Here is a 57,671-nt window from a genome sequence, read left to right as displayed (position 1 = left end):
GCCCTCGCCGGCACCGCACGCGATCTGGCGGCAGGCGTACGCCATCTCGCCACTCCACCGCGCCGGCAGGCCGCCTGGGCGCTGTTCGCCATGTCCCTGATGCGCTTCTGCTACGGCGCCTTGCTCGTCATGCTGCTGATGCTCTGCCGGTACGCCTTCTCGTCGAACGCCGATGACGGACTGGCCCTGCTGGGGCTCGCCTTGGGGTTCTCCGCCGCCGGTTTCTTCGCGGCGGCCGTGGCGACCCCCTGGGCGGCGGGGCGACTGGGAACCGGCCGCTGGATCGTCGTCTGCGCGGGCAGCGCCGCGGTCCTGGTGCCTACCCTCGGGCTGATCTTCGCCATAATTCCCATGCTGGTGGCGGCATTCGTCCTGGGCCTGACGACTCAGGGGGCGAAGATCGCGACAGACACGATCGTGCAGACCTCGGTCGAGGACGGCTTCCGCGGCCGGATCTTTTCCGTCTACGACGTGCTGTTCAACGTCGCCTTCGTCAGTGCGGCCGGCGTTGCCGCCCTGATACTGCCGCCCGACGGCCGCTCGGCACCGCTCGTAGTCACAGTCGCCGTTATTTACGCGGCAGTTGCTGGGACTATGGCTCGCTTTGGACGCCAGTAAGTGCCGTTCACCCAGGGACGCTTCTACGTCCAGACCGGCGACGGCGACAACTTCTTGCTGCGCCTCCCGGATGTCTGATGTGACCTCTCCGCATACTGAGGGGCTGTGTTTCACGTGAAACACAGCCCCTCAGGACGTACCGGCCTCCGTGAAGCGGGGTCATGTTTCACGTGAAACATGACCCCGCTTGCATGAGCTCAGCTCTGCGCTGCCCACCACTCCTTTAGCGCGGCCATCGCCTCGTCGTGCTCCATCGGTCCGTTCTCCAGCCGCAACTCCAGCATGTGCTTGTAGGCGCGGCCGATGACCGGCCCGGGCCCGACGCCCAGGATCTCCATGATCTGGTTGCCGTCGAGGTCGGGTCGGATGGCGTCCAGTTCCTCCTGCTCCTGGAGCTGAGCGATCCGCTCCTCCAGGCCGTCGTAGGCCCGGGACAGCGCGGCCGCCTTGCGCTTGTTCCGCGTGGTGCAGTCCGAGCGGGTCAGCTTGTGGAGGCGGTCCAGAAGGGGACCCGCGTCACGGACGTAGCGGCGGACGGCCGAGTCCGTCCACTCGCCGGTGCCGTACCCGTGGAAGCGCAGGTGGAGCTCGACCAGACGTGAGACGTCCTTCACCAGCTCGTTGGAGTACTTGAGCGCGGTCATACGCTTCTTCGTCATCTTCGCGCCCACCACCTCGTGGTGGTGGAAGGAGACCCGGCCGTCCTTCTCGAAGCGGCGCGTGCGCGGCTTGCCGATGTCGTGCAGCAGCGCGGCCAGCCGCAGGGTCAGGTCCGGACCGTTCTCCTCCAGTGCCATCGCCTGCTCCAGGACGATCAGCGTGTGCTCGTAGACGTCCTTGTGCCGGTGATGCTCGTCGCTCTCCAGCCGCAGGGCCGGCAGCTCGGGCAGAACGGGCCCGGCGAGCCCGGTGTCAACCAGCAGCGTCAGACCCTTGCGCGGGTGGGCCGAGAGGATCAGCTTGTTCAGTTCGTCCCGCACGCGCTCCGCGGAGACGATCTCGATGCGCCCGGCCATGTCCCTCATGGCCGCCACCACCTCGGGCGCCACCTCGAAGTCGAGCTGCGCCGCGAAACGCGCCGCCCGCATCATGCGCAGCGGATCGTCCGAGAAGGACTCCTCCGGCGTGCCAGGGGTCCGCAGCACCCGCGCCGCGAGATCATCCAACCCACCGTGCGGGTCGATGAACTCCTTCTCCGGCAGCGCGACGGCCATCGCGTTCACGGTGAAGTCGCGCCGGACAAGATCCTCCTCGATGGAGTCGCCGTACGACACCTCCGGCTTCCGCGACGTCCGGTCGTAGGCCTCCGACCGGTAGGTCGTGATCTCAATCTGGAAGATCCGCTCAGCGGATCCGTCGCGGGCACTCTTCTGCGCCCCGACCGTGCCGAAGGCGATCCCGACCTCCCACACGGCGTCCGCCCATGGGCGCACGATCTTCAGCACGTCCTCGGGGCGGGCGTCGGTCGTGAAGTCCAAGTCGTTGCCGAGCCGGCCGAGCAGCGCGTCCCGGACCGATCCGCCGACCAGGGCGAGCGAGAACCCGGCCTCCTGGAAACGGCGGGCGAGGTCGTCGGCGACAGGGGCGACCCGCAGGAGTTCACTCACCGCACGGTGCTGCACCTGACTCAGGACACTGGGCTTTTCTTCGTTGGCGTTCGGCACAACAAAAGAGGGTACGTGGCCCCGGCGACCGCGAGCGCCTCCATTAAATGCGCACACCATGTGCGCGGACACCACCGTCCATACGCGCACAAGGGCAGCCCTTGCGACGTGCTGAAGCGCTCCTCCTTATACCTGCATATACGGGACATGCGCGGCGGGAGGAACCGATCTTGTGGAGCACTCCGCGGCACTTCCCCTCAGCGCGCATCGTTACCATGCGTGGACGCACATTCCGACGACCACTGACGACGACGAGGGACGGGCGAGCGCGTGGCCGAGGCGGCAGACTTCCAGGGGACCAGTCCCTCACCTGCCCGCCGGTGGCTACGGCGAACGGGAGCACTGTTCGCCGGGGTGCCACTGCTGGCCGGCCTGCTTCAGCTCCCCACGGCCGCGCAGACGCACGCCGCCGGGCAGGATTCCCTGAAGGCCGCTTCCGGCTCGGGCTCGGTGGCCGTGGCCGTGGACTCGCTCACCCCCTCCGTTCCCGGTGAAGGTGACACGCTGACCGTGTCGGGCTCGGTGACCAACGAGGGCAAGCAGACAGTCACCGACGCGCAGGTGGACCTCCGCCTCGGGCCCGCCCTCAACACACGCTCGGACATCGACACGGTCGCCCGGCGCAGCGCCTACCAGGACGGCCTCGATGGAGCTCCGGTGGGCGGGAAGTACGTCAAGGAGTTCTCCAAGCTCACCCCAGGCGTCGCCCACCGCTTCAGCATCTCCGTGCCGGTCGACAAGCTGGATCTCGGCGGCGACGGGGTCTACCAGTTCGCCGTCTCCCTGTCCGGTGAGACTTCCGCGCAGCCGTGGAACCGCGTGCTCGGCATCCAGCGGACCTTCCTGCCGTGGCAGCCCGACGGGGCGGACACGAAGACCCGGACGACGGTTCTGTGGCCGCTCGTCTCGACCGCGCACATGACGGCGCAGACGGGCTCGAACGAGTCGCAGACGCCGGTCTTCCGCGACGACGAGCTCGCCGAGGAGATCTCCCCCGGCGGCCGGCTGGAGCAGTTGGTGTCGCTGGGCAAGGAGCTCGACGTCACCTGGGTGATCGATCCCGACCTGCTGGCCTCCGTGGACGCGATGACGGACAGCTACCGCGTCCAGGGCGAGGGCGACGCGACAACGGCGGGTCACCATCAGGCAGTCGCCAAGGATTGGCTCGCCGAGCTGCAGGAGGCGGTGCAGGACAAGGAAGTCGTCGCCCTGCCCTTCGGCGACCCCGACGTGGCGGCCCTGGCACACAACGGCACACAGGTGACCGGCTCGCTGAGCCACCTCAAAGAGGCCACCGACGTCGCCGCCGACACCGTCGACTCGATTCTCCACGTTCAGCCGACCACCGACTTCGCCTGGCCCGTGAACGGTGCCGTCGACCCGTCCATCGTCAAGGTGGCCACCTCCGGCGGCGCGGACAAGGTGATCGCCCGCAACGACAGCCTGGTGGAGACGAGCGGCCTGCCCTACACGCCCTCCGCGGCTCGCCCCATCGGCGGCGGCACGACGGCGGTCGTCTCGGACGCACGGCTGTCGACCGTGTTCCAGGGCAACCTGACACGGGCGTCGAGCTCGACACTCGCCGTACAGAGGTTCCTGGCCCAGAGCCTGGCCCTCAACCTCCAGTCGGACAAGCAACGCAGCATCGTCGTCGCACCGCAGCGGATGCCGACGGCCAGCCAGGCTCAGGCAATGGCCGAGGCGGTGACGGCGCTCCAGGACGGCACATGGTCCCAGTCCCAGGACCTCACGGCCGCCGCGGCGGCCAAGCCCGACTCGGGCGCCACCACGAAGGTGCCGGCCGCGTCGCGGTACCCCTCCTCGCTGCGCAAGCAGGAGCTGCCGCGATCGGCCTTCGAGCAGATCGAGACCACCCAGGACAAGCTCGACAAGTTCAAGGTGATCCTCTCCGACGAGTCCCGTGTGGTGACCCCCTTCGGACGTGCCATGAACCGGGAGATGTCCACGTCGTGGCGTGGCCGCTCCGCACAGGCCGCCGACTACCGCAACGGCGTCGAGGCGTACCTCGACTCCCTGGCCGGCCAGGTCACGCTGATCGAAAAGTCGGAGACCAAGCTCTCCGGGCGCAGCGCCTTGATCCCCGTGACTGTCCAGAACAACCTCGTGCAGGACGTCGAGCACCTGGTGCTGCGACTCACCTCCGAGAGCCCTAGGCGACTCGAGATCGACGGCAAGGACTTCCACGAACAGCGCGTCACCGTCTCCGGCGGGCATAGCCAGACGGTGAAGTTCACCACGTCCGCTCAGGCCAACGGCCAGGCCGAGGTGGTTGCCCAGCTGTACACGGAGGACGGCCAGAAGTACGGCGCCCCCGTCAGGTTCGACGTGAAGGTCACCGAGTTCACGGCCACGGTGATGCTGGTCATCGGCGGCGGTTTCCTCCTGCTGGTCCTCGCCGGATTCCGTATGTACACGCAGCGCAAGCGCGCGGCGGCCCGCGAGGCCGAGGAGGACGGTTCCCCGGAGTCGGCCGAGGCCGACGGCGGACCGGAGAACTCGGACGAGCCCGACGCGCGTCTCACTCCCGAAGGCTTGCTCAAGGAGGAGTCCGGCACCGGAACCCGGGCAGACGCCCCGGAGCAGCCGAGTGACCCGACACCGGACACCGCAGCGGAAAGCGCCGACCCGTCCGGCACGGGTGAGAGAGTGGACCGTTGAGCGATGTCGTGGCCGTGGGCCCGGGACGATGAGGTGGGGTAACCATGAACGCGCCGTACGACGGTGACCGCGGCCAAGCCGCGGGCAGCTCGGGGCACCCCGAGGGCCCGCCGCCCGAGCAGGGCCAGGTACCGCCGCAGCACCCCGCGGACATGTACCTCCAGGACGCCTACGACCAGGACCCCTACCGGGCCCAGGACCTCTCCGCCCAGGACCCGGTCGCCGAGGCGCTGTACGACCGCGCCGCCCACCCGCCGCCCCCTCCGGGCACACCGCAGCAGCCGCTGTACGGCCAGCCGCCCCCGTCGCCCTACGCCCCCGACCCGCATGTGTGGGCCCAGACCCCGGCCCCGGAGCCGGAGGGCCCGACCCAGCACCTGCCGTACGGCGACGACCCTCGCACCACCCAGTACGTGGGCGTCGACGACCTCGTCACGCACTCCACCGGAAATCGCCAAGAGCACGACGCCTTCGCTCACCTCTTCCGCGACCAGCAGCAGGCCGGCGGCCATCCGCACTACCAGCCGCCGACCGTCCCAGGGCCGTCGCCGGCACCCGCCGAGTTCCAGCAGCCGACACCGACGGCGCCCCCCGCGGCCGAGGCCCCTGGCCCGACAGCCGCTCCCGCGCCTGCTCCCGCGACTGCCACGAAGAAGGGCGGCAAAGCCGGCGGTCTGCTGAAGTCGAGCGCGGTGATGGCGGCGGGCACAATGGTGTCCCGGCTCACCGGGTTCGTCCGCTCGATGATGATCGTCTCGGCACTGGGCCTGGGCCTGCTCGGTGACTCCTTCCAGGTCGCCTACACGCTGCCGACGATGATCTACATCCTGACCGTCGGTGGCGGCCTCAACTCCGTCTTCGTGCCCCAGCTCGTGCGCGCCATGAAGGACGACGAAGACGGCGGCGAGGCGTACGCGAACCGTTTGCTGACCCTGGTGATGGTGGCACTCGCAGCGCTCACCGCACTCGCGATGCTCGGCGCGCCGCTGCTGGTCAGCGCGCTGTCCACCCCTGTCGCCCGCGACCCCGCCGCCAACGAGGTGGCGATCACCTTCACCCGCTACTTCCTGCCCTCGATCTTCTTCATGGGCGTCCATGTGGTGATGGGCCAGATCCTCAACGCCCGCGGCCGATTCGGCGCGATGATGTGGACACCGGTCCTGAACAACATCGTCATCATCGTGACGCTCGGGATGTTCCTGTGGGTGTACGGCACCGCAGAACACTCCGGCATGAAGGTCACGAACATCCCGCCGGAGGGCCAGCGGCTCCTCGGCGTCGGGATCCTGCTCGGCCTGGTCGTCCAGGCCCTCGCCATGATCCCTTACCTGCGTGAGACCGGCTTCCGGCTGCGGCTGCGCTTCGACTGGAAGGGCCACGGGCTCGGCAAGGCCGCCATGCTCGCCAAGTGGACCATCCTGTTCGTCCTCGCCAACCAGGCGGGTGCGCTGGTGGTCACCCAGCTGTCCACCTCCGCGGGCATCCGCTCCGCCGTCGACGGCACCGGCTACGCCGCCTACGCCAACGCCCAGCTCATCTGGGGCCTCCCGCAAGCCATCATCACCGTTTCCCTGATGGCCGCCCTGCTGCCCCGTATCTCGCGTTCAGCAGCTGAGGACGACTCCGGCGCCGTACGGGACGACATCTCCCAGGGCCTGCGCACGACAGCGGTCGCGATCGTGCCGCTCGCCTTCGGTTTCCTGTCGCTCGGCATCCCGATGTGCACGCTGATGTTCGGCTCCTCGGGCACGAGCGAGGCCACCAACATGGGCTTCATGCTGATGGCCTTCGGCCTCGGCCTGATCCCGTACTCCGTGCAGTACGTCGTCCTTCGTGCCTTCTACGCCTACGAGGACACCCGCACCCCCTTCTACAACACCGTCATCGTGGCGGCCGGCAACGCCGTCGCCTCCGCGATCTGCTACTTCCTTCTTCCGGCCCGCTGGGCCGTGGTCGGCATGGCCGCCTCGTACGGCCTGGCCTACGCGATCGGCGTCGGCGTCGCCTGGCGACGGCTGCGCAAGAAGCTGGGCGGCGACCTGGACGGCGCCCGGGTGAGGCGGACGTACACCAGGCTCTGCCTCGCCTCGGTACCGGCAGCGCTGCTGAGCGGTGCGGCCTGCTACGGGATCGCCCAGACCCTCGGTCAGGGCGTCGTCGGCTCCTTCGCCGCTCTGCTGGGCGGCGGGGCCGTACTGCTCGGAATCTTCTTCGTCGCCGCCCGGCGCATGCGCATCGAGGAGCTGAACTCGCTGGTCGGCATGGTTCGCGGGCGCCTGGGTCGCTGAAGTGGGGGTACGCGCACAACCATCGCCCGCCACCGTGTGTCGTGCATAGCGGCGGACTGTGGGCACAATTGGTTTCGGCGTCGGACGGCGCGCACTGAGTCGGACGGCGCGCAATGGATGGGGAGGCAGGAACGACGGTGGCGGAACGGAGCACGGCTGCCGTCGACGTGGCAGACAACAGCGGCGACGAGCCGCTGACCGCGCAGGCGGACCAGTCCACGGCCGACGGGGTGGCCAAGAATCGGGAGCGGGACACGGACACCGACGAGGCACAGGGGAGTGGCGGGACCGATGGTCCCGGAAAGGCCTCACCACCCGAGCTGCACAGCGGCCACAAGCTCGCCAGACGCTACCGGCTCGAGGAATGCGTCACCCGTCTGGACGGTTTCAGCAGCTGGCGTGCGGTCGACGAGAAACTCCGTCGCGCCGTCGGCGTCCACATCCTGCCCGCCGACCACGCGCGGGCGCGTTCCGTGCTGGCCGCGGCCCGCTCCTCCGCGCTGCTCGGCGACCCTCGCTTCGTCCAGGTCCTCGACGCTGTCGAGGAGAACGACCTGGTCTACGTCGTCCATGAGTGGCTCCCCGACGCCACGGAACTCACCACGCTGCTCGCCTCGGGCCCGCTGGAGGTGTACGACGCCTACCAGATGGTCACCCAGGTCTCCGCCGCCATGGCGGCCGCCCACCGCGAGGGCCTGGCCCACCTCCGCCTCAACCCGAACGCCGTACTGCGCACCTCGTCCGGCCAGTGGCGCATCCGCGGCCTCGCGGTGAACGCCGCGCTGCGCGGCATCACCTCCGAGACCCCGCAGCGCACCGACACGGAGGCCATCGGCGCCCTGCTGTACGCCTCGCTCACCCAGCGCTGGCCGTACGAGAGCGACGCCTACGGCTTGTCCGGCTTGCCCAAGGACGTCGGTCTGATCGCCCCCGACCAGGTGCGGGCCGGCGTTCACCGCGGCCTGTCCGAACTGGCCATGCGCGCACTGGTCAACGACGGCGCGACCGCTTCCCGCCACGAGTCCGCGTGCACGACACCGGAGGAGTTGGTGAAGGCGATCGGCGAGATGCCCCGCATCCGCCCGCCAGAGCCCGCGTTCACCGCGCCGCCGGAGTACCAGCGCACCACCTACCAGCAGGGCACCTACGGCCGCCAGGCGGCGCACCCGGGCGCCACCCAGCCGGTACCCACCCCGCCGCCCCCGCTGCAGAGCCGCACCGGCAAGGCGCTCAAGTGGGCTGTCTCGGCCCTCCTCATCGCCGCCCTGGGCCTCGGCAGCTGGCAGTTGGCGGACGCGCTCATGGACCAGGGCAACAACTCCGGCGACCCCAACCAGACGCAGACGACAGAGGGCAACGAGAAGAACGGCGACAAGACCAAGCCGGTCAAGCCGATCAAGATTCAGAACGCCCAGGAGTTCGTCGCGAAGGGCGGCGCCCAGGCACCGGAGGACGTGGGCAAGACCTACGACGGCGACAGCTCGACGTACTGGCGCAGCAAGAGCTTCGTCGACGGACCGGACATGAACCCCGCCTTCAAGCCTGGTGTCGGCATCGTCTACGACCTCGGATCCGCTCAGAAGGTGTCGGCGGCTTCGATAGGGCTGCTGTACCCCGGCGACCACACGACCGTCTCGCTCTACGCGTCGGACTCCCTGACACCCTCGTCGCTGGACTCGATGGAAAAGATCGGCACCGTCACGACGAGCGGCACCAGTGCGACGGTGAAGGTCACCAAGCCGGTGCAGACCCAGTACGTTCTCGTCTGGCTCACCGCCATGCCCCACGCGAACGGTGACCAGTACAGCGGCTCCGGGTACAAGCAGGCCATCACCGACCTGAAGTTCACCGGCTAGCGCTCACCAGCTCCAAGGGGAGGGGGTCCGATGGCAGACGGCACCGCACACCGCGACACGAGCGACCAGGATCTCCTGGCCCTCCACGTGAAGGGCGACCCCGACGCCTTCGGTGAGCTTGTGCGGCGGCACCGCGACCGACTGTGGGCGGTGGCTCTGCGGACGCTGGGGGACCGCGAGGAGGCCGCTGACGCCGTCCAGGACGCCCTGGTCTCCGCCTATCGGGCCGCCCACACCTTCCGGGGCCAGTCGGCCGTCACGACATGGCTGCATCGGATCACGGTGAACGCCTGCCTGGACCGCGCCCGCAAGGCGGCCTCCCGGAAGACCTCCCCGGTCGACGACACCGAGCGCCTTGAGCAACTGCTGGAGCCACACGAGTCGGCGTCGGCGCCCGCGGAGCGCAACGATCTGCACCGGCAGCTCCTGGAGGCTCTCGGCACGCTCCCGGCCGACCAACGCGCGGCGCTCGTCCTCGTGGACATGCAGGGGTACCCGGTCGCGGAGGCCGCCCGGGTCCTCGATGTGCCGACCGGCACGGTCAAGAGCCGATGTGCGCGCGGCAGAGCCAGACTCCTGCCTCTCCTCACCCATCTACGACCGGAAAGCGCCAGAGAAGGCAAGGAAGCCGGACGCAGGCGGAACCGGACGCAGGGGACATCCGTCCCACCGGCAGCGGATCCCCATGCCACGGGGCAAGCCACGGATCCGCGCGATACCGGTCCTAGTGATTCAGCTGCTGTGAAGGGCGGAGGTGGGCGAGCGTGACATCCACGACGGACACGGCCGGGCACCCGGACGTCACCGAGCTCTCCGACCTCACTGAGGGCCTTCTCCCCCCGTCCAGGACCGCCGATGTACGACGGCATCTGGACGAGTGCGAGCTGTGCGCAGACGTCCACGCGTCGCTGGAGGAGATCCGGGGGCTGCTCGGCACGCTACCGGGGCCCTCGCGTATGCCCACCGATATCGCGGAACGTATCGACGCCGCCCTCGCCGCAGAGGCTCTGCTCAACGCCACGGCGTCCGATGACGTTGCCCCGCCCGCGCCCGCCGGTGCGGACGGTTCGGCATCCGATGGGGGCGACAGCGCCCATGTTTCACGTGAAACATCGGCACCGGCAGATCGTCCGGCAGGGCGCCCCCGTTCCTCGACCACCGGCCCCGGCCGCAAGGACCGCAAGAAGGCCGGGCGACGCAAGGTCGCCGTCCTCAGCGCCGCCTTCACGGCCGCCGCTCTGGGACTCGGCTCCGTACTGCTGACCTCACTCATGGGTGGCGCAGGGTCGGGCCCGTCAGCCAACGGCGGGCAGACAGGGGCTGACACCTTCTCCGCGGCGAAGCTGGAGAAGCAGGTCGCCGATCTCCTCGCCAAGCACGACAGCTCCCCAGGCAGCTCCCAGAAACCGGAGCGCAGCCTCGGTATGGAGGGTGGGGCCGACACCACCGGCCCCCAGGTCCTGCGCGACATTCCGGTCCCCGAATGCGTCCAGAAGGGGATCGGCCGCAACGACCCGGCGATCGCGACCGAGGAAGGCGTCTACAAGGGAAAGGACGCTCTGCTCGTCGTCATGCCCGAAGCCAAGGATGACAGCCGGGTCAACGTCTACGTCGTGGATGCGACCTGTGTGAAGCACCCGTCGTCCACCACGGCCAAGATTCTCCTGACGGACTCCTACACACGCCGCTGAGAAGCCGGCGGTTCGTCTCCGTCCCGCGTGGCAGCCCCTACGGTGTGGCGTTGCCGTGTGCCCGGACACAGTGGGAATGCGCGCCCCTTAGGATCCGTTGGGTGGGGTGAGAGTTCCGAAAGAGCTCCCCCGGTCCGACGACGCAGTCCAGAGACGAGGAATCAAGCCGTGAGCGACGTCCGTAACGTGATCATCATCGGCTCCGGGCCCGCCGGCTATACGGCGGCGCTCTACACCGCGCGCGCGTCGCTGAAGCCGCTGGTGTTCGAGGGGGCTGTCACCGCCGGCGGTGCGCTCATGAACACCACGGAGGTGGAGAACTTCCCGGGCTTCCAGGACGGCATCATGGGCCCCGAACTCATGGACAACATGCGCGCCCAGGCTGAGCGATTCGGAGCCGAGCTCGTCCCGGACGACATCGTCAACGTTGACCTGAGCGGTGACATCAAGACCGTCACCGACACCGCGGGCACGGTCCACCGGGCCAAGGCCGTCATCGTCGCCACGGGCTCGCAGCACCGCAAGCTCGGTCTGCCGAACGAGGACGCCCTGTCCGGTCGCGGTGTCTCCTGGTGCGCCACCTGCGACGGCTTCTTCTTCAAGGACCAGGACATCGCCGTGATCGGCGGCGGCGACACCGCGATGGAGGAGGCCACCTTCCTCTCGCGCTTCGCCAAGTCCGTGACGGTTGTCCACCGCCGCGACACCCTGCGCGCCTCCAAGGCGATGCAGGACCGCGCCTTCGCCGACCCGAAGATCAAGTTCGTCTGGGACAGCGAGGTGGCCGAGATCCAGGGCGACCAGAAGCTGTCCGGTCTGAAGCTGCGCAACGTCAAGACCGGCGAGCTCTCCGACCTGGCGGTCACCGGCCTGTTCATCGCGATCGGCCATGACCCGCGCACCGAGCTGTTCAAGGGCCAGCTGGAGCTGGACGAGGAGGGCTACCTCAAGGTCAACGCCCCCTCCACCCGCACCAATCTGACCGGTGTCTTCGGTGCGGGCGACGTGGTCGACCACACCTACCGCCAGGCGATCACCGCGGCCGGCACCGGTTGCTCCGCCGCTCTCGACGCCGAGCGCTTCCTCGCCGCCCTCGCGGACGAGGAGAAGGCCGAGCCCGAGAAGACCTCTGTCTGACCCCCACCCGCCCCACGCACCACACAATTAAGGAGCCCGCCGTGGCCGGCACCCTGAAGAACGTGACCGACGACTCCTTCGAGCAGGACGTCCTCAAGAGCGACAAGCCCGTCCTGGTGGACTTCTGGGCCGCCTGGTGCGGACCGTGCCGCCAGATCGCGCCGTCCCTCGAAGCGATCGCCGCCGAGTACGGCGACAAGATCGAGGTCGTCAAGCTCAACATCGACGAAAACCCGGGTACGGCCGCCAAGTACGGCGTCATGTCCATCCCGACGCTGAACGTCTACCACAACGGCGAGGTCGCCAAGACCATCGTGGGCGCCAAGCCCAAGGCCGCGATCGTCCGCGACCTTGAGGACTTCATCGCCGAGTGATGTTTCACGTGAAACACGAATGGGCCAACCCGAGGGGGTTGGCCCATTCTCATGAGAGGGGCGGCTTGCCCTAGCGGGGCGGCCCACTAGGGAGAGGCAGCTCCCTTCAGAGGGGCCTCAACGCCGGTTCCTTCTGTACAGCCCCCAGCAGCCGGTCGATCGCCATCTCCACGTCTTCCTTCCAGGACAAGGTCGTCCGCAGCTCCAGCCGCAGGCGTGGGAAGGTGGGGTGAGGGCGAACCGTCTTGAAGCCCACGGCCAGGAGATGGTCTGCCGGCAGCACACACGCCGGCTCTTTCCAGCGCGCGTCCCCGAAAGCCTCGATCGCCTTGAAACCACGCCGCAGCAGGTCCTTGGCGACCGTCTGGACCATCACACGACCCAGTCCCTGTCCCTGGTAGCCCGGTATGATGAACGCGGTCATCAACTGGACCGCGTCCGCGGAGACGGGGCTCGTAGGGAACGCCGTCGAGCGGGGGACGTATGCCGGTGGGGCGTACAGCACGAAGCCCACCGGTACGTCGTCGACGTAGACGACCCGCCCGCAGGAGCCCCAGTCCAGCAGCACGGCGGAGATCCAGGCTTCCTTCTCCAGAGCGGGTGTGCCAGCCTTTACCGCGGCTTCACCGCTGACCGGGTCCAACTCCCAGAAGACACACGAGCGGCAGCGCTTGGGAAGGTCCTGAAGGTTGTCCAGCGTGAGCGGTACGAGCCGACGCCCCATGAAGGCTGTTCCTCGCTTCCTTCGCTCGCGGCATCGCGAGCGGCTGTCAGAGCGCTCCGTTCCCTGAGCAGGCTGCCGACGAATCCGCCGACCGCGCCCAGCCCAAGTCCCACGCTCACCAGTCTGGTGCGGCTCACCGTTCGCATGGACCCCGCCTCCCCTAAGAGGTCTGCCAAGTGGATGCGCCATACCCGAACGCATCGTATCCACCTTGTGATTCCATCGATACCGCCAGAAAGCAAAAGAGCGGGCCGTGTTCCGGACACACCGGACACGGCCCGCGTGGCAGGCCGGGGAGCGGAACCCGGCCGACCAGCCTCAGACCTCGGTCTCCTCCGCGTCCTCGCCTTGGAGACTCTTCTGGAGAGCCAGTTTCTCGCCGGGAGCGAGTGTGCTGAGGATCCGCTCGAGGTCTTCCGGGGAGGCGAATTCGACCGTGATCTTCCCCTTCTTCTGACCCAGTTCAACCTTCACCCGCGTCTCGAAGCGATCCGAGAGCCGCGTCGCGAGGTCGGACAGTGCCGGAGAGGGCACCGAGCCGGCCCGCGGCCCCCTGGAACGCTGCGTCTTCTGCGGGCGGGAGCCCATCAGAGTCACGATCTCTTCGACGGACCGCACCGAGAGCCCCTCGGCAACCACCCGATAGGCCAGCCGCTCCTGCTCCTCCGGGTCCTCAACCGAGAGAAGCGCCCGCGCATGCCCGGCGGAGAGCACCCCGGCGGCCACCCGGTTCTGGACCTTGGGCGAGAGCTTCAGCAGACGCAGAGTGTTGGAGACCTGCGGCCGGGAGCGGCCGATGCGGTCCGCCAGCTGGTCGTGCGTGCAGTTGAAGTCCTTCAGCAGCTGATCGTAGGCGAACGCCTCCTCGATCGGGTTCAGCTGAGCGCGGTGCAGGTTCTCCAGCAGGGCATCCAGGAGAAGCTTCTCGTCATCCGTGGCCCGCACAATCGCCGGGATGGCGTCGAGGTCGGCCTCACGGCAGGCCCGCCAGCGCCGCTCGCCCATGATGAGCTCGTACTGTGCGGGGCCAGTCTGCCGGACGACGATCGGCTGGAGGAGGCCGACTTCCTTGATGGAAGTGACGAGTTCCTGCAGAGCATCTTCATCGAAGTTCTCGCGCGGCTGGCGCGGGTTCGGCGTGATCGCATCGAGGGGGATCTCCGCGAAGTGGGCCCCCATGGGAGGTGGGGGCATATCCACGGCGCCGTGCGGCGACCGGTCCTCGGTTTCATGTGAAACAGGCGGCAGCATGGCCACCTTGGCCGCGGCCACTCCGCGGTCGGTCAGCACCGGGACAGCGGCCGGCGAAGGGGAAGCAGCGCCTCCCATGGCAGCCGGGGCCACCGACTTCTCCGTCGGTGCAGCGGGGATCAGTGCGCCGAGACCACGACCCAAACCCCTCCGTCGCTCGCTCACTGGACACCCTCCACCATGCTCGGGTTGCTCTGGGCGCCGATGTGGGCATGCGTCGGGTCGTAACTGACGCCGACACCCTTCAGCGCGATTTCACGTGCCGCCTCAAGATAGGACAGGGCACCACTCGAACCTGGATCGTAGGTCAGCACCGTCTGTCCATAACTCGGTGCCTCGGAGATACGGACCGAGCGGGGAATGCTCGTCCGCAGCACCTCGTCGCCGAAGTGGCTGCGCACCTCGTCCGCGACCTGGGAGGCGAGTCGCGTCCGGCCGTCGTACATGGTGAGCAGGATCGTCGATACATGCAGAGCGGGGTTGAGGTGCCCCCGCACCAGGTCGACGTTGCGTAGGAGCTGCCCCAGGCCCTCCAGCGCGTAGTACTCGCACTGGATCGGGATCAGGACCTCCTGCCCGGCCACCAACGCATTGACCGTCAACAGACCGAGCGAGGGCGGGCAGTCGATGAGGATGTAGTCCAGCGGCTGCTCGTACGCCTGGATCGCCCGCTGGAGCCGGCTCTCACGTGCCACCAGGGATACCAGCTCGATCTCCGCACCGGCGAGATCGATCGTGGCAGGGGCACAGAAGAGACCCTCGACATCGGGGACCGGCTGGACGACTTCCGCGAGCGGCCTGCTCTCGACCAACACGTCGTAGATGGAAGGCACTTCGGCGTGGTGGTCGATCCCCAAGGCAGTGGACGCATTGCCCTGCGGGTCGAGGTCGATGACCAGGACACGGCCGCCATGCAGAGCCAGTGACGCGGCAAGGTTGACGGTCGTTGTCGTCTTGCCCACGCCCCCCTTCTGGTTGGCGACCACCATGACGCGGGTCTGCTCGGGCCGTGGCAGGCCCTCACCGGCGCGGCCTAGAGCCTCCACCGCCAGTTGGGCAGCACGACCGATGGGAGTGTCGTCCATCGGGGGCGGTGTTTCACGTGAAACATCCTCCCCCATCGACTCGGTACGGGGACCGGGGACCGGATCGGTCATCGGTCCCGCGATGTTGGCGTCGGACCGCAAGGATTCACTCTCCTCGACTTCAGGCTCGCAATGAACAGAGCCTCCCATGTCTTCGGGGTCGTGAACCAGTGAGGCCTGGTGTTCTGTGGAGAAATCCACCTCTGTGGACAACTCCGTGCCCCTCGAGGGGGACGGAGTGTCGTCGGAAGCACCCTCTCCGAGAGAACCCAGGGGCTTTCGGTCTCGAGGTTCGGCCGCGGCGCGGCCACGACTGATGATGCCGTGCAGGAGTGAGCGACGTTTCACGTGAAACACGATGCCAGCGTCATCCCGAAATACTTCACGACACTCCACCCTGAGTAGTTTTGTACCCTTTTACGGAGTACACCCTAGCCTCGACAGGCTGTTACCACCCTCTTCCCAGCAGGCGCATGTGGGACTTCTGTCACAGCCGCCACCCCCTCGCAGGGCGAGACGACATCGACGGCGATCTTTCGGGCAAAAACCCCCACGCCATACAGCAAATACACCTCAGGTATTTCTCGCGAGAATTGCGGCGACGAATCGGCGAGGTGCATCAGAATGCTGAGCGCCGCCACGTCGACCTGCGCCAACCAGGACGTCAAGGCCATCTGGGGCACGGGTACCGCACCAGCGGTGACGGCGGCACAGTGATCATCAAGAGGGCCTGCCGCTCCATCTTCCTGAGTTCGGCTACTGCCTCGACCGGTAAATTCCGTGTCTGTTGATCGTGGTCCAGAAACACACAAAAAGAGGTGCCCTTGCCTGGGGATAACCCCGGGAAGGGCACCTCTTTTGTGCAGATTGCGAGACCCGGCGCTTGACCTCCGTCAGCGCCTGCGCCGTGCCCGGCTCGAACGGGCCGCCTTCGCACGCTTCGCCGCGAAACGCACACCTCCCGGGCTCTCCCCGACCTCTACGCGGACGACGGTGGACATCGGATCGACCACTCCCTCACCCACATGCAGGATGGACGTCTCCACGGCACCGAGCTTGCTCAGCGCCGCGGCCGCGCTCTTGAGCTCCTCCTCGGCGGTGTCCCCCTTGAGGGCGAGCATCTCGCCGTACGGTCGCAGCAGAGGGATTCCCCAGGTGGCCAGCCGGTCCAACGGCGCCACGGCTCGTGCGGTGACGACATGCACCGGTGTCAGCTTCCCCATGACCTCCTCGGCACGGCCACGCACCACCGTGACGTGATCGAGGCCCAGCAGTTCCACGACCTCGGTCAGGAAGTTGGTGCGCCGTAGCAGTGGCTCAAGCAGCGTGATCTTCAGGTCCTCCCGGACGAGGGCCAGGGGAATGCCAGGCAGGCCGGCGCCCGAGCCGACATCGCACACGGTCACCCCCTCCGGCACGACCTCGGAGAGCACCGCGCAGTTCAGCAGGTGCCGCTCCCACAGGCGGGGCACCTCACGCGGGCCGATCAGGCCGCGCTGCACACCCGCCTCGGCGAGCAGTTCGGCGTAGCGGACCGCATCAGCGTAGCGATCGCCGAACACCTCACGTGCCTGCTCGGGCGCAGGGGGAAGCTCCGCTGCCTCCGTCACGGGGACCGTCCTTCCGTACCGCGCCGACGCACCGGGCGCCGACCACCAGAACCACCAGAACTAACAGGCTGACAAAGTTCGGCCCCGCCTGCGGACAGACGGGGCCGGAGGAAACGTACGGGCCGATCAGGCGGGAAGCACGACGACGAACCGCTGCGGCTCCTCGCCCTCGGACTCGCTGCGCAGGCCCGCCGACTTCACCGCGTCGTGCACGACCTTGCGCTCGAACGGCGTCATCGGCTTCAGCTTCACGGGCTCGCCGGTGCTCTTGACCTCGGCAGCGGCCTTGGCGCCCAGCTCGGAGAGCTCGGCACGCTTCTTGGCCCGGTAGCCCGCGATGTCCAGCATGAGGCGACTGCGGTCCCCGGTCTCCCGGTGCACGGCCAGGCGCGTGAGCTCCTGCAGCGCTTCCAGCACCTCGCCGTCATGCCCGACCAACTTCTGCAGGTCTCGGCTGCCCGCGTCGCTGATGATCGAGACAGCGGCGCGGTCGGCCTCGACGTCCATGTCGATGTCGCCGTCGAGGTCGGCGATGTCGAGCAGACCCTCGAGGTAGTCCGCCGCGATCTCGCCCTCCTGCTCCAGGCGGGTCAGGGTGTCTGCACCCTCGGCAGCGGCGGAGGTGGTGCCTTCCGTCACGGGATGGGCTCCTTCTTACTTCTTGGACGGGGACTTGGGGCGCTGCGGACCGCCCTTGCGCTGCCCGGACTGGGCCTTGCTGCGGGTGCCGCCGCCGGGCTTCTGTGGGGCCTTCTTGGCCGCTCCGGGCTTGGCGTCCTCGGGCTCGTCGGACTTCTTCAGCGACGTCGGCTCACCAGCCTGCTTCGGACCGCCGGACTGACGCTGGGACTTGCTCTGCCGCTTCGGCTGCTGACGCTTGGGCGTACCGGCGGTGGCCGGCGTACCGTCCTCGGTCACCGTGGCGACAGTGCCCTCACTCTTCACCACGCTGCCGTCGGCCTGCGCCGCCAGACCCGCCTTGGTCAGGCCGTTGATGAACTTGCGCTCGTACTCGTTGCGGTCACGGCCCTTGGCGACGATCGCCTTGACGATCGCGCGCTCGCTGCGACGCCGGGCCTTGCCGTGGTGCGTGACGTGCTTGGTGAGACGCTCCAGGTACGCGGCCTGGGCCTTGGAACCCGGGGTGGGGTTGTTGTGGATGACGTACATCTGCTGACCCATGGTCCACACGTTGGTGGTCAGCCAGTAGACGAGGACACCGACCGGGAAGTTGATACCGAAGACGGCGAACATGATCGGGAAGATGTACATCAGCATCTTCTGCTGCTGCATGAACGGCGTCTTCACCGTGGTGTCGACGTTCTTCGTCATCAGCTGGCGCTGCGTGTAGAACTGCGACGCCGACATCAGGACGATCATGACCGCGGTGATGACGCGGACATCGGTGAGAGAGGCTCCGAGTTCGGCGACCTTGCTGGAGCTGTCCGTGAACTTCGCGGCGAGAGGGGCCCCGAAGATGTGCGCCTGACGGGCGCTCCCCAGGAGCTGCTCGTCGATGACACCGATCGTCTTGCCGGTCGCGATGCTGTTGAGCACGTGATACAGGGCAAAGAAGAACGGCGACTGCGCCAAGATGGGAAGGCACGAGGAGAGCGGGTTGGTGCCCGTCTCCTTGTACAGCTTCATCATCTCTTCGGACTGACGCTGCTTGTCGTTCTTGTAGCGCTCCTGGATCTTCTTCATCTCGGGCTGCAGCGTCTGCATGGCCCGGGTCGCCTTGATCTGCTTCACGAAGAGCGGGATCAGGCAGATACGGATCAGAATCACCAGAGACACGATGGACAGGCCCCAGGCCCACCCGGAGTCGTCACCGAAGAGGGCGCCGTACACCTTGTGGAACTGGACGATGACCCAGGAAACGGGTGTCGTGATGAAGCTGAAGAGGCTGGCAATCGTGTCCACTAATCATGCTCCTTGGGCATGGGACGGGGTCTCTGCGGCCGGGCTCGAAGGAACATTCTCCTCGGTGGCCGTTTCGGCGGCGGAGGGCCCGCCCTTGCGTGCGCGCAACGCATTGCGCAGCATCTCGTGCCACCGCGGGCGCTTGCGCGGCGGGACATGGTCCACGCCACCCAGCGACCACGGATTGCACCGCAGGATGCGCCAGGCGGTGAGCGCCGTGCCCTTGATCGCACCGTGCCGGTCGATGGCCGTATAGCCGTAGTGGGAGCACGACGGGTAGTACTTGCACACCGGCCCGAGCAGCGGACTGATCGTCCACTGGTACAGCTTGATCAGAGCCAGCAATGGGTACTTCATCGCGCGCCCCCTCCCAGCAGCCGCTGCAGAGCGGCATCCAGGTCTCGGGCCAGCTGTGCATGGTCGGCGTCGCCCGCACCGGGCAGCGCTCGTACGACTACCAGGCTACCGGGGGGCAGCTGGTCGACTCGGTCGCGCATCAGATGGCGAAGCCTGCGCTTCACTTTGTTGCGGACCACCGCGCCACCCACAGCCTTGCTCACGACGAAACCCGCACGCGTCGGGGGAGCGCTCTCCCCAGGCGCGTGCGGGTCCGTGGCACCGCTACGAAGGTGGACGACGAGGTGCTGACGTCCTGCTCGACGTCCTCGTCGTACCGCGGTCGCGAAGTCCTCGCGCCGCCTCAGCCGGTTGTCGGTGGGCAGCACGACGTCATGACCTGACCGAGATCAGGCGGACAGACGGGCGCGACCCTTGCTACGGCGGGACGCGAGAATCGCGCGGCCGGCACGGGTGCGCATACGCAGCCGGAAGCCGTGGGTCTTCGCGCGACGACGGTTGTTCGGCTGGAAGGTGCGCTTGCTCACTCGGGGGCTCCAGAAATAAATCGGTGGTTGCGGGGTGCCGTCCTGGCTGTCACCGTGCGCCCACGAGTAGCTCGCGTTACGCCCGAGTGCACCGCTTCCCGATCACCCGAGGCGATCTGTGCCCATCGGAGGCAGGCGGCAGCAGCCATCGACAACTCGACCTGGTTACGGTACGCGCGGCTACGCCATCCGGTCAAACCAGGGGTCACGGAGAGACACTATCCACAGGCTGGGGACAACAACTTGAACCGCACCCGCCGCCCTGACTACCGTGGCTGAACTCTGATTCGTTCCCTTGTCCCCTTGATTCTTGCTCCACCCGATTTGAAATCCCGACCCGTCCCACCATCACACGTTCGTGGGACCCGTGAGAGAGCGTGCCCTGTGGCTGACGTACCTGCCGATCTTGCCGCAGTGTGGCCACGAGTACTGGAGCAGCTCCTCGGCGAGGGCCGGGGACAGGGTGTCGAGGCGAAGGACGAACACTGGATCCGGCGCTGCCAGCCACTCGCGCTGGTCGCCGACACCGCCCTGCTCGCCGTACCCAACGAGTTCGCGAAGGGCGTACTGGAGGGCCGCCTGGCCCCGATCGTCAGCGACACCCTGAGCCGCGAGTGCGGCCGACCGATCCGCATCGCGATCACCGTCGACGACTCCGCCGGCGAACCCCAGGCCCCGCCGGCACCCCCCGCCCCGCCCCAGCCGCGCTACGAAGAGCCCGAGCTGCCCTCGTACGAGGGCTACGGCCGCCACCGCGCCGACGATTCCCGGCCCGGCACCTCCGGCGACCCGCTGCCCACCGCCCGCCCGGCCTACCCGAGCGAGTACCAGCGCCCCGAACACACCCCCGGCAGCTGGCCGCGCCCGACACAGGACGAGTACGGCTGGCAGCAGCAACGGCTCGGCTTCCCCGAGCGGGACCCGTACGCATCGCCGTCACAGGACTCCTACGCCCAGGACTCCTACGGCCCGCCCTCCCAGGACTACCGCCCTCAGCCGATGGAGCGCCCGTCGTACGACGGCCACCGCCCGGACTACGAGCAGCATCGTCCTGAGTACGAACAGCACCGCTCCGACTACGAGCAGCACCGTGCCGACTACGAGCAGCAGCAGCGGCCCGATTACGACAAGCCGCGCTCCGACTACGACCGTGACGGCCGCCGCGACCTGCCCGAGCCGCCCTCCGGCTCCGGCCATGTGCACCGCGGCGGCCCCGTCGGCGCGAACCTGCCGACCACCGGCGCCCCCGGCCCACTGGCCGCACAGCCCGCGCCTGCCTCAGGACCCGGCGAACCGACCGCGCGCCTGAACCCGAAGTACCTCTTCGACACGTTCGTCATCGGCGCCTCCAACCGCTTCGCGCACGCGGCCGCGGTCGCCGTCGCCGAGGCGCCGGCGAAGGCGTACAACCCCCTCTTCATCTACGGGGAGTCGGGGCTCGGCAAGACGCACCTGCTGCACGCGATCGGGCACTACGCGCGCAGCCTCTACCCGGGCACGCGCGTGCGGTACGTGAGCTCGGAGGAGTTCACCAACGAGTTCATCAACTCCATCCGCGACGGCAAGGGCGACAGTTTCCGCAAGCGCTACCGCGAGATGGACATCCTGCTGGTCGACGACATCCAGTTCCTGGCGGACAAGGAGTCGACGCAGGAGGAGTTCTTCCACACCTTCAACACGCTCCACAACGCCAACAAGCAGATCGTGCTGTCCTCCGACCGGCCGCCGAAGCAGCTGGTCACGCTGGAGGACCGGCTGCGGAACCGTTTCGAATGGGGTCTGATCACCGACGTCCAGCCGCCCGAGCTGGAGACGCGCATCGCCATCCTTCGCAAGAAGGCGGTGCAGGAACAGCTCAACGCCCCGCCGGAGGTACTGGAGTTCATCGCCTCCCGCATCTCGCGCAACATCCGCGAGCTGGAGGGCGCGCTGATCCGGGTGACGGCGTTCGCCTCGCTCAACCGGCAGCCGGTGGACCTGGGCCTCACCGAGATCGTTCTGAAGGACCTGATCCCCGGCGGCGAGGACTCGGCTCCGGAGATCACGTCGACGGCCATCATGAGCGCGACCGCCGACTACTTCGGGCTCACGGTCGAGGACCTGTGCGGCACCTCGCGCGGGCGCGCCCTGGTGACCGCCCGGCAGATCGCCATGTACCTGTGCCGTGAGCTGACCGACCTCTCGCTGCCGAAGATCGGCGCGCTGTTCGGCGGGCGTGACCACACCACGGTGATGCACGCCGATCGCAAGATCCGCAATCTGATGGCCGAGCGCCGCTCGATCTACAACCAGGTCACCGAGCTCACGAACCGCATCAAGAACGGCTGACGGCCACCGTCGTGCGTCGGCGTGCGTCGGCGTACGTCACTGAGGGCGCCCCCGGGACGAGATCCCAGGGGCGCCCTTCGTCATGCCCGACCCGCACGTACGGACACCCGGTGTTCGATTACCTGCCGGGTTACGGCCGCTCTCCACAGATTCGGTGACTTTCTGCCGTCCACATCCTGGGGACTGGGAAGTTGTCCAGACTGTGTCCACAGAGCCGCCTGTTGAAAGACGATCAGACCAGGTCAACCACTTGTGGATCGGTGGACGAACGATCTCCACAGACTGTGGACAACGAGAAGATCCACAGCCTGTGCATCGAGTTGTCCACCGACAACCCACAGGCGGGAGCCAGTTGTCCCCAGTGATCCCCAGCTTCTCCACATGGCTGTCCACTGTTCGGCAACCCGACGCGCCTGCTCACCGTGCCGAGTGAAAGGCGTCACACGAAGGTGCCGGGTTGCCCTGTGGGAAAGGTGGGTAAAGCTGGGGACGGCACTGGGGAGAAGTCGGCTCAGGCTGTGCATGGGGTGTGCAGAACTTTCTGTTCTCCACAGAGACACTCAGTTGTCCACCGCCCCCGCCCACAGGCCCCGTGGATAAAATCTCCGCCCTGACCTGGGAAAACGTGGTTATCCACGGTATCCACAGGCCCTACTACTACTCCCGACTAGAGAGAGCGGGGAATTCGTTTCGAAGGGGGTCCTGTGCACAACTCGCTGTCCGGCTCCCGGCTGCCCCTCGTCACGACTTGACCCCGAGAGGCACCTACTGTCAGTGGGGTGCGTCAGACTGTTCCCGGTGTCCTTCCCCGCACTGGGGCCGACGACACCGAGACAGACGACGAAGCCAGGCAGGCCGAGAAGCGCCGGCAACAGCAGGAGGCGGCAACAGTGAAGATCCGGGTGGAACGCGACGTACTCGCGGAGGCCGTGGCCTGGGCGGCGCGCAGCCTCCCGGCCCGTCCGCCGGCGCCTGTCCTCGCCGGCCTCCTTCTCAAGGCCGAGGACGGTCAGCTGAGCCTGTCCAGCTTCGACTACGAGGTCTCCGCGCGTGTGTCCGTGGAGACCGAGGTCGAGGAGGAGGGCACGGTCCTGGTCTCCGGCCGCCTGCTCGCGGACATCTGCCGCGCTCTGCCCAACCGGCCGGTGGAGATTTCCACAGACGGTGTACGGGCGACCGTGGTCTGCGGCTCCTCGCGGTTCACACTCCACACCCTGCCCGTGGAGGAGTACCCGTCGCTGCCGCAGATGCCGAACGCCACCGGCACCGTCCCCGGGGAGGTCTTCGCGTCCGCGGCGGCCCAGGTGGCCATCGCCGCCGGCCGTGACGACACGCTGCCCGTTCTGACCGGTGTGCGTATCGAGATCGAGGGCGACACGGTGACGCTGGCGTCCACCGACCGCTACCGCTTCGCGGTCCGTGAGTTCCTGTGGAAGCCGGAGAACCCGGAGGCGTCCGCGGTCGCCCTGGTCCCCGCCAAGACGCTCCTGGACACTGCCAAGGCGCTGACCAGCGGCGACAGCGTCACCCTGGCGCTGTCCGGCTCGGGTGCGGGCGAGGGTCTGATCGGTTTCGAGGGCGCGGGCCGCCGTACGACGACCCGGCTGCTGGAGGGCGACCTGCCGAAGTACCGCACGCTGTTCCCGACGGAGTTCAACAGCGTCGCGGTCATCGAGACCGCCCCCTTCGTGGAGGCCGTCAAGCGTGTGGCCCTGGTCGCCGAGCGCAACACCCCGGTGCGGCTCAGCTTCGAGCAGGGCGTGCTGATCCTGGAGGCAGGCTCCAGCGACGACGCACAGGCTGTGGAAAGGGTCGACGCCCAGCTGGAGGGCGACGACATCTCGATCGCCTTCAACCCGACGTTCCTGCTGGACGGCCTGAGCGCCATCGACTCCCCGGTGGCCCAGCTGTCCTTCACGACGTCCACGAAGCCGGCGCTGCTGAGCGGCAAGCCGGCGGTGGACGCGGAGGCGGACGAGGCCTACAAGTACCTGATCATGCCGGTGCGCCTGAGCGGCTGAGCGGCTGAGCGGCCGGAGTTCACCGTGAGGTGTCCACAGGCTGGGGAGAAACCGCCCCGGCCTGTGGGGAAACCGCAGGTGGGGATGTACGTATGAGCGTGTATGCCCACAGTTGTGCGCGGACGTCCGGGTTTAGGCTCGTACGTGGGTACGAAGGTGCCTCACACGCCACAGCAACCTAAGGAACACAACTGATGGAGCTCGGTCTCGTCGGCCTCGGCAAGATGGGCGGCAACATGCGCGAGCGGATCCGCCGCGCGGGCCACACCGTCGTCGGATACGACCGCAACCCGGACCTCGCGGATGTCCACAGCCTGGAAGATCTTGTGGGCAAGCTTTCGGGCCCGCGTGTGGTCTGGGTGATGGTCCCGGCCGGTGCCCCGACCCAGTCGACCATCGACGAGCTCGCCGAGCTGCTGGAGCCCGGTGACGTCGTGGTGGACGGCGGCAACTCCCGCTGGACGGACGACGAGAAGCACGCCGAGGAGCTCGCGGCCAAGGGCATCGGCTTCGTCGACTGCGGTGTCTCCGGTGGCGTCTGGGGCCTGGAGAACGGCTACGCGCTGATGTACGGCGGCGACGCGGAGAACGTGGCCAAGGTGCAGCCGATCTTCGACGCCCTCAAGCCGGAGGGCGACTTCGGCTCGGTGCACGCCGGCAAGGTCGGCGCGGGGCACTTCGCGAAGATGGTCCACAACGGCATCGAGTACGCGATGATGCAGGCCTACGCCGAGGGCTGGGAGCTGCTGGAGAAGGTCGACTCCGTGACCGACGTCCGGGAGGTCTTCCGCTCCTGGCAGGAGGGCACGGTGATCCGTTCCTGGCTGCTGGACCTCGCGGTGAACGCCCTCGACGAGGACGAGCACCTGGACAAGCTCAGGGGTTATGCACAGGACTCCGGCGAGGGACGCTGGACTGTGGAAGCCGCCATCGACCACGCGGTGCCGCTGCCGGCGATCACCGCCTCGCTGTTCGCGCGGTTCTCCTCCCGCCAGGAGGACTCGCCGCAGATGAAGATGATCGCGGCGCTGCGGAACCAGTTCGGTGGCCACGCGGTCGAGAAGAAGTAACCGGCGGAGGCCGGCGTCGAGAAGCGACCGTCGGAAACGAGAAGAAGTAGTCCACACCCTGGGGATGGCACCCTGGCACCCTCGGGAGTGACCCGGTTGTCCACAACTGGGGAAAGTCGAAGCACACATTGGGGGAGGTCGGCGAACGACCATGCACGTCACGCATCTGTCGCTGGCCGACTTCCGCTCGTACGCCCGGGTCGAAGTTCCGCTCGACCCGGGCGTCACCGCCTTCGTCGGCCCCAACGGCCAGGGCAAGACGAACCTCGTCGAGGCCATCGGCTATCTCGCCACCCTCGGCAGCCATCGCGTGGCCTCCGACGCCCCCCTCGTCCGCATGGGCGCCGAGCGGGCGATCATCAGGGCGCAGGTGCGGCAGGGCGACCGGCAGCAGCTGGTCGAGCTGGAGCTGAACCCCGGCAAGGCCAACCGGGCCCGCATCAACAGGTCCTCGCAGGTCAGACCCCGGGACGTGCTCGGCATCGTGCGGACCGTACTGTTCGCCCCGGAGGATCTCGCCCTGGTCAAGGGCGACCCCGGGGAGCGGCGCCGTTTCCTCGACGAGCTGATCACCGCACGCTCCCCGCGCATGGCGGGCGTCCGCTCCGACTACGAGCGGGTCCTCAGGCAGCGCAACACTCTGCTCAAGACGGCCGCGCTGGCCCGCCGCCACGGTGGCCGCACGATGGACCTGTCCACTCTCGACGTCTGGGACCAGCACCTGGCGCGCGCGGGCGCCGAGTTGTTCGCCCAGCGGCTCGACCTGATCGCGGCGCTCCAGCCGCTGGCCGACAAGGCGTACGAACAGTTGGCCCCAGGGGGCGGCCCTGTCGCCCTGGACTACAAGCCGTCGGCCCCGGGCGAGGCGCACACCCGCGAGGATCTCTTCGAGCAGATGATGGCCGCCCTCGCCGACGCCCGTAAGCAGGAGATCGAGCGCGGCGTCACCCTCGTGGGCCCGCATCGAGACGACGTGCTCCTCAAACTCGGTCAGCTGCCCGCCAAGGGATACGCCTCGCACGGCGAGTCCTGGTCGTACGCGCTGGCGCTGCGCCTGGCGTCGTACGACCTGCTCAGGGCGGAGGGCAATGAGCCGGTGCTGGTTCTCGACGACGTCTTCGCCGAGCTGGACAGCCGGCGCCGTGAGCGGCTGGCCGAACTGGTCGCGCCCGGTGAGCAGGTGCTCGTGACCGCGGCGGTCGACGACGACGTACCGCATGTGCTGGCGGGGGCGCGGTATTCCGTGGCCGAGGGGGCGGTGGAGCGCGTATGAGCGAGAGCCCGTCCGAGGACCCGTCCGTGAACGCTCCTGAGAAGTCCCCTGAACCCTCCGGCGTCGACCTCGCGCGCGTGGCGCTTCGGGCGGCCAAGGAGCAGGCACGCGCGCGTGGCGACGCGGCGCGGCAGAAGAAGCAGGCGCGGCGCGGTGGGCTGCGCTCCGGCGCGCGTGCCGACGGCCGTGACCCGATGGCGCTCGGCTCCGCCATCAACCGCTTGATCACCGAGCGGGGTTGGGAGACGCCGGCCGCGGTGGGCGGTGTGATGGGCCGCTGGCCGCAGATCGTCGGCGAGGACGTCGCCAAGCACTGCGTGCCGGAGAAGTACGACGAGGACGAGCGGATCCTGGTCGTGCGCTGTGACTCGACGGCCTGGGCGACGAATTTGCGGCTGCTCGCGCCGACGCTGGTCGCGCGTCTCAACGAGGACCTCGGACATGGCGCGGTACGGCAGATCAGAGTGCACGGTCCCGGCGGTCCAGCCCGTCGCTACGGGCCGCTGCGCGCCCCCGGCAGCACGGGGCCGGGCGACACCTACGGCTGACCGGACAGGTCGGCGGCGACGTGGTGTCGTCCTGCTGTGAGGGCGGAGGCACACCTTCCGGACGGGCGTCACAGCAGCCTCGAACGCCCCGTCTGCCACAGGTGACCGACATCACATCAGCAGTCGTCGACGGCCCCGACGAACCGCCGGCGACCTTCTTGTCGTACAACCGCACGCGGTTGCGAATCGCGACCTGACTCCGAAGTAGCCAAGGGTTGACGGCCGGAAGCGCTGAGTGCCTCTCTGAGCCTCTTGTAGCCCCCATCCGCATATCGGGAGTCGGCCGAGCCGGGTTCAGGGCGCCACATGCGGACTCAGGTACCGGCAAACCCCCATCACTGTCGGCGCAACCGGTAGACTGGAGGCCAATCCCGCCCCAATCGTGGGGACCGTCCGGGAAAAGCTGAGCAACGCTGATCAAGGCTTACCAACGCAACATGCCGCAGCCGCTCCGGCAACCCGCCGACGAGCCTGGCTCGTGCTGTGCCAGAAAGGGCGCTTCGTGGCCGATTCCGGCAACCCCAACGAGAACATCCCGTCCACCGACGCCGAGGCGACCTCGTCGAACGGCGAGGTAACCGCCTCGTACGACGCCAGTGCCATCACCGTCCTCGAGGGTCTGGACGCGGTCCGCAAGCGACCCGGTATGTACATCGGTTCGACCGGCGAGCGAGGACTGCACCACCTCGTGTACGAGGTCGTCGACAACTCCGTCGACGAGGCGCTGGCCGGCCACGCGGACACCATCGACGTGACGATCCTCGCCGACGGCGGTGTCCGGGTCGTCGACAACGGCCGCGGTATCCCGGTGGGCATCGTTCCCTCCGAGAACAAGCCGGCCCTCGAGGTCGTGCTGACCGTGCTGCACGCGGGCGGCAAGTTCGGCGGCGGCGGCTACGCGGTCTCCGGTGGTCTGCACGGCGTGGGTGTCTCCGTCGTGAACGCGCTGTCCTCGAAGGTCGCCGTCGAGGTCAGGACCGACGGCCACCGCTGGACGCAGGACTACAAGATGGGCGTCCCCACGGCGCCGCTCGCCAAGCACGAGGCCACGGAGGAGACCGGCACGTCGGTCACCTTCTGGGCGGACGGCGACATCTTCGAGACCACCGACTACTCCTTCGAGACGCTCTCCCGGCGCTTCCAGGAGATGGCGTTCCTCAACAAGGGTTTGACGATCAAACTCACTGATGAGCGCGAGTCGGCGAAGGCCACCTCCGGGGCGGACGAGGCGGGCGCGGACGAGACCGCCGAGGTCAAGACCGTCACGTACCACTACGAAGGCGGCATCGTCGACTTCGTGAAGTACCTCAACTCCCGCAAGGGAGACGCGGTGCACCCGACGGTGATCGACCTCGAGGCCGAGGACAAGGACAAGAGCCTCTCCCTCGAAGTCGCGATGCAGTGGAACAGCGGTTACAGCGAGGGCGTGTACTCCTTCGCCAACATCATCCACACGCACGAGGGCGGTACGCACGAAGAGGGCTTCCGCGCGGCGCTGACCAACCTGGTCAACAAGTACGCGCGTGACAAGAAGCTGCTGCGCGAGAAGGACGACAACCTCACGGGTGACGACATCCGCGAGGGTCTGACCGCGATCATCTCGGTGAAGCTGAGCGAGCCGCAGTTCGAGGGCCAGACCAAGACCAAGCTGGGCAACACGGAGGCCAAGACCTTCGTCCAGAAGGCGGTCTACGAGCACCTCAACGACTGGCTGGACCGCAACCCGGTCGAGGCCGCGGACATCGTCCGCAAGGGCATCCAGGCGGCCACCGCGCGCGTGGCGGCCCGCAAGGCCCGTGATCTGACGCGCCGTAAGGGCCTGCTGGAGACCGCGTCCCTGCCGGGCAAGCTCTCCGACTGCCAGTCGAACGACCCGACCAAGTGCGAGATCTTCATCGTCGAGGGTGACTCCGCCGGCGGCTCGGCCAAGTCCGGCCGCAACCCGCAGTACCAGGCGATCCTCCCGATCCGAGGCAAGATCCTCAACGTCGAGAAGGCGCGGATCGACAAGATCCTGCAGAACCAGGAGATCCAGGCGCTGATCTCCGCCTTCGGCACCGGCGTGCACGAGGACTTCGACATCGAGAAGCTCCGCTATCACAAGATCATCCTGATGGCGGACGCCGACGTCGACGGCCAGCACATCAGCACCCTGCTGCTGACCTTCCTGTTCCGCTTCATGCGGCCGCTGGTCGAGGCCGGGCACGTGTACCTCTCCCGTCCCCCGCTGTACAAGATCAAGTGGGGCCGGGACGACATCGAGTACGCCTACTCGGACCGTGAGCGTGACGCGCTGATCGAGATGGGCCGTCAGCGCGGCAAGCGCGTCCGCGAGGACTCCATCCAGCGCTTCAAGGGTCTCGGCGAGATGAACGCCGAGGAGCTGCGCGTGACGACGATGGACCAGGAGCACCGCGTCCTCGGCCAGGTCACCCTCGACGACGCCGCCCAGGCCGACGACCTGTTCTCGGTCCTCATGGGCGAGGACGTCGAGGCCCGCCGCCAGTTCATCCAGCGCAACGCCAAGGACGTCCGCTTCCTCGACATCTGAGTCGGTCTCAGCTGACCGCACCAGGAAGGATCTTCACCAGCAATGACCGACGAGAACACTCCCGTCACGCCTGAAGAGGGCGGCGAGATCACCCTGCGTGTCGAGCCCGTCGGGCTCGAGACCGAGATGCAGCGCTCGTACCTCGACTACGCGATGTCCGTCATCGTCTCGCGTGCGCTGCCGGACGTCCGCGACGGCCTCAAGCCCGTCCACCGCCGCGTCCTGTACGCCATGTACGACGGCGGCTACCGCCCCGAGCGCGGCTTCTACAAGTGCGCCCGTGTCGTCGGCGACGTCATGGGCAACTACCACCCGCACGGCGACTCCTCCATCTACGACGCCCTGGTGCGCCTCGCCCAGCCGTGGTCGCTGCGGATGCCGCTGGTGGACTCCAACGGCAACTTCGGCTCTCCGGGCAACGACCCGGCGGCGGCCATGCGCTACACCGAGTGCAAGATGGCGCCGCTGGCGATGGAGATGGTCCGTGACATCGACGAGGAGACCGTCGACTTCACGGACAACTACGACGGCCGTTCCCAGGAACCGACCGTCCTGCCGGCCCGCTTCCCGAACCTGCTGATCAACGGCTCGGCCGGAATCGCGGTCGGTATGGCGACCAGCATCCCGCCGCACAACCTGCGCGAGGTCGCGGCCGGCGCCCAGTGGTACCTGGAGAACCCCGAGGTCTCGCACGAGGAACTGCTTGATGCGCTCATGGAGCGCATCAAGGGCCCGGACTTCCCGACCGGCGCCCTGGTGGTGGGCCGTAAGGGCATCGAAGAGGCCTACCGCACCGGCCGCGGCTCCATCACCATGCGCGCGGTCGTGGAGGTCGAGGAGATCCAGAACCGCCAGTGCCTGGTGGTCACGGAGCTGCCGTACCAGGTCAACCCGGACAACCTCGCGCAGAAGATCGCCGACCTGGTCAAGGACGGCAAGATCGGCGGCATCGCGGACGTCCGCGACGAGACGTCGTCGCGCACGGGTCAGCGTCTGGTCATCGTGCTCAAGCGCGACGCGGTCGCCAAGGTGGTCCTGAACAACCTCTACAAGCACACGGACCTGCAGACGAACTTCGGCGCCAACATGCTGGCGCTCGTCGACGGCGTCCCGCGCACCCTCTCGCTCGACGCGTTCATCCGCCACTGGGTGGCGCACCAGATCGAGGTCATCGTCCGCCGTACGCGCTTCCGGCTGCGCAAGGCCGAGGAGCGCGCGCACATCCTGCGCGGCCTGCTCAAGGCCCTGGACGCCATCGACGAGGTCATCGCGCTGATCCGGCGCAGCGAGACCGTCGACGTCGCGCGCAGCGGCCTGATGGGCCTCCTGGAGATCGACGAGATCCAGGCCAACGCCATCCTCGAGATGCAGCTGCGCCGGCTCGCCGCCCTGGAGCGCCAGAAGATCGTCCAGGAGCACGACGAACTCCAGGCGAAGATCAACGAGTACAACGAGATCCTCGCCTCCCCGGTCCGCCAGCGCGGCATCGTCAGCGAGGAACTCGCCGCGATCGTCGAGAAGTACGGCGACGACCGCCAGACCAAGCTGATCCCCTACGACGGCGACATGTCCATCGAGGACCTCATCGCCGAAGAGGACATCGTGGTCACCGTCACCCGCGGCGGCTACGTCAAGCGCACCAAGACGGACGACTACCGGGCGCAGAAGCGCGGCGGCAAGGGCGTACGCGGTGCGAAGCTCAAGGAAGACGACATCGTCGACCACTTCTTCGTCTCCACGACGCACCACTGGCTGCTGTTCTTCACGAACAAGGGCCGGGTGTACCGGGCGAAGGCGTACGAGCTCCCCGACGCCGGCCGTGACGCGCGCGGCCAGCACGTCGCGAACCTGCTGGCCTTCCAGCCGGACGAGGCGATCGCCGAGATCCTCGCGATCCGCGACTACGAGGCGGCGCCGTACCTCGTGCTCGCCACAAAGGCGGGGCTGGTGAAGAAGACGCCTCTGAAGGATTACGATTCGCCGCGCTCCGGCGGTGTCATCGCGATCAACCTCCGTGAGATGGAGGACGGTTCGGACGACGAACTGATCGGAGCCGAACTCGTGTCGGCCGACGATGACCTGCTCCTGATCAGCAAGAAGGCACAGTCGATCAGGTTCACCGCCACGGACGAGTCGCTGCGCCCCATGGGCCGCGCCACCTCAGGTGTCAAGGGCATGAGCTTCCGTGAGGGAGACGAGCTGCTCTCGATGAATGTTGTTCGAACCGGTACGTTCGTGTTCACTGCCACCGACGGCGGGTACGCGAAGCGGACCGCCGTCGACGAGTACCGCGTCCAGGGTCGCGGCGGCCTCGGTATCAAGGCCGCCAAGATCGTGGAGGACCGCGGATCGCTCGTCGGCGCGCTGGTGGTCGAGGAGACCGACGAGATCCTCGCCATCACGCTGGGCGGCGGTGTGATTCGTACGCGAGTCAACGAGATCAGGGAGACGGGCCGTGACACCATGGGCGTCCAACTGATCAACCTGGGCAAGCGCGATGCCGTGGTCGGCATCGCTCGTAACGCCGAGGCGGGGCGCGAGGCGGAGGAGGTCGACGGCGATGTGGCCGTCGACGAGACCGCCGAGGGTGCCGCGACCACCGGCACGGACGAGGGTGAGGCACCCTCGGCCGAGTAGCACGAGGAGTGAGTCATCGTGAGCGGAGCCACGGGCGCCGGATCGTCCGGTACCTCGACCGGTTCTCCTGCCGGTACGGAGAGGGACGACGGCGGCCGTGGCTCCGCCGCGCGTGCGACGGACACCCACACGACCCAGCTCAAAGCGATCAAGTCGCCCGCGAAGGACTCTCCCTCGTCCGACGCACCTGGATCCCAGGGGGGAAGCGTGACGGACACCCGAGGTCCGCAGGCCCAGCAGTACGCGGCCGGCGCGGGCCCCCAGCCGCAGCCTGCCCCCACGGGGGCGCAGCAGCCGACCTCCGCGCCGGCGGCGTCGCCGCTGCCAGGGGAACGGCAGCCGCAGCAGGACGCCGGGCCGTACCACCCTCCGCAGGCCTACCAGACGCCCGCTGCGGCGAGCGGGCAGCGCAAGCCCCGCACGGGGGCCGGGGCGCGTACGACGCCGCGCACCCGCAAGGCACGGCTGCGCGTGGCCAAGGCCGACCCGTGGTCGGTGATGAAGGTCAGCTTCCTGCTCTCCATCGCGCTGGGCATCTGCACGATCGTCGCGGCCGCGGTGCTCTGGATGGTCATGGACGCGATGGGCGTCTTCTCGACGGTCGGCGGCACGATCTCCGAGGCGACCGGCTCGAACGAGTCGAACGGCTTCGACCTGCAGGCTTTCCTGTCGCTGCCGCACGTGTTGATGTTCACATCGATCATCGCGGTCATCGACGTCGTCCTCGCGACGGCGCTGGCGACGCTCGGCGCGTTCATCTACAACCTCTCCGCGGGCTTCGTGGGCGGCGTCGAGCTGACACTCGCGGAGGACGAGTGAGGTAGGAGGTAGGCCGAGGGCGGGTGACAGTTGCCGCGCGGAGGCGCTTTCAAACCTGCCCTGACGGTCCCCCGACAACCGATTTTGGGACTGCCCATGTCGTGCGCTAATCTTCAGGAGTCAGCGCGCGGGACACACACCGCAGAGCGCGGCGGGGCTATAGCTCAGTTGGTTAGAGCGCATCCCTGATAAGGATGAGGCCACAGGTTCAAATCCTGTTAGCCCCACCAGCGAAAAGACCCCTGGTCCGGATGGATCGGGGGTCTTCGTCGTGCGTAGCCCGGCCCGGGACGTCATACGGATTCCGCCTGTGACGTCCCGCACCTCCCGGACTGTGATCGGCCGTACGCCTGCGCGCTTCACGAGCCGCTCGAAGATCAGCGATCTTCGTGCAACCTTCCTCCCAGGTCACGAGTCTCCACGCTGTACGTCTTGCCCGCACAGCGCGAAAGGTCCCCGTGCGCCAGAAGAGTCTCCTCGCCGCCGTGACCGGTGGTGCCCTGTCCGCCGTCGTCCTCGGGGGCCTGCTGGCCGCCGCGCCGCAGGCGGCGGCCGCCGACGTCACCTGCTCGACCAACGTCTACAAGCGGACGTTCTACAAGAACACCTCGTTCTCCGGCTCCCCGGTGAGGACCGACTGCGACAGCGCCGTCGACCAGAGCTGGTCGGGCAGCCCGGTCTCCGGTGTGCCGACGAACAACTTCGGTGTCCGCTGGTCGGTGACCCGGGACTTCGGCTCCGGCGGCCCCTTCACCTTCACCGTCTCCGCCACCGACGGCGTCCGCGTCTATCTGGACGGCGTCCGCAAGATCGACCTGTGGCAGGGCACCGGTGACACCGCCCGCTCCAAGAGCGTCAACCTCACCGTCCCCTCCGGCAAGCACACCCTTCGCGTCGACTACGTGAACTGGTCCGGAGCAGCGAAGGTCAAGTACACGTACACGCCCCGGACCTCGGCCACGTACGACAAGACGAAGCCACTCGCCCCCACCGGTGTGAAGACCGCCTACAACACCACGACCCGCAAGACGACTGTCTCCTGGTCCGCCAACAAGGAGATGGACCTGGCGAGTTACTCCCTGTACCGGCGGCCCGTCGGGTCCAGCACCTGGACGAAGGTCACCACGACCACCGCCCGCAGCCACACCGACCCGCTGGTGAACCCCGACGACCGCACGCCCTACTACTACGAGGTCCGCGCCAAGGACAAGGCCGGCAACACCTCGTCGGGCAGCACCGACACCATCGTCCGTCCCCTGCCGGTCGTCACCTCCCTGACCGGCACCTACGACAAGGTGACCGGCAAGGTCAGCCTGCAATGGCCCCTCAACACCGAGCCGCACTTCGACCACTACACGGTCCTGAGCAACGACAAGGTGGACGGCTCCTACGTCTGGGTCCCGCTCGGCACCACCAAGGGCAACACCTGGACCACCGGCCCCGTCACCGCCGACGGTGAGACCCGCCACTACCGCGTCCTCGTCACCAACGACGGCGGCACCACCACCTACAACCCGGCCTGGCTCGACGCCAGCGCCACCAACGAACTCTGGCTCGCCATCCCCGACGGCATCGCCCCCGCCTACGCCCCCGACCTGGCCCTGGGCTCCTGCGCGAGCGGCATCAGGGCGACCGCCAGCGACACCACACCGGCCACGATCCGCGATTTCGTCGGCTTCGAGATCGAGCGCCGTGCGACGGGGACGGAGACCTGGTCGGTCGTCCTGCACCAGGGCTACGACCCGCGCCTCGACACCGCCACGGCCACCGTCTGCGACCCGCTGCCCGCCGACGGGCGCTCCTACCAGTACCGGGCCCGCAGCTACGACGAGGCCGGGAACTACTCGCCGTACAGCGAGATCCGGGCCATGACGGTGCCGGTCGGCTGACGGCCACGGGATACGCCGGCGAAAGGACCCCCACCGGTTCGGTCGGGGGTCCTCGGCATCCCGGACCAGGCCCAGCGTGATTGTCAGTACCGGATGAGAGCCTGACGGCATGATCGTCGAACGGGCATACGCGCATGTCGCCGAGGGCGAGCTGGCGGAAGGCAGCCAGTGGCCGTGGTCGGTGCCGTGCGTGCGACAGCTACTGGACGACGGCCTGAGGTTCACCGCGCCGGTCACGTTCCTGGTGGGGGAGAACGGCTCGGGCAAGTCGACGCTCGTCGAGGCGCTGGCCGAGGGCTTCGGGCTGGACTCCTGGGGCGGGTCCGCGGGCTACCGGTACGCCAGTTGGCGTGAACCTTCGGCGCTGGGCGGGCGGATACGCTTCGAGGCGACGGCGGCCGGCCGTCGTATGCTGCGCGGGCCTCGGACGCGCCGCAGAGGCTTCTTCCTGCGGGCGGAGACGGCGCTGGACGCGCTGGGCCGCGAGCAGCAGACGGGAAGGCTGTCCGGGGCCGTGGACGCGATGAGTCACGGCGAGGGCTTTCTGATGGCCTTCCGCGAGCGGTTCCAGGAGCCGGGACTTTACGTCCTGGACGAACCCGAAGCCGCGTTGTCCTTCGCTTCCTGCCTTCAACTCCTCGGGGTACTGCATGAACTGGGGCGTTCCGGTGCGCAGATCATCTGCGCCACGCACTCACCTGTGCTGACGGCGCTGCCTGGCGCCGAGATCATCGAGGTGGGCGAACACGGAATGCGTCCCGCTGACTGGCGGGACCTTGAACTCGTCGATCACTGGCGGCGTTATCTCAACGACCCGTGGGCCTATCTCCGGCACATCGTCGGAGGGGGATGAGCTTCGCCGTAGAACTGTCTGCAGGAGCTGAGCTGTGCCGTGCCTTGCTCTGCTGTGCCGTGCCGTGCTGTGCCTGAGCGGTGCCTGTACGCAAGCTCGCTGTGACGGTGGATGTGGGATAACGGCGGAATCAAGGGGGGTAACGGGCGACGGCTCGAGGTGAGCCGTGGGTTCAGCGCTGGTGCGGGACGAGGGGCTGGCCCGGAGCGGCGGCGGAGACGCACTCGCCGGCCGCCGAGGTGGGCGTCGTGGCCGCTTCCTCGTCGGTGAGCGGGCGGTGGCGGCAGCCGGGGGTCTTGCCGTGGGCCTCGGCGCGGATGCGCTGCTTCATCGTCGGGGGCAGTGACCTGGCGTAGGACAAGGCCCACTGGGGCATCGCCGGCACTGTCACCTGCGTGTTGCGGTCGCTGTCGTCACTGTCGCTCTTGCGCGCCGTCTCGGTGTGCGGTACGGCTGCGGCCGCGGTCGTCGTGACGAATCCGAGCGCCGTGAACAGCGCGAGGAAGGCGGTGACGATGGTGGTCCACAGGTTCATGACCTTGTTCCGGGCCATGGCCCCTCACTTTCGGGTTGGGCGATTTGCGTACTTTCCTCATGATGTGTATGGGGGCCGAGAAATCATGCACCGACGCCCGTGGCGCGTCGATCTTCAGATGAACAACACTCGGATGGGTGCAAGAAGCCTGAAAAGTCCCGGAAGGTGAGGAGGCGGGAGGAAGGGGAGAAAAGTAACCGTCTGTCGGGGTGTGATCACCCTCCGATCGGAGCGGTGTCATCCGCTTCTACTGCGCTGTTCCGGAGGGAAGTTGAGCCTCGACGCAGGTCACCGATCGATATCGGTCGGTGTGTATAGTCGGGCGCCAGAAGTCCCCTACGTCAACGAAAGACGAGGTCGCGCGGTGAAGAAGCTTCTCCTGGTCGCACTGGCCGCCATCGGCGGGCTCCTCGTGTACCGCCAGATCCAGGCGGATCGCGCCGAGCAGGATCTGTGGACGGAGGCGACTGACTCCGTGCCCACGGGTTCGTGAGCCGTCACATCGGAATCTGAAGCAGACCCCGGCCGCCTCGCGGTCGGGGTTTTGTGCGCTCGGGGGCGTGTACGCCCAGGGGTGCGAAGTGCCTCGGAGCGCTTTGGAGCCGCCTTGGAGCGCTACGGAGGCTAAGAAGGCTACGGAGCGCTGTAGGGGCAGGGGCGTAGAACTCCGTGGAGCGCCGTGCCACCGCGTGGGGGGGCGTGGGGGGCGTGCAGTGTGTCGTGGTTTCGAGTTGCGCGAGCGGTTCGGAGGCTTTAGAGCCGGGCGTTTCGGACGGCCGTACGGATTGTGTGGGTGACGCGCGGCCGCGCTGGGCAGGATGGGCGACGGTTCATGGTCGGCGACGAAAAAGGGGCAGAGCGTGATGGGGCGGCGGCGTACGGCGCGGGGGCGGCGCGTGCGAGCGGCGGCAGCGCGGCGCGGTCATCCCTCGGCACGCGCGCGTGGAGCCGTCGTAGGGATGCTGCTGGTGTGTACGACGGCCGTCGTGCCGGGCCCGTCCGCACTCGCTGTGGGAACTCCCAGCCCCTATGCCTTCGCCCAGGACGCCCGGTCCGTCCCAGGCGCGACCAGCACCACGGACGCCGCGCCGCTCGAACTCGGCGCGACGTACAAGAGCTCCCTGCCGAGCGGCGGCTCCCTGCCGAGCGGCGGCGCGCGGGTCGCCTACCGCCTCGACCTCGACGCCACCTCCGACGCGTACGTCTCCGTGACGGCGATCCCCGCCCCCGGCAGCACTGTCAAGGCGAGCGATGGCATCAAGGTGTCCGTTGAGGACACCGACGGCCATTCCTGCTCTCTGCACACCGAGACCTTCGGTGTCGTCCGCAGCCCCCGGCCGATCGCGGCGTGGGGCGCGCGTGAGATCTCCGGCAAACGGCTCCGCTGCAAGAGGGCGGGCACCTACTACGTGGTCGTCGAGCGTGTCGGTACGGCGGCCGCCGCGCCGGACCCCTGGGACCTGGAACTCTTCACGACCTCGGAGCCGCCCCGGAAACAGGCCGGCACGACGAGAGCCCCGGAGGAGTGGAACTCCGCCTCGCCGGCCCCCCTGACCGGCGACGATGTGCGCAGTGAGGGGGGCGCGGGCTTCGCGTCCGCGGCATCCACAGGCCGCGGCGTCTGGAGCTCCGACATCGAGCCCGGCCGGACGATCTTCTACAAGGTGCCCCTCGACTGGGGGCGGCAGCTGTACGCCACCGCCGAACTGGGCAGCTCGAACAGCGGCGACAGCTCCACGGTCGGCGCCCTCAACCTCTCCCTCTACAACCCCGTGCGCGGATTCGTCGACGACGCGAGTGCCAACTACGACGGCAGGCAGACGGCCGCCGAACTCGACCCCTTGCCGCCGGTCGCGTACGAGAACCGGTACGCCATCCCTCAGCGGCACAGGGGTATGCGGTTCGCCGGCTCCTACTACCTGGTGGTGCACCTCGCGGCCGACGTGGCCGAGAAGCATGGCGACGGACCGTTCGGGGTGACGTTGCGCGTGCGGGTGGAGGGCCAGGCGCAGGCCGGGCCCGGTTATGCGGGGGAGCCGAAGCCCGGAGGGGTCTTCGGGGTCGCGGCGGGCGAGGAGGAGGCGGCTGCGGGAGGCGGCATCCGGGCTGGTCGCGGGGACGCTGACGGTGGCGCCGCGATGGCCGTGCTCGCGGTGAGTGGGATCGGTACGGGGACTGTGGTGTTGGTGGTGCTGGCGGTGTGGGTGGTGGTGGCTCGGAGGGGGGTGGGGGTTCGGTAGGGCCTGGGCGTGAGGGGGCCGGGGGAGGGACTGGGAGCGAGGCTTCGGCGCTGGCGTGCAAGCCCTGGGCGTGTCAGCTCGTGAGCTCGCGGGCTCACGGGCTCGTGAGCTCGTGGGCTCGTGGGCTTTGGAGCCCGGCGGAGCCGGGTCTGCCGTTCGGCTCGTGGGCTTGGGCCCCGGCGCGCTCAGATGTGGGCCAGCGCCCAGAAACCCACGGCGTAACAGGCGAGCGCCAGCAGCAGGAGGGGGATTGCCACCTTGGCGGGCGGGCCGGGGCGGCGGGTGACGCCATGGGCTGTGCGGCGGGGGGCGCGGTGGCCGCCGCGGCGGCGGGGCTGCGGAATTGGTGGTGCGGAAGGGGGAACCTGCGGGCTCTCAGCGGTGTACGAAGCAGTAGAGGCATCGACGCCCTGGTGTGGCGCCGGCGTCGGCGGCTGAGCCGGGTAGTAGTGCGGTGTTTGTGGCTGAGGGGAGGGCAGGACGTGCGTGTTGTCATAGGGGGAGATGCGAGTGGACTGCGGGCGTGCGTCCTGGTGCGCCTGTGCTTGTGGCTGTGCCTGTGGCTGCGCCTCTGCCTGGTGCTCTGCCTGGTGCTCTGCCTGGGCTTGGCCTGGGTGCCACGGGCCGTGCCCCGGCGGCGACGGGGCAGGTCCTTGGACCGGGCGCGGCCGTGGCGCGGACGTGTGCGTCTGAGGGGAGGAGCCGGTGTCGTGAGGCGGGGGCAGATGGAAGCTGCCGGTGTCCGACATGGTGAAGGGCTCGCCGCTGTCGCCAGGCCCCGAGGGGACGGACGGCTCATAAGTGGTGGCGGGTGGCTCATGTGCGGCGGGTGGCTGAGGCCCGGGCCGGGGCGTCTGCGGGGCGGACGTGGACGGGGAGACAGTCATGCCCGAAGCCGACATCGGCCCAGCCATGCCCTGGCGCGGATCGCTCGGCACGGACCCCGAGCCGGTGCCGGTCGGTACGGAGCCTGTCGGTACGGAGCCGGTACCCCACGGTGTGCCCATCGCCGCAGAGCCTGCCGTGCCCGCTTCCAAGGTGCCCGTGCCGAACTGCCGGGCTCCGCTCCCGCCCTCTTCGACCCCCGGTGCCGGTTTGATCGGCCCGTCGGGGCCGAACCCCGAGGGGAGCGGCCCGAGTTGGTCGAAAATCTCGATCAGCTCGTCGTCGGGCCCCGGTTCCGGCAGGAGCTCGGCGGCCGAGGCGAGGGCCTTGCGCGCACCCGTGGCTGTGCGGAACCGCGCATGCGGATCCGGCTGCAGCAGCGAGGCCACGACCTGCCACAGCGGTTCGGGAATGCCCTTGGGCGCACCGGGAGTTCCGTGCTCGGTGAAGTACTGGACGAGCGCCTTGGCGTCCGGCTTGGCACCCTCCAGCAGATACAGCGCGACCAGTCCTACGCCGAACAGGTCGGCAGGGAAGTCCGGTTCCGCGCCCATGAGTTGCTCGGGTGCGAGATAACCGGGCGTTCCCACCACGAGGTTGGTCTCGGTCAGGCGGGGCTCGCCCAGCCGCATGGCGATGCCGAAGTCGGACAGGCGCAGACGCGGGCGAGCTGTGCCGGTGGCCTCGAGGAGCACGTTGGCGGGCTTGATGTCACGGTGGACGACGCCCTCCGCGTGCACCGCGGCCAGCCCCGCGAGGAGCTGGTCGAGGAGTGTGCAGACGAAGGAGGGCGGCAAGGGGCCGTAGTCCCCGACGAGATGGACCAGCGAACCGCCGGACACGAGGTCCATGGTGAACAGGACCTTGTCGTCGTCGGCGGCCCAGCTGGCGGGCGCGAGCACATGGGGGTGATCGATCCGCAGGGCCTGTTCACGGACGAACCGCAGCAGCGAGTGCGCGTCGCTCTGCTGGAGCACCTTGGCGGCCACATACCGCCGACGGCGGTGGTCCCAGGCGCGCCAGACGGCGCCGACGCCTCCTCGTCCGATCGGGTCGACCAGTTCGTAGCGGGCGGCGAAGACCTCACCCATGGTTGTGCGTCGCTCCTCCCCCTCCGGTTACCCCCCTTGCTTCCCCCTCGACGAGCCATACGACTCCCCCTCGCCGCCCCTCTCTGTCCTCCTCACGGACTTTCCGAGGGCCGACTCCTCCGAGCCGATCTCTCCTCCCGCCCTGTCGCGGTGGGATACACGCTTATGTGCCTCCGTCGTGCATCCCACCCTGAACCGCCGGACCTCTCGTGACCCCGCCGATGAGCCGCACGACCCCCTCGTGCCCTCACGGCGTCGCCCGTCGGCCGGCTGCCGAACCCCTTTCGGCGGGCGGCCTCGGGATCAGTTCTGGGTCAGTTCTGGTGGGACTGGTAATGCGCGACGGCGTCAGAGGTGCGGCCGGCGCCGTACACCCGGAGGAACTCTGCCAGTTCCGGGTGGCTGGGGGCGAGGGTGTCCGCAGCCTCGAGGATGTCCCCCGCGGCCGCCACCGAGCGGAGCAGCGACTGGATCTCGCGGACCACTCGCTTGACCGTGGGCGCCCCCGAACTGCTCGTCGTCTGCGTGGTGTTGCTGAGCACCGAGCCCCCCTGTGACCTCTTGATCTCGTCCATGCGCTCGGTAGCCTCGGCCGCGCTCACGCTGCCGTCCGCGACCTGCCCCGCCAGGTCCTGCAGCAGCTGCACCCGCTGGACCACGGCGGGATTGCCGATCTTCGCCCGCTGGCCGCTCATCAGCTGCGACAGCATCGGTGCGGACAGTCCCAGTACCCCCGCGAGACGAGCCTGGTTGAGGCCAAGATCGTCTATCAGCTTACGGAAGAGCGCCCCCAGCGGCTCCCCGTACCAGTTCCGCTGCAGTTCCCGCGCTCTTGCGGTGGCTTCCTGCTGTGCGGCGTCCATTGCGTCTCCCCATCGCTTCCCCAAAAACCGCGGTTCGCTGTAGCGAACCACGCCGAGCATCTTACGGAGCGTGGTCGTTCATCGGGACCCCCAATCTTTTTGCGAGATACGGGGGACGACCCGGTACTCTGGTCTGCGGCGCCCGCCGGAGTGTGGTTCTTCCGGTCGGACGTTCCTCTTCCGGGGCCTTAGCTCAGTTGGTAGAGCGCTGTCTTTGCATGGCAGATGTCAGGGGTTCGACTCCCCTAGGCTCCACACCTCGGACCGGTCAGATGCCTCTGTGGGCTCTGGCCGGTCTTCGTATGCCCTGGTGGCCCATGCCCCGTGTCGCGTGACGTGTGTCACGTGATGGGAGGTGGGGGCATTGCAGGCGTTTGCGCAAACGCGTGGGTGCGTGCAGGACGGAGGGGCCGCGCAGGTGACGGACGCGGTGCCAGGGTGGTGTGTCTCGGCGTGGAAGCCTTGCGTGAGCTGGCATGGAGGTATTCGGGTAATCAGAAGGATGCGCTCCGTTGGGAAGGTCTGGGCGGGGCTTGCACGCAGGGCTCGTTGCAAACGTCATCGTGGGCGGAGGCCGTAAACACGTACTCCCGAGGCCGCCGGAGACGCCGCCGGCAGGCCCCCTGCCAGCACGCCCCCCTGCCGTCGCACCGGCTCACCATCACGCCGGCTCACCATCACGCCGGCTCACCATCGCGCCGCGGCTCGGGCACGGGGCGATGTTCCACGTGAAACAGCGCCGTGGGGCGGGAGACCCTCAAGTCTCCCGCCCCACGGCGCTGTTCGACGTGCCGGTGGTCGACACCGGCCTTCACATCACTGGCCCTTGTCGCGCCGGGCGGCCTCCTCCTCGGCCTCCTTCGCCTGGACCTCGGGGTCCAGGGCGGACTGCCCACTGCCGTCCACCGAGGCGAGCCGGGTCGACTCCGGGACCTCGGTCGCGGCGGGAGGCTCGACCAGCCAGTCCGGGTTAGCCTGCTTGTCCCACCACTTCCAGGCAGCGAAGGCAGCGCCCGCGAGGGCGCCGAATACCGCCAGCCCCTTCACCACACGGCCCGCCTTGGCGCGCCGCTGATGCTTGCGAACCAGCTTCTGGATCTCCTGCGGCGAGACTTGGCCACGCAGTGCGGCCAGCGCGGCGGCACCGCGCGCGGCGGCCTCGTCCCTGACGGGCCCGGCCGCGGCAACCGCCTGCTCGATCCTCGGCCGGGAATAGACGGCGGCCTGCCGGGCAGCCTTGCGGGTGCGGGCGGCGGCCTCATGAGCGGCGTGGTCGACCTTCGGCGGCACATGCGAACGGGCCAGTTCCAGACGCGGCGCGACATGCGCGCCGTACTGCATACGCGCCTGTGCGCGGGCCTGCTCGGTCGCCTGCGCCACGGCCGGCGCCAGCCGTACGCGTGCCTCCTGCGCATAGTGCGCGGCCCTGTCCTTGGCGGTGTCGGCGTAGGGCGCCACCACTTCCGCGGCGTGCAGCACGCTGTCCTTCGCCGAGCCGGTCGCGGCGCGCACGCTGTCGATGCGGGTCACGGGTTCCTCCTCCTCGGTGGCGTACGGTATTTCGACTTTCCACCCTTTTACGGATCATGCCTGCCAGAACGCCCCGCGGCATGTGTGGGCGGGCATATGGGTGCCGGTGAAACTTGATCGACTGCGATAACGGATCAATGCGGGGCAACGCGGGCTTGTCGTCGACAATGCCACGGTTCGCCGCGCCGCGCTCCCGTCGTGGGATTACTCGACCGTTTTTCCGTGAACGATCTGCGCGGTTGCCAGCCGGTGAACGGGTGCCGGGCGACGTGGGCCGCCTTCCATGCGAGGATCAGGGGGTCACAGGAAGACAACGGAAGGCAGATCGTGGCTGAGCAGCTCTACGCCACCCTGAAGACCAATCACGGCGACATCGAGGTCCGGCTCCTCCCGAACCACGCGCCGATCACGGTCAAGAACTTCGTCGAGCTCGCCAAGGGCGAGCGTGAGTGGACGAACCCCGCCACCGGTGAGAAGTCCACGGCCAAGCTCTACGACGGCACGGTCTTCCACCGGGTCATCAGCGGCTTCATGATCCAGGGCGGTGACCCGCTGGGCAACGGCACCGGCGGTCCCGGCTACCAGTTCCAGGACGAGTTCCACCCGGACCTGTCCTTCGACAAGCCGTACCTGCTGGCCATGGCCAACGCCGGTCCGGGCACCAACGGCTCGCAGTTCTTCATCACCGTCTCCCCGACGACGTGGCTGAACCGCAAGCACACCATCTTCGGCGAGGTCATCGACGCGGCCAGCCAGAAGGTCGTGGACTCCATCGCCACCGCCCAGACCAACCCGCGCACCGACCGTCCGCTCAACGACGTCGTCATCGAGTCGGTCGTCGTCGAGACCCGCGAGGGCTAGGTCGAGACCCGCAAGGGCCGGCCCGACACCTCCCGCAGGGAACCAAACGCCCCGCTCGTCCGTAAGGATGAGCGGGGCGGTGCATGAGGACGTGCATCGCGTACGACGACCGAGGGGACCTCATGGACCAGCCGGCAGGCAGCTCGCAGGACGCCCAGAGCCTGCCCGTCTGCTACCGCCACCCGGACCGCGAGACCGGCGTCCGCTGCACCCGCTGCGAACGCCCGATCTGCCCCGACTGCATGGTCAGCGCGTCCGTCGGCTTCCAGTGCCCCAACTGCGTGCGCACCGGTTCCGGCACGGGGCACGCGCCCAGCGCCTCCCAGCCCCGCACTCTGGCCGGCGGCACCGTCGCGGCCGACCCCCGGCTGTTCACCAAGATCCTCATCGGGATCAATGTGGCGGTGTTCATCGCCGTGCAGGTGCGGTCGTCACTCCTCAATGACCTGGTCCTCATCGGCGCCTGGCCGCCGGCGCCGTTCACGCCCACCGAAGGCGTCGCGGGAGGCGAGTGGTACCGCCTGGTCACCTCGATGTTCACGCACGAGGCGCCCTGGCACATCGGCTTCAACATGCTCAGCCTGTGGTGGCTCGGCGGCCCCCTGGAAGCGGCCCTCGGCCGTGCCCGCTACCTCACCGTCTACTGCGTCTCAGGACTGGCGGGCAGCGTCCTCGCCTATCTGCTGACGTCCCCGACCACAGCCACGCTCGGCGCCTCCGGCGCCGTATTCGGCCTGTTCGGCGCCACCGCCGTCCTGATGCGGCGGCTCAACCACGACATGCGGCCGATCATCGCCCTGCTGGCGATCAACCTGATCCTCACCTTCAGCCCAGGCTTCAACATCTCCTGGCAGGCCCACATCGGTGGCCTCGTCGCCGGTGTCATCACGGGGTACGCGATGGTCCACGCACCGCGCAAGAACCGCGCCCTCGTTCAGTACGGAACTTGCGCACTCGTTCTGGCCGCCGTGGTGCTCCTGACGCTGCTCAGGACGGCTCAGCTCACCTGACGTACCCGGTTGTCCACAGTGCGTGGCGAATCTTGTGCATAGTGTGCGGGAACACGTGTGCCCCCTGCCAGTGACCGGCGTTCTTGCAGGTCAGGCAGGGGGCGAACTCGTTTTCGGATGCGTTGGGGGTGGCTGTTGTGACAGTCGTACCGGTGTCAACACTCGATGGGTTATCCACAGATCGTCGTTCTTTTCCCCAGGTGATCTGTGGAAATCGGCGAGGCTGTGGATAACTCAGCGGATAGCCCTGGGCAGAGCTATGTTCACCCTGAAGTCGCCGTCGCTTCGGCCATCGCTTCGGCCTTCGCTTCGGTCGCTACTTCCACTGCGTGGAGACGCCGAATCCGGCGGCGATGAAGCCGAAGCCCACGACGATGTTCCAGTTGCCGAGCGCGTCGATGGGCAACGAACCGTCGGTCACATAGAAGACGACGATCCATGCCAGGCCGATGACGAACATGGCCAGCATCACAGGGGCGACCCAGGCGCGGCTGTTCAGCTTGATGGCGGTCGCCTGCTTCGACGGCGGCGGGGTGTAGTCGGCCTTCTTGCGGATACGTGACTTCGGCACGAGGGTCTCTCCTGTCGATGCGCTGCGTGGCCGCGCAGGGAACTATGGCTGGCTCGGGGCAGCGTACAAGGGGACTCTGATTGCTCCCCCGGGCGTCCGTTAGCGTAGTGCTTCTGTGGCGTCGAAGGAGATAAGGGTACGTTGAGCAATTCTGCCGACTCCCCCGGGACAGGATCCAGCCCTGTCCGCGGCCGGTTCCGGCCGGTGCGGGTGCTGACCGCGGCCGTCTTCGCTCTGGCGGGGCTCATTTTCTTCACCAGTTTCAACACGGCCAAGGGCACCGATATCCGTACGGACGCCTCGCTGCTGAAGCTTTCGGATCTGATCCACGAGCGAAGCCACGAGAACGGTGAGCTCGATGAGTCCAATGCGGCGCTGCGTGACGACGTCGAGGCGCTCGCCGAACGGGACGACGGCAGCACCAAGGCGGAGGACGACAAGCTGGCCGCGCTCGAGAAGCGGGCGGGCACGCAGAAGGTGACGGGCGAGGCGGTCACCGTCACGCTCAACGACGCCCCGCCGGACGCGACGGCCAAGCTCCCCGGTTATCCCGAGCCGCAGCCCGACTACCTGGTCATTCACCAGCAGGATCTGCAGGCCGTGGTCAACGCGCTGTGGCAGGGCGGCGCCAAGGGCATCAAGGTCATGGACCAGCGGCTGATCTCCACCAGCGCGGTGCGCTGCGTGGGCAACACCCTGATTCTGCAGGGCCGGGTCTATTCACCGCCGTACAAGATCACGGCGGTCGGTGACCCGGAGAAGTTGCAGAAGGCGCTCGGGGCCTCGCCGGCGATCCAGAACTACATGGTGTACGTCAATGTCTACGGTCTCGGGTGGAAAGTCACCGAGGACGGGACGGTGACTCTGCCAGGCTACTCGGGCACAGTGGATCTGCAGTACGCCAAGCCCGTGGAGTGAGCCTGTCTGGAGCTGCCGGTGCGTGTCGTCGTCAGGACGGTCAGCGAACTGTGCGTCACCGTCGGGACCATGATCGTTCTTTTCGTCGTCTATGTAATGTTCTGGACGGGCGTGCGGGCCGACAGTGTCATGGACGACCAGATCGACCAGTTACAGGAGCAGTGGGCGCAGGGTCCCGGTGAGAGCGCGCGGTCGAGCCCTCCGGAGCCCGCTCCGTACGTCGCGGACAAGCCCTTCGCGATCATGTACATCCCGCGTCTTGGTTTCACGTGGAACAAGCCGGTCCTCGAAGGCACCGCCACCCACACGCTCAAGAAGGGGCTGGGGCACTACGCGAGCACCGCCCAGCTCGGTCAGAAGGGCAATTTCTCGGTGGCCGGTCACCGGCGTACGTACGGCGATCCCTTCAAGGACTTCCCGAAGCTGCGCCCCGGTGACGCCGTGGTGCTGACCGACGGGACCACCTGGTTCACGTATCGGATCGACAAAGGCCCCTACAAAACCCTGCCCACCGACATTGAGGTGATCGACCCTGTGCCCCGTAAGCCGGGGTACACGCGTCAGGGCCGCTATCTGACCCTGACCACGTGTGATCCGGAGTGGGGCCACAGCCACCGGTTGATCGTGTGGGCCCACCTGGACTCCACACAGCCTGTGGAGGCCGGGAAACCGGAGGCGTTGCGCCGTTAGTCTGTTGGCTGTACGGCGTGAGTCTGGTGCCGTGGCGCGACGGAAGGGACGGCATGTACGGCTGGATCTGGCGGCATCTGCCGGGGAATGCGTGGGTGAGGGCGCTGATTTCACTCGCCCTGGTCGTGGCCGTGGTCTACGTCCTTTTCCAGTACGTCTTCCCGTGGGCCGAGCCGCTGCTTCCCTTCGGCGATGTGACGGTGGAGGGCCAGTGAGCGCGCGCATTCTCGTCGTGGACAACTACGACAGCTTCGTCTTCAACCTGGTCCAGTACCTGTACCAGCTGGGTGCGCAGTGCGAGGTGCTGCGCAACGACGAGGTGTCGACGGCGCACGCCCAGGACGGCTTCGACGGTGTGCTGCTGTCGCCGGGCCCGGGTACGCCGGAGGAGGCCGGGGTCTGCATCGAGATGGTGCGCCACTGCGCCTCGACCGGGGTGCCGGTCTTCGGTGTCTGCCTCGGCATGCAGTCGATGCAGGTGGCGTACGGCGGTGTCGTGGACCGCGCGCCGGAGCTGCTGCACGGCAAGACCTCGCTGGTCGAGCACGAGGGCAGGGGCGTCTTCGCGGGTCTGCCGACGCCCTTCACCGCGACCCGCTACCACTCCCTCGCCGCCGAGCCGCAGACAGTGCCGGCCGAGCTCGAGGTGACCGCGCGGACGCACGACGGCATCATCATGGGCCTGCGGCACCGTGAACTCCCGGTCGAAGGTGTGCAGTTCCACCCCGAGTCGGTGCTGACCGAGCACGGGCACCGGATGCTGGCCAACTGGCTGGTGGAGTGCGGCGACCAGGGCGCGGTGGCGAGGTCGGCGGGGCTCGCCCCGGTGGTGGGCAGGGCCACGGCGTGACCGCGCTGCGCCCCGAGCGCGAGTCCGGCTCCGCGTACGGGGAGTCCTTCGCGGACTCCTACGGCGGCACCGGCGACCAGGGCACCTCGTACGGGCAGCAGCCGTACGAGGCGTCCGCCGCGCTCGGGGAGTGGTACGGCGGGGAGGGCTACGTCGCTCAGGGGCAGGGTGCCGAGGGCAATGGCACCGCCACCGCCGGCTACACCGCGGGGGGCTACGGCGCGGAGGAGTCGGCCGCGTCCCAGGAGCCGTACGCGGAACCGTACATACCGCCCGTCGACGACGAGACCGTAGCGCTGCGGATAGCCGCCCCGCTCGCTGAGGCGTCCACATCGGCTTCTGCCGCCTCCTCGGCCGCGTCAGCCACGGGAACCCCCACTGGCGGCCGTGCGGCCCGCAGAAAGGCCGCCAAGCGGCGTCATGGGCGTCGTGGAGGCTCCCGGCAGGCGTCGGATGCCGCGGAGACCGGCTCGGAGACCTCCGGTGCGCCCCTTTCGCGCGTGGAGGCGCGTCGGCAGGCACGGGCGCGCAAGCCGAGCCCGGCCACCCTCGCCAGCAGGGCGATCGGTGAGGTGTTCATCACGACCGGCGTGCTGATGCTGCTGTTCGTGAGCTACCAGCTGTGGTGGACGAACGTCCGGGCGCACGCGCAGGCGGACAAGGAGGCGAGCAGCCTCCAGGACGACTGGGCGAGCGGCAAGCGCGCCCCGGGGAGTTTCGAGCCGGGGCAGGGTTTCGCCATCCTGCACATCCCGAAGCTGGACGTGGTCGTGCCGATCGCGGAGGGCATCAGCAACAAGAAGGTCCTGGACCGGGGCATGGTCGGCCACTACGGCGAGGGCAGGCTGAAGACGGCGATGCCGGATGCCAAGACCGGCAACTTCGGGCTGGCAGGGCATCGCAACACGCACGGGGAACCGTTCCGGTACATCAACCGGCTCGCGCAGGGCGACCCGATCGTCGTCGAGACGCAGGACAAGTACTACGTCTACAAGATGGCGTCGATCCTCCCGGTGACGTCGCCGAGCAACGTGAGCGTGCTGGACCCGATCCCGCGGGACGCGGGGTTCACCAAGCCGGGGCGCTACATCACTCTCACCACCTGTACGCCGGAGTTCACCAGCAAGTACCGGTTGATCGTCTGGGGCAAGATGGTCGAGGAACGGCCGCGCAGCAAGGGCAAGCCGGATGCGCTCGTCAGTTAGGCAGATGAAAGTGGCAGCGACCACCGACGGCACCACGGAAGAGCACACGGCCGCCCCCGCGTCACGGCGCCCCCCGGCACGCCGCCGCGGCATGGGCCGGATCGCGATGGCGGTCAGCGTCTTCGGTGAACTCCTCATCACGGCGGGCCTGGTGCTCGGCCTGTTCGTCGTCTACTCGCTGTGGTGGACGAACGTTCTCGCCGACCGAGCGGCGGACAAGCAGGCCGACCAGGTCCGTGACATCTGGGCCCACCAGAAGGGCGGCTCCGGCCGGCCCGCCGAGTTCGACTCCAAGAGCGGCATCGGCTTCCTTCACGTTCCCGCGATGGGCGACGACGACATCCTGGTCGAGAAGGGCACGACGTCGAAGATCCTCAACGACGGCGTCGCCGGCTACTACACCGACCCGGTCAAGGCGACCCTTCCCACCTCGGGCAAGAAGGGGAACTTCTCCCTCGCCGCCCACCGTGACGGGCACGGTGCCGAGTTCCACAACATCCACAAGATCAAGAAGGGCGACCCGATCGTCTTCGAGACGAAGGACAAGTGGTACGTCTACAAGGTCTACGCCATCCTTCCCGAGACCTCGAAGTACAACGTCAAGGTCCTGTCCAAGATCCCGAAGGAATCGGGGAAGACGAAGGCGGGCCACTACATCACGCTGACGACGTGCACGCCGGTGTACACGAGCCGGTACCGGTACATCGTGTGGGGGGAGCTGGAGCGGGTGCAGAAGGTGGACGAGGAGCGTACGCCGCCGGAGGAACTGCGCGGCTAGCAGAGGTCCTTCCACTCCACCCCATCCACTCCACCTCATCGACTCCATCCCATCAGCGCGGCACGGCAGCGGTCATGGCTGAGCCCCGGCGCCCTGCTCAGGGCACCGGGGCTCAGCCGTGTACGCCGGGGGTCAGTCCTCCGAGCGGGCGGACGTTCCCGTCACGCCGCCGAAGAGTCCGCCTCCGCCGTTGTCGCCTCCGCCGTTGTTACCGCCGCCGTTGTTGTTGCCGCCGAAGCCGACGGTGGTCAGCGTGACCTGCGTGTTCGCAGGGTCGTCGACCTCCTGGTTGCCCTTCGGGTCCTGGTCGGCGACGAGGGCGTTGTCGCTGCCGTCGCTGCCGTCGGCGATCTGGACGTTGGTGAAGCCGTTCTGCTGCAGGATCTGCCTGGCCTGGGCCACCGTCTGACCGACGACGCTCGGCACCCTGGTCTTCTGCGGGGCCGCCTTGCCGATCTGGATGTTCACCGTGGAGCCCTTGTCGACCGGGGAACCGATCGCCGGGTCGGTCCCGATGACCTTGCCGACCTGGTTCGGGTCCTGGGTATCCACCTCGACGCAGTTGCCGACGAGGTCGTTGGCGGTCATCTGGGCCTTGGCGGCGTCACAGGACTGGTTTCGGACGTCCGGGACGGTGGACTTCGCCTCCTCCACCGCGATGGTGAGGGTGATCGTCGTGCCCCTCTCGACCTCGTCGCCGCGCTGGGGGTCCTGGTCGAGGACGGTGTTCGGCTCGTCCGAGGAGGTCTCCCGCTTCTTCGTCTCGACCTTGAATTCGTAGTCGTCACCCTCGAGCTGCCGCTTGGCCTCGGACAGCTTCAGGCCGATCACGCTCGGCACCGCCACCTTCGGGGCGCCGGTCGAGACCACGATGTTGACCGTGGTGTTCTTGTCGACCTTGGTGTCGGCATTGGGATCCTGATCGCAGATCTTGCCCTTGGGCTGGCTCTCGCACTCCTTCTCCGTGACCGTGCCCATCTTGAGGTCACTGTTGGTCAGAAGCGCGGTGGCGTCGTCCTTGGTCTCGCCGACGAGGTTCGGCACAGGCACCTGGCTGTTGCTCGCACTCTTGCCGTCGAAGATCCACTTGCCGATCAGGACCGCGCCGACCAGGACCAGGACCGCCGCGACGACCAGGAGGATCGTCGAGGTGTTGGACTTCTTCTGGCGGCGTCGGTCCACGCGGTCGTCGTAGCCGTAGCCGCCGTCGTCCGGGTTCATGGGCGGCAGCATCGACGTGGCGCCGGCGTCCTGGGCGCGCAGGGCCGTGGTCGGCTGGTCGTCGGGGTAGCCGCCGTAACCCACCGCGCCCATCGCGGCCGTGGCGGCGACGGGCTGGCCGTCGAGGCAGGCCTCGATGTCGGCGCGCATCTCGTCGGCCGACTGGTAGCGGTAGTTGGGGTCCTTGACCAACGCCTTCAGGACGATCGCGTCCATCTCCGGCGTGATCTCGGGGTCGAAGACGGACGGGGCCTGCGCCTCCTCGCGTACGTGCTGGTACGCGACCGCGACCGGGGAGTCACCCACGAACGGCGGGCGGACCGTCAGGAGCTCGTAGAGCAGACAGCCGGTCGAGTACAGGTCGGACCGAGCGTCCACCTGCTCGCCCTTCGCCTGTTCCGGCGAGAGGTACTGGGCGGTGCCGATGACGGCGGCCGTCTGCGTCATCGTCATGCCGGAGTCACCCATGGCGCGGGCGATGCCGAAGTCCATCACCTTGACCTGGCCGTTGCGCGTCAGCATGACGTTGGCCGGCTTGATGTCGCGGTGGACGATGCCGTTGCGGTGGGCGTACTCAAGGCCCTGGAGGATGCCGATGGTCATCTCCATGGCGCGCTCCGGCAGCAGCTTGCGGCCACTGTGGAGAAGCTCACGCAGCGTGGAGCCGTCGACGTACTCCATGACGATGTACGGGATCGACACGTTGTCGATGTAGTCCTCGCCCGTGTCGTAGACCGCGACGATCGCGGGATGGTTGAGCGAGGCGGCCGACTGGGCCTCCCGGCGGAACCGGGCCTGGAAGGACGGGTCGCGCGCGAGGTCCGCGCGCAGCGTCTTCACCGCCACGGTGCGGCCGAGGCGGGTGTCATGCGCGAGGTAGACCTCCGCCATGCCACCACGACCGAGCACCTGGCCCAGTTCGTACCGGCCGCCGAGGCGACGCGGCTCTTCCATAACTACCTACCAGCCCTCTCCGTCGGTCCCGCCGTCACCCTTGTGGGTGTGGCGGTGGTCCGTCCGGGCATACCGTACCCGGCTCATCTTGTGTGACCTGGCCAAGCCCGTAACCCGATACAGGACCGGTATCGCAACGTGCACCGATGTGAAGGGGACGTGAGCGGGGTCACTTCTTACTGTTGATGACCGCCTCCATGACGCTCTTGGCGATGGGGGCCGCGAGGCCGCCGCCGGAGATGTTCTCGCGGACCGCCTTCTCGTCCTCGACGACCACGGCCACGGCCACCGGCGAGCTGTTGTCGACCTTGGCGTAGGAGATGAACCATGCGTAGGGGTTCTCGCTGTTGTCCACACCGTGCTGGGCGGTGCCGGTCTTGCCGCCCACCTTGACACCGTCGATCCGTGCCCTCTTGCCGGTGCCGTTCTCGACGACGGTCTCCATCATCGACTGCAGGATCTGCGCGTTCTCCGCCGACAGCGGCTTGCTCAGTTCCTCGGGGTCGGTCTTCTCGATGGCGTCGAGGTTGTGCGTCTGGACCTCGTCGACCATGTACGGCTTCATCAGGGTGCCGTCGTTGGCGACGGCCGAGGCGACCATGGCCATCTGCAGCGGGGTCGCGGCGGTGTTGAACTGACCGATGGAGGACAGCGCGGTCTGCGAGGGGTTCATGTCGTCGGAGAAGACCGACGCGCTGGTGCGGGTCGGCGTGAACTGCTCCTGGGTGAAGCCGAACTTCTTGGCCTCCTCCAGCATCTTGTCGTTGCCGAGGTCGGAGCCGATCTTGCCGAAGACGGTGTTGCAGGACCACTGCAGGGCGACCCGCAAAGTCGCGTTCTTGCAGGGGATGTTGCCCTCGTTCTTCAGCACGGTCGTGGTGCCCGGCATGGTCCACGGCAGCGGCGTCCTGGTCTTCTGGTCCGCCTCCGTGTACAGGCCGTTCTCCAGCGCCGCGGCCGCGGTGACCACCTTGAAGGTGGAGCCCGGCGGGTAGACCTCGCGCAACGCCCGGTTGAGCATCGGGTCGTCCGGGTTGTTCTTCTTCTGCAGGCGGTTCCACGCCTTCGCGTCGGCGTCGCTGCCGCCCGCGATCGTGGAGGGGTCGTACGACGGGAAGGACGCCAGCGCCAGGATCTTGCCGGTGGACGGCTCGATGGCGGCCACGGCACCCTTGCCGCCCTGCTTCTTCAGGCCGTCGTACGCGGCCTTCTGCGCGGCGGCGTTGAGGGTGGTGACGACGTTGCCGCCGACCTTCTCCTTGCCCGTGATCATGTCGAGGGTGTTGCGGAAGAAAAGCCGGTCGTCGGTGCCGCTGAGGATGCCGTCCTCGATGGACTCCAGCTGGTTGGCGCCGTAGGCCTGCGAGACGAAGCCGGTGACGGGCGCCCACATCGCGCCGTTCTTGTACGTGCGCTTGTACTTGAAGTCGCCCGTCGTCGTTTCCTTGTACCCGGTGATCGGGTTGCCGCCGACGATGATGTCGCCGCGGGGGGTGGCGTAGCGGGCGATGAGGACGCGGCGGTTGTTGGGGTCCTCCCTCAGGGTGTCGGCCTTGACGTACTGAAGCCAGTTGTCGCGGATGAGCAGGGCGAGGACGAGGAGGCCACAGAAGATCGCGATCCGGCGCAGGGGCTTGTTCATGACGGGCGGACCACCTGGGTCATCTCAGCGTCGGGGTTGGGAGCGGGGGCGGGCGCCGGGCGACGAGCGGTGTCGCTGATGCGCAGCAGGATGCCGATCAGGGCCCAGTTGGCCAGCACGGAGGAACCACCGTATGCGAGGAACGGCATGGTCATACCGGTCAGCGGGATGAGGCCCATGACACCGCCCGCCACGACGAAGACCTGCAGCGCGAACGCACCGGAAAGGCCGATGGCGAGCAGCTTGCCGAACGGGTCGCGGGCGGCGAGGGCGGTGCGCACGCCGCGTTCCACGATCAGGCCGTAGATCAGCAGGATCGCCATGACGCCGGCCAGACCCAGCTCCTCGCCGAAGGTGGCGAGGATGAAGTCGGAGTTGGCGGCGAAGCGGATGAGCTCGGAGTGGCCCTGCCCCCAGCCGGTGCCGAGGGTGCCGCCGGAGCCGAAGGCCCACAGGGCCTGCATGGACTGCTCGGTGTGGCCGAGGATGTTCTCCCTGCTGAGCGTGTACTCGCGCATCGGGTCGAGCCATGCCTGGACGCGGGTCTGGATGTGCGGTTCGAAGCTCGCCACGCCGACAGCGCCGACGGCGGACATCAGCAGACCGAAGACGATCCAGCTGGTCCGCTCGGTGGCGACGTACAGCATGATGACGAACATTCCGAAGAACAGCAGCGACGTACCGAGGTCGGTCTCGAAGACCAGGATGAGGATCGAGAGCGCCCAGACGACCAGGATCGGGCCGAGGTCGCGGCCGCGCGGCAGGTACAGGCCCATGAAACGGCGGCTGGCGAGGGCCAGGGCGTCCCGCTTCACCATCAGATAACCGGCGAAGAAGATGGCGAGGACGATCTTCGCGAACTCACCGGGCTGAACGGTGCCCAGGCCGGGAATCCGGATCCAGATCTTCGCGCCGAAGACGTCGGTCCCCAGGCCCGGCACCAGCGGCAGGATCAGCAGCACTAGAGCGACGAACATGGAGATGTACGTGTAGCGCTGGAGGACGCGGTGGTCCTTCAGGAAGATCAGCACCACGACGAACAGAGCGATGCCCAGCGCGGTGTACAGCAACTGGCGGGGCGCGGCCGTGACGTAGTTGGGCAGGGACTGCAGCAGCTTCGACTGGTCCAGCCGCCAGATGGCCACCAGCCCCAGCCCGTTGAGCAGCGTTGCCAGCGGCAGCAACAGGGGGTCCGCGTAAGGCGCGAACTTCCGTACGGCGAGATGGCCGACGCCGGCCAGCAGGCCGAGCCCCACGCCGTAGCTGAGCAGCCCGGCGGGCACCTCGTCGTTGATCGCCAGGCCCACGTTGGCGTAGGCGAACACGGGAATGAGAACCGCGAACACCAACAGCGCCAGCTCGGTGTTGCGCCGACTCGGCGCGCCGATCGCGCCGATCGTGGACGTGTGGTGCGTCGGCGAGTTCGTAGTACTGCTCATGGTGTGACGGGACCTCTCACGGCTTGCCTACTGCGTGCCGCAGTTCGTGACGACCTTCTGCTCTTCCTCCGAGAGAGTGGGGCCGGGGTTTGGCGTCGCAGTCGGTGTCGGGGAGGTGGAGGCGGACGGGGGCGCGGACTGGGTGGCCGACGGTGTCGGTGTCGCCTTGGACGTGAGAGAGGTACGGGTGGTTCCCGTGGTGCCTCCGGCCACGCCCTCGCCCGTGCGGGAGTTCTTCTCGCTCTCGGTGGCCTGCTGCTCGGCCCGCTTCCTGCAGGCGGAAGCCTGCACGCCGAGTTCGTCGATCTTCGCCTGCGCGTCGTCCAGAGCGCCTTCGACGATGGTCGCCTTGACCAGCTTCTGCTGGTAGGGCGGCAGGTACTTGAGTTCGATCTCGGGGTGGTCCTTCTCCACCTTCGACAACGAGATCCAGGCCAGGTCCTGGCTGATCCCGCGGTACAGGGCGACGTGTCCGTGGTTGGCGCCGACGTAGTACTGCGTTTGCGTCCAGCGCCAGCCGCCGTACATGCCGCCGCCGATCACACCGAGCGCGAGCGCGATGTAGAAGGATCTCTTCAGCCACTTGCGGCCCGTGCGGGGTTTGACGAAGTCGTCGTCGGTGTAGTCGCCGAAGCCGCCCGCCGGGATGTAGCCGGTGGTGTCGCCGGAGCCGGGCGGGCCGAACTCGCCGCCTCCGCCGCCCTGTCCGGGCCCTGGTCGGCCGAGCCCGGAGGCGCGGCCGGCCGGGGTCTGCATGATGCCGTTGTCGTGCAGGTGGTTCTGGTTCTCGGCGACGGCGCCGACCACGACCGGAGTGTCGTGCAGCTGTCCGGCGAGGGTGTCGCCCGTGTCGAGGTCGAGGACGTCGGCGACGATGACCGTGATGTTGTCGGGGCCGCCGCCGCGCAGCGCGAGCTCGATCAGCTGCTGCACGGTCTCCTGGGGGCCCTGGTAGCTGGCGAGGGTGTCCTCCAGGGTCTGGTGGGACACCACCCCGGACAGGCCGTCGGAGCAGATCAAGTACCGGTCGCCGGCGCGGACTTCACGGATCGACAGGTCGGGATCGACATGGTCGCCGCTGCCCAGCGCGCGCATCAGCAAGGAGCGCTGCGGGTGGGTGGTGGCCTCTTCCTCGGTGATGCGGCCCTCGTCGACGAGGCGCTGCACCCAGGTGTGGTCCTGCGTGATCTGCGTGAGGACGCCGTCGCGCAGCAGGTACGCGCGCGAGTCGCCGACGTGGACGAGGCCGAGTCGCTGTCCGGTCCACAGCAGGGCGGTGAGCGTGGTGCCCATGCCCTCCAGTTGCGGGTCCTCCTCGACCATCGCGCGCAGCTGGTCGTTGGCGCGCTGGACGGCCGTACCGAGCGAGGTGAGGACGTCGGAGCCGGGGATGTCGTCGTCGAGGGCGACGATGGTGGAGATCGCCTCGGAGGAGGCGACCTCGCCCGCGGCGGCGCCGCCCATGCCGTCGGCGATGGCGAGCAGGCGGGGTCCGGCGTATCCGGAGTCCTCGTTGCCCTCCCGGATCATGCCTTTGTGCGATCCGGCGGCGAAGCGCAGTGACAGACTCATGCGCACCTCGCCCGTCGGCTCCGGGTACATCCGCACGGTGCCCACCCTCCGGTCGGGAGCGCGCCGGGGCCCGTCGTGCGGTCCACCGCTGCGTGCTCGCTCCGCTCGCTCATTGTCGTACTACTTCCGCAGCTCGATGACGGTCTTGCCGATGCGGATCGGCGCACCCAGCGGAATCGGTGTGGGGGTCGTCAGCCGCGTTCGGTCGAGGTACGTGCCGTTGGTGGAGCCCAGGTCCTCGACGATCCACTGGCCGTCACGGTCCGGGTAGATCCTGGCATGCCGGCTGGAGGCGTAGTCGTCGTCCAGCACGATCGTGCTGTCGTGTGCCCGGCCCAGGGTGATCGTCTGGCCCTGGAGCGCGACGGTGGTGCCGGAGAGTGTGCCCTCGGTCACCACCAGCTTGGAGGGTGCGTTACGGCGCTGCCGGCCGCCGCCCTGCTGGCCGCGCTGCGGCGGCGGCGCCGCCTGCCGGGCGGCCTGCTGCGGCCGGCCGGACTCGCGACGCGAGCCGCGCTGAGTGACGCGCGTCCCGAACAGGTCGCTGCGGATGACCTGCACGGCCACGATCACGAACAGCCACAGGACGGCCAGGAAACCCAGCCGCATGACCGTGAGGGTCAGCTCTGACATTGCCCCCGCTTCACCCTTCGGCTTGCCTATAGATAACGGTGGTGCTGCCCACGACGATCCGCGAGCCGTCGCGGAGCGTAGCGCGGGTGGTGTGCTGCCCGTCCACCACGATGCCGTTGGTGGACCCGAGATCCTGGATCGTCGAGGGCGTTCCGGTCCGGATCTCGCAGTGCCGGCGGGAGACGCCGGGGTCGTCGATCCGCACGTCGGCCTCGGTGCTGCGGCCCAGCACGAGCGTCGCGCGGGAGATCTGATGGCGGGTGCCGTTGATCTCGATCCAGTAGCGGGTGCGTCCGGCGGCGGCGGGGGCGGCGGGGCGCTGGCCGCCCGCGGGCTGCGACGGCCGGAGTTGCGCAGAACGCTGTACGACAGGGTCACGTACTGGGTGTTGTCCTTCAGGTCGAAGAGGC

49 protein-coding genes and 2 tRNA genes (1 of these 51 running past the window's edge) are annotated in these 57,671 nt (G+C 68.2%); 30 read left to right on the top strand and 21 right to left on the bottom strand.

Annotated elements, in window-relative coordinates; genetic code table 11:
- On the top strand, window positions 1-618 hold the 3' end of the coding sequence (locus ABZ078_RS27920; protein WP_356579630.1) for an MFS transporter. The gene continues 645 nt to the left of window position 1, outside the view; only the last 618 of its 1,263 coding nucleotides appear in the window; its start codon lies off the left edge, out of view; it ends in the stop codon at window positions 616-618.
- 197 nt (window positions 619-815) lie between these two features.
- Here the strand turns inward: ABZ078_RS27920 and ABZ078_RS27915 are convergent, their stop codons facing one another.
- Window positions 816-2,282: a CCA tRNA nucleotidyltransferase gene (locus ABZ078_RS27915; RefSeq protein WP_356579628.1), complete on the bottom strand. Its 1,467-nt coding sequence runs from the start codon at window positions 2,280-2,282 to the stop codon at window positions 816-818.
- Between the two features lie 270 nt (window positions 2,283-2,552).
- On the opposite strand from ABZ078_RS27915, the gene ABZ078_RS27910 reads away from it, so the two are divergent.
- The 7 genes from ABZ078_RS27910 to trxA all read left to right on the top strand — a co-directional run bounded on the left by ABZ078_RS27910 (window position 2,553) and on the right by trxA (window position 12,307).
- Complete coding sequence (locus ABZ078_RS27910; protein WP_356579626.1) at window positions 2,553-4,961, top strand: DUF6049 family protein; 2,409 nt, start codon at window positions 2,553-2,555, stop codon at window positions 4,959-4,961.
- A gap of 44 nt (window positions 4,962-5,005) precedes the next feature.
- Window positions 5,006-7,249: a murein biosynthesis integral membrane protein MurJ gene (murJ, locus tag ABZ078_RS27905; RefSeq protein WP_356579624.1), complete on the top strand. Its 2,244-nt coding sequence runs from the start codon at window positions 5,006-5,008 to the stop codon at window positions 7,247-7,249.
- Between the two features lie 137 nt (window positions 7,250-7,386).
- Window positions 7,387-9,105 (top strand): protein kinase family protein, encoded by a 1,719-nt coding sequence (locus tag ABZ078_RS27900; protein WP_356579622.1) that lies wholly within the window; start codon window positions 7,387-7,389, stop codon window positions 9,103-9,105.
- A gap of 30 nt (window positions 9,106-9,135) precedes the next feature.
- On the top strand, window positions 9,136-9,873 hold the full coding sequence (gene sigM / locus ABZ078_RS27895) for an RNA polymerase sigma factor SigM (RefSeq protein WP_356579620.1): 738 nt from the start codon (window positions 9,136-9,138) through the stop codon (window positions 9,871-9,873).
- Window positions 9,870-10,796, top strand: coding sequence for a hypothetical protein (locus ABZ078_RS27890; RefSeq protein ID WP_356579618.1), 927 nt, complete (start codon window positions 9,870-9,872; stop codon window positions 10,794-10,796). The genes sigM and ABZ078_RS27890 overlap by 4 nt, the downstream gene beginning before the upstream one ends.
- A gap of 168 nt (window positions 10,797-10,964) precedes the next feature.
- On the top strand, window positions 10,965-11,933 hold the full coding sequence (gene trxB, locus ABZ078_RS27885; RefSeq protein ID WP_356579616.1) for a thioredoxin-disulfide reductase: 969 nt from the start codon (window positions 10,965-10,967) through the stop codon (window positions 11,931-11,933).
- 41 nt (window positions 11,934-11,974) lie between these two features.
- Window positions 11,975-12,307 (top strand): thioredoxin, encoded by a 333-nt coding sequence (trxA, locus tag ABZ078_RS27880; protein ID WP_356579614.1) that lies wholly within the window; start codon window positions 11,975-11,977, stop codon window positions 12,305-12,307.
- A gap of 106 nt (window positions 12,308-12,413) precedes the next feature.
- Here trxA and ABZ078_RS27875 read toward each other — a convergent pair whose 3' ends face one another.
- From ABZ078_RS27875 to rpmH, 9 genes are all read right to left on the bottom strand, one after another.
- Window positions 12,414-13,031: a GNAT family N-acetyltransferase gene (locus ABZ078_RS27875; RefSeq protein WP_356579612.1), complete on the bottom strand. Its 618-nt coding sequence runs from the start codon at window positions 13,029-13,031 to the stop codon at window positions 12,414-12,416.
- A gap of 318 nt (window positions 13,032-13,349) precedes the next feature.
- The gene (locus tag ABZ078_RS27870; RefSeq protein WP_356579610.1) at window positions 13,350-14,447 is read right to left on the bottom strand and encodes a ParB/RepB/Spo0J family partition protein; all 1,098 of its coding nucleotides are present in this window, start codon (window positions 14,445-14,447) and stop codon (window positions 13,350-13,352) included.
- Window positions 14,444-15,517 (bottom strand): ParA family protein, encoded by a 1,074-nt coding sequence (locus ABZ078_RS27865; protein WP_356579659.1) that lies wholly within the window; start codon window positions 15,515-15,517, stop codon window positions 14,444-14,446. Before ABZ078_RS27865 ends, ABZ078_RS27870 begins: the two co-directional genes overlap by 4 nt.
- Window positions 15,518-16,260: 743 nt before the next feature.
- Entirely contained in the window at window positions 16,261-16,977 is a 717-nt protein-coding gene (gene rsmG / locus ABZ078_RS27860; protein WP_356579608.1) for a 16S rRNA (guanine(527)-N(7))-methyltransferase RsmG, read from the bottom strand.
- Window positions 16,978-17,103: 126 nt separating this feature from the next.
- Entirely contained in the window at window positions 17,104-17,616 is a 513-nt protein-coding gene (locus tag ABZ078_RS27855) for a R3H domain-containing nucleic acid-binding protein (RefSeq protein ID WP_356579606.1), read from the bottom strand.
- A 15-nt stretch (window positions 17,617-17,631) separates the two neighbouring features.
- Entirely contained in the window at window positions 17,632-18,900 is a 1,269-nt protein-coding gene (gene yidC / locus ABZ078_RS27850; protein WP_356579604.1) for a membrane protein insertase YidC, read from the bottom strand.
- Between the two features lie 3 nt (window positions 18,901-18,903).
- Window positions 18,904-19,257, bottom strand: a complete 354-nt coding sequence (gene yidD / locus ABZ078_RS27845; RefSeq protein WP_356579602.1) for a membrane protein insertion efficiency factor YidD — start codon at window positions 19,255-19,257, stop codon at window positions 18,904-18,906.
- Window positions 19,254-19,625: a ribonuclease P protein component gene (gene rnpA / locus ABZ078_RS27840; protein ID WP_356579600.1), complete on the bottom strand. Its 372-nt coding sequence runs from the start codon at window positions 19,623-19,625 to the stop codon at window positions 19,254-19,256. Before rnpA ends, yidD begins: the two co-directional genes overlap by 4 nt.
- A gap of 21 nt (window positions 19,626-19,646) precedes the next feature.
- Entirely contained in the window at window positions 19,647-19,784 is a 138-nt protein-coding gene (gene rpmH / locus ABZ078_RS27835; RefSeq protein ID WP_003956500.1) for a 50S ribosomal protein L34, read from the bottom strand.
- A gap of 384 nt (window positions 19,785-20,168) precedes the next feature.
- Between rpmH and dnaA the strand changes: the two genes are divergently transcribed.
- The 11 genes from dnaA (at window position 20,169) to ABZ078_RS27780 (ending at window position 35,773) form a co-directional block, all read left to right on the top strand.
- The gene (gene dnaA / locus ABZ078_RS27830) at window positions 20,169-22,112 is read left to right on the top strand and encodes a chromosomal replication initiator protein DnaA (RefSeq protein ID WP_356579598.1); all 1,944 of its coding nucleotides are present in this window, start codon (window positions 20,169-20,171) and stop codon (window positions 22,110-22,112) included.
- A gap of 890 nt (window positions 22,113-23,002) precedes the next feature.
- Entirely contained in the window at window positions 23,003-24,133 is a 1,131-nt protein-coding gene (gene dnaN / locus ABZ078_RS27825) for a DNA polymerase III subunit beta (RefSeq protein WP_356579657.1), read from the top strand.
- 194 nt (window positions 24,134-24,327) lie between these two features.
- Window positions 24,328-25,203 (top strand): phosphogluconate dehydrogenase (NAD(+)-dependent, decarboxylating), encoded by an 876-nt coding sequence (gnd, locus tag ABZ078_RS27820; protein WP_356579596.1) that lies wholly within the window; start codon window positions 24,328-24,330, stop codon window positions 25,201-25,203.
- A gap of 151 nt (window positions 25,204-25,354) precedes the next feature.
- Window positions 25,355-26,476 (top strand): DNA replication/repair protein RecF, encoded by a 1,122-nt coding sequence (recF, locus tag ABZ078_RS27815; protein ID WP_356579594.1) that lies wholly within the window; start codon window positions 25,355-25,357, stop codon window positions 26,474-26,476.
- Entirely contained in the window at window positions 26,473-27,024 is a 552-nt protein-coding gene (locus ABZ078_RS27810) for a DciA family protein (protein WP_356579592.1), read from the top strand. Before recF ends, ABZ078_RS27810 begins: the two co-directional genes overlap by 4 nt.
- A 478-nt stretch (window positions 27,025-27,502) precedes the next feature.
- On the top strand, window positions 27,503-29,575 hold the full coding sequence (gene gyrB, locus ABZ078_RS27805) for a DNA topoisomerase (ATP-hydrolyzing) subunit B (protein WP_356579590.1): 2,073 nt from the start codon (window positions 27,503-27,505) through the stop codon (window positions 29,573-29,575).
- Between the two features lie 42 nt (window positions 29,576-29,617).
- The gene (gene gyrA / locus ABZ078_RS27800) at window positions 29,618-32,212 is read left to right on the top strand and encodes a DNA gyrase subunit A (protein WP_356579588.1); all 2,595 of its coding nucleotides are present in this window, start codon (window positions 29,618-29,620) and stop codon (window positions 32,210-32,212) included.
- Between the two features lie 18 nt (window positions 32,213-32,230).
- Window positions 32,231-33,031 carry a DUF3566 domain-containing protein gene (locus ABZ078_RS27795; protein WP_356579586.1) on the top strand — a complete coding sequence of 267 codons (801 nt, stop codon included), beginning with the start codon at window positions 32,231-32,233 and terminating at the stop codon, window positions 33,029-33,031.
- Window positions 33,032-33,184: 153 nt separating this feature from the next.
- Window positions 33,185-33,261 (top strand) — tRNA-Ile (locus ABZ078_RS27790).
- Window positions 33,262-33,489: 228 nt separating this feature from the next.
- Complete coding sequence (locus ABZ078_RS27785; RefSeq protein WP_356579584.1) at window positions 33,490-34,920, top strand: PA14 domain-containing protein; 1,431 nt, start codon at window positions 33,490-33,492, stop codon at window positions 34,918-34,920.
- Between the two features lie 109 nt (window positions 34,921-35,029).
- Window positions 35,030-35,773: an AAA family ATPase gene (locus ABZ078_RS27780; RefSeq protein WP_356579582.1), complete on the top strand. Its 744-nt coding sequence runs from the start codon at window positions 35,030-35,032 to the stop codon at window positions 35,771-35,773.
- A gap of 172 nt (window positions 35,774-35,945) precedes the next feature.
- On the opposite strand, the gene ABZ078_RS27775 is transcribed toward ABZ078_RS27780, so the two are convergent.
- Complete coding sequence (locus tag ABZ078_RS27775; RefSeq protein ID WP_356579580.1) at window positions 35,946-36,326, bottom strand: DUF6344 domain-containing protein; 381 nt, start codon at window positions 36,324-36,326, stop codon at window positions 35,946-35,948.
- Between the two features lie 346 nt (window positions 36,327-36,672).
- On the opposite strand from ABZ078_RS27775, the gene ABZ078_RS27770 reads away from it, so the two are divergent.
- Both ABZ078_RS27770 and ABZ078_RS27765 read left to right on the top strand, forming a co-directional pair.
- Window positions 36,673-36,801, top strand: coding sequence for a DLW-39 family protein (locus tag ABZ078_RS27770; protein WP_003999697.1), 129 nt, complete (start codon window positions 36,673-36,675; stop codon window positions 36,799-36,801).
- A 466-nt stretch (window positions 36,802-37,267) separates the two neighbouring features.
- The gene (locus ABZ078_RS27765) at window positions 37,268-38,548 is read left to right on the top strand and encodes a hypothetical protein (protein ID WP_356579578.1); all 1,281 of its coding nucleotides are present in this window, start codon (window positions 37,268-37,270) and stop codon (window positions 38,546-38,548) included.
- 185 nt (window positions 38,549-38,733) lie between these two features.
- Here ABZ078_RS27765 and ABZ078_RS27760 read toward each other — a convergent pair whose 3' ends face one another.
- Both ABZ078_RS27760 and ABZ078_RS27755 read right to left on the bottom strand, forming a co-directional pair.
- Entirely contained in the window at window positions 38,734-40,524 is a 1,791-nt protein-coding gene (locus tag ABZ078_RS27760) for a protein kinase (protein ID WP_356579576.1), read from the bottom strand.
- Between the two features lie 314 nt (window positions 40,525-40,838).
- Window positions 40,839-41,387, bottom strand: a complete 549-nt coding sequence (locus ABZ078_RS27755; RefSeq protein ID WP_356579574.1) for a DNA-binding protein — start codon at window positions 41,385-41,387, stop codon at window positions 40,839-40,841.
- 182 nt (window positions 41,388-41,569) lie between these two features.
- On the opposite strand from ABZ078_RS27755, the gene ABZ078_RS27750 reads away from it, so the two are divergent.
- Window positions 41,570-41,642 (top strand) — tRNA-Ala (locus ABZ078_RS27750).
- A 561-nt stretch (window positions 41,643-42,203) separates the two neighbouring features.
- On the opposite strand, the gene ABZ078_RS27745 is transcribed toward ABZ078_RS27750, so the two are convergent.
- Window positions 42,204-42,917 (bottom strand): DUF5324 family protein, encoded by a 714-nt coding sequence (locus tag ABZ078_RS27745; RefSeq protein ID WP_356579572.1) that lies wholly within the window; start codon window positions 42,915-42,917, stop codon window positions 42,204-42,206.
- Window positions 42,918-43,244: 327 nt separating this feature from the next.
- On the opposite strand from ABZ078_RS27745, the gene ABZ078_RS27740 reads away from it, so the two are divergent.
- Both ABZ078_RS27740 and ABZ078_RS27735 read left to right on the top strand, forming a co-directional pair.
- A complete protein-coding gene (locus tag ABZ078_RS27740) occupies window positions 43,245-43,778 on the top strand; it encodes a peptidylprolyl isomerase (protein WP_356579570.1) in 534 nt (177 codons plus the stop codon).
- 122 nt (window positions 43,779-43,900) lie between these two features.
- The gene (locus ABZ078_RS27735) at window positions 43,901-44,788 is read left to right on the top strand and encodes a rhomboid family intramembrane serine protease (protein ID WP_356579568.1); all 888 of its coding nucleotides are present in this window, start codon (window positions 43,901-43,903) and stop codon (window positions 44,786-44,788) included.
- A 316-nt stretch (window positions 44,789-45,104) separates the two neighbouring features.
- Here the strand turns inward: ABZ078_RS27735 and crgA are convergent, their stop codons facing one another.
- Complete coding sequence (crgA, locus tag ABZ078_RS27730; protein WP_356579566.1) at window positions 45,105-45,359, bottom strand: cell division protein CrgA; 255 nt, start codon at window positions 45,357-45,359, stop codon at window positions 45,105-45,107.
- 141 nt (window positions 45,360-45,500) lie between these two features.
- Between crgA and ABZ078_RS27725 the strand changes: the two genes are divergently transcribed.
- From ABZ078_RS27725 to ABZ078_RS27700, 6 genes are read left to right on the top strand one after another with little or no spacing between them, the layout of a single operon-like run.
- Entirely contained in the window at window positions 45,501-46,277 is a 777-nt protein-coding gene (locus ABZ078_RS27725; RefSeq protein WP_356579564.1) for a DUF881 domain-containing protein, read from the top strand.
- 18 nt (window positions 46,278-46,295) lie between these two features.
- A complete protein-coding gene (locus tag ABZ078_RS27720; RefSeq protein ID WP_356579562.1) occupies window positions 46,296-46,967 on the top strand; it encodes a class E sortase in 672 nt (223 codons plus the stop codon).
- Between the two features lie 17 nt (window positions 46,968-46,984).
- Window positions 46,985-47,182 carry a hypothetical protein gene (locus ABZ078_RS27715; protein WP_356579560.1) on the top strand — a complete coding sequence of 66 codons (198 nt, stop codon included), beginning with the start codon at window positions 46,985-46,987 and terminating at the stop codon, window positions 47,180-47,182.
- On the top strand, window positions 47,179-47,817 hold the full coding sequence (locus ABZ078_RS27710; protein ID WP_356579558.1) for an aminodeoxychorismate/anthranilate synthase component II: 639 nt from the start codon (window positions 47,179-47,181) through the stop codon (window positions 47,815-47,817). The genes ABZ078_RS27715 and ABZ078_RS27710 overlap by 4 nt, the downstream gene beginning before the upstream one ends.
- The gene (locus tag ABZ078_RS27705) at window positions 47,814-49,022 is read left to right on the top strand and encodes a class E sortase (protein ID WP_356579556.1); all 1,209 of its coding nucleotides are present in this window, start codon (window positions 47,814-47,816) and stop codon (window positions 49,020-49,022) included. The genes ABZ078_RS27710 and ABZ078_RS27705 overlap by 4 nt, the downstream gene beginning before the upstream one ends.
- 10 nt (window positions 49,023-49,032) lie before the next feature.
- On the top strand, window positions 49,033-49,800 hold the full coding sequence (locus tag ABZ078_RS27700; RefSeq protein ID WP_356579554.1) for a class E sortase: 768 nt from the start codon (window positions 49,033-49,035) through the stop codon (window positions 49,798-49,800).
- Window positions 49,801-49,932: 132 nt separating this feature from the next.
- Here ABZ078_RS27700 and pknB read toward each other — a convergent pair whose 3' ends face one another.
- The 6 genes from pknB to ABZ078_RS27670 all read right to left on the bottom strand — a co-directional run.
- Complete coding sequence (gene pknB / locus ABZ078_RS27695) at window positions 49,933-51,975, bottom strand: Stk1 family PASTA domain-containing Ser/Thr kinase (RefSeq protein WP_356579552.1); 2,043 nt, start codon at window positions 51,973-51,975, stop codon at window positions 49,933-49,935.
- A 169-nt stretch (window positions 51,976-52,144) separates the two neighbouring features.
- Complete coding sequence (locus tag ABZ078_RS27690; RefSeq protein WP_356579550.1) at window positions 52,145-53,617, bottom strand: penicillin-binding protein 2; 1,473 nt, start codon at window positions 53,615-53,617, stop codon at window positions 52,145-52,147.
- Entirely contained in the window at window positions 53,614-55,056 is a 1,443-nt protein-coding gene (locus ABZ078_RS27685; RefSeq protein WP_356579548.1) for an FtsW/RodA/SpoVE family cell cycle protein, read from the bottom strand. Before ABZ078_RS27685 ends, ABZ078_RS27690 begins: the two co-directional genes overlap by 4 nt.
- A gap of 27 nt (window positions 55,057-55,083) precedes the next feature.
- Complete coding sequence (locus tag ABZ078_RS27680) at window positions 55,084-56,658, bottom strand: Stp1/IreP family PP2C-type Ser/Thr phosphatase (RefSeq protein ID WP_356579655.1); 1,575 nt, start codon at window positions 56,656-56,658, stop codon at window positions 55,084-55,086.
- Between the two features lie 90 nt (window positions 56,659-56,748).
- Complete coding sequence (locus tag ABZ078_RS27675) at window positions 56,749-57,261, bottom strand: FHA domain-containing protein (protein ID WP_356579546.1); 513 nt, start codon at window positions 57,259-57,261, stop codon at window positions 56,749-56,751.
- Window positions 57,262-57,271: 10 nt separating this feature from the next.
- Window positions 57,272-57,671, bottom strand: a 400-nt coding sequence (locus ABZ078_RS27670) for an FHA domain-containing protein (protein ID WP_356579544.1), incomplete at its 5' end; no start/stop codon positions are given.

It is taken from the genome of Streptomyces sp. NPDC006385 (genome assembly GCF_040612485.1).
Lineage (GTDB): Bacteria > Actinomycetota > Actinomycetes > Streptomycetales > Streptomycetaceae > Streptomyces.
Note: the sequence above shows the minus strand (reverse complement) of the source record. Positions and strands in the feature narration are given on the sequence as shown.

Coding starts and splice junctions, on each gene's coding strand:
- murJ (WP_356579624.1), top strand. CDS start 5,006: ATGAACGCGCCGTACGACGGTGACCGCGGCCAAGCCGCGGGCAGCTCG.
- sigM (WP_356579620.1), top strand. CDS start 9,136: ATGGCAGACGGCACCGCACACCGCGACACGAGCGACCAGGATCTCCTG.
- ABZ078_RS27875 (WP_356579612.1), bottom strand. CDS start 13,031: ATGGGGCGTCGGCTCGTACCGCTCACGCTGGACAACCTTCAGGACCTT.
- ABZ078_RS27865 (WP_356579659.1), bottom strand. CDS start 15,517: ATGGGAGGCTCTGTTCATTGCGAGCCTGAAGTCGAGGAGAGTGAATCC.
- yidD (WP_356579602.1), bottom strand. CDS start 19,257: ATGAAGTACCCATTGCTGGCTCTGATCAAGCTGTACCAGTGGACGATC.
- gnd (WP_356579596.1), top strand. CDS start 24,328: ATGGAGCTCGGTCTCGTCGGCCTCGGCAAGATGGGCGGCAACATGCGC.
- recF (WP_356579594.1), top strand. CDS start 25,355: ATGCACGTCACGCATCTGTCGCTGGCCGACTTCCGCTCGTACGCCCGG.
- ABZ078_RS27810 (WP_356579592.1), top strand. CDS start 26,473: ATGAGCGAGAGCCCGTCCGAGGACCCGTCCGTGAACGCTCCTGAGAAG.
- gyrA (WP_356579588.1), top strand. CDS start 29,618: ATGACCGACGAGAACACTCCCGTCACGCCTGAAGAGGGCGGCGAGATC.
- ABZ078_RS27780 (WP_356579582.1), top strand. CDS start 35,030: ATGATCGTCGAACGGGCATACGCGCATGTCGCCGAGGGCGAGCTGGCG.
- ABZ078_RS27775 (WP_356579580.1), bottom strand. CDS start 36,326: ATGGCCCGGAACAAGGTCATGAACCTGTGGACCACCATCGTCACCGCC.
- ABZ078_RS27765 (WP_356579578.1), top strand. CDS start 37,268: ATGCTGCTGGTGTGTACGACGGCCGTCGTGCCGGGCCCGTCCGCACTC.
- ABZ078_RS27760 (WP_356579576.1), bottom strand. CDS start 40,524: ATGGGTGAGGTCTTCGCCGCCCGCTACGAACTGGTCGACCCGATCGGA.
- ABZ078_RS27755 (WP_356579574.1), bottom strand. CDS start 41,387: ATGGACGCCGCACAGCAGGAAGCCACCGCAAGAGCGCGGGAACTGCAG.
- ABZ078_RS27735 (WP_356579568.1), top strand. CDS start 43,901: ATGGACCAGCCGGCAGGCAGCTCGCAGGACGCCCAGAGCCTGCCCGTC.
- pknB (WP_356579552.1), bottom strand. CDS start 51,975: ATGGAAGAGCCGCGTCGCCTCGGCGGCCGGTACGAACTGGGCCAGGTG.
- ABZ078_RS27690 (WP_356579550.1), bottom strand. CDS start 53,617: ATGAACAAGCCCCTGCGCCGGATCGCGATCTTCTGTGGCCTCCTCGTC.
- ABZ078_RS27685 (WP_356579548.1), bottom strand. CDS start 55,056: ATGAGCAGTACTACGAACTCGCCGACGCACCACACGTCCACGATCGGC.
- ABZ078_RS27680 (WP_356579655.1), bottom strand. CDS start 56,658: ATGTACCCGGAGCCGACGGGCGAGGTGCGCATGAGTCTGTCACTGCGC.
- ABZ078_RS27675 (WP_356579546.1), bottom strand. CDS start 57,261: ATGTCAGAGCTGACCCTCACGGTCATGCGGCTGGGTTTCCTGGCCGTC.